The 56190-nt window shown below is 68.3% G+C and carries 49 protein-coding genes (1 of these 49 running past the window's edge); 25 read left to right on the top strand and 24 right to left on the bottom strand.

What is annotated here, in order from left to right:
• Positions 1–406: the 5' portion of a response regulator gene (locus AC3WLE_RS08090; RefSeq protein ID WP_492319298.1), read on the bottom strand. It extends 224 nt beyond the left edge of the window; the window shows 406 of its 630 coding nt (coding positions 1–406); the start codon lies at positions 404–406; its stop codon lies off the left edge, out of view.
• 293 nt (positions 407–699) lie between these two features.
• Here AC3WLE_RS08090 and fusA point away from each other — a divergent pair, with 293 nt between their 5' ends.
• On the top strand, positions 700–2805 hold the full coding sequence (gene fusA / locus AC3WLE_RS08085; protein ID WP_492319299.1) for an elongation factor G: 2106 nt from the start codon (positions 700–702) through the stop codon (positions 2803–2805).
• A 92-nt stretch (positions 2806–2897) separates the two neighbouring features.
• Here fusA and AC3WLE_RS08080 read toward each other — a convergent pair whose 3' ends face one another.
• Positions 2898–3920: a DUF1338 domain-containing protein gene (locus tag AC3WLE_RS08080; RefSeq protein ID WP_492357125.1), complete on the bottom strand. Its 1023-nt coding sequence runs from the start codon at positions 3918–3920 to the stop codon at positions 2898–2900.
• Positions 3921–4108: 188 nt separating this feature from the next.
• Here AC3WLE_RS08080 and AC3WLE_RS08075 point away from each other — a divergent pair, with 188 nt between their 5' ends.
• The 3 genes from AC3WLE_RS08075 to AC3WLE_RS08065 all read left to right on the top strand — a co-directional run bounded on the left by AC3WLE_RS08075 (position 4109) and on the right by AC3WLE_RS08065 (position 7178).
• On the top strand, positions 4109–5026 hold the full coding sequence (locus AC3WLE_RS08075; RefSeq protein WP_010814030.1) for a LysR substrate-binding domain-containing protein: 918 nt from the start codon (positions 4109–4111) through the stop codon (positions 5024–5026).
• A gap of 423 nt (positions 5027–5449) precedes the next feature.
• Complete coding sequence (locus tag AC3WLE_RS08070; RefSeq protein WP_492357124.1) at positions 5450–6553, top strand: porin; 1104 nt, start codon at positions 5450–5452, stop codon at positions 6551–6553.
• A gap of 199 nt (positions 6554–6752) precedes the next feature.
• Complete coding sequence (locus AC3WLE_RS08065) at positions 6753–7178, top strand: PRC-barrel domain-containing protein (protein ID WP_492319302.1); 426 nt, start codon at positions 6753–6755, stop codon at positions 7176–7178.
• Positions 7179–7191: 13 nt separating this feature from the next.
• Here the strand turns inward: AC3WLE_RS08065 and AC3WLE_RS08060 are convergent, their stop codons facing one another.
• From AC3WLE_RS08060 to AC3WLE_RS08050, 3 genes are read right to left on the bottom strand one after another with little or no spacing between them, the layout of a single operon-like run.
• Entirely contained in the window at positions 7192–7548 is a 357-nt protein-coding gene (locus tag AC3WLE_RS08060) for a DUF3325 domain-containing protein (RefSeq protein WP_492352704.1), read from the bottom strand.
• Positions 7545–9188 carry a PepSY-associated TM helix domain-containing protein gene (locus tag AC3WLE_RS08055; RefSeq protein ID WP_492357123.1) on the bottom strand — a complete coding sequence of 548 codons (1644 nt, stop codon included), beginning with the start codon at positions 9186–9188 and terminating at the stop codon, positions 7545–7547. Before AC3WLE_RS08055 ends, AC3WLE_RS08060 begins: the two co-directional genes overlap by 4 nt.
• Positions 9188–9481: a DUF3649 domain-containing protein gene (locus tag AC3WLE_RS08050; protein WP_492319305.1), complete on the bottom strand. Its 294-nt coding sequence runs from the start codon at positions 9479–9481 to the stop codon at positions 9188–9190. Before AC3WLE_RS08050 ends, AC3WLE_RS08055 begins: the two co-directional genes overlap by 1 nt.
• Before the next feature lie 677 nt (positions 9482–10158).
• Between AC3WLE_RS08050 and fur the strand changes: the two genes are divergently transcribed.
• Positions 10159–10647 (top strand): ferric iron uptake transcriptional regulator, encoded by a 489-nt coding sequence (gene fur, locus AC3WLE_RS08045; protein ID WP_492319306.1) that lies wholly within the window; start codon positions 10159–10161, stop codon positions 10645–10647.
• Between the two features lie 23 nt (positions 10648–10670).
• Positions 10671–10934: a hypothetical protein gene (locus AC3WLE_RS08040; RefSeq protein WP_010814037.1), complete on the top strand. Its 264-nt coding sequence runs from the start codon at positions 10671–10673 to the stop codon at positions 10932–10934.
• A gap of 22 nt (positions 10935–10956) precedes the next feature.
• Here AC3WLE_RS08040 and AC3WLE_RS08035 read toward each other — a convergent pair whose 3' ends face one another.
• From AC3WLE_RS08035 to AC3WLE_RS08025, 3 genes are all read right to left on the bottom strand, one after another.
• Complete coding sequence (locus AC3WLE_RS08035) at positions 10957–11286, bottom strand: helix-turn-helix domain-containing protein (protein WP_492319308.1); 330 nt, start codon at positions 11284–11286, stop codon at positions 10957–10959.
• Positions 11270–11524 (bottom strand): type II toxin-antitoxin system RelE family toxin, encoded by a 255-nt coding sequence (locus AC3WLE_RS08030; RefSeq protein WP_492352702.1) that lies wholly within the window; start codon positions 11522–11524, stop codon positions 11270–11272. Before AC3WLE_RS08030 ends, AC3WLE_RS08035 begins: the two co-directional genes overlap by 17 nt.
• A 76-nt stretch (positions 11525–11600) precedes the next feature.
• Complete coding sequence (locus AC3WLE_RS08025; protein WP_492357122.1) at positions 11601–12530, bottom strand: DMT family transporter; 930 nt, start codon at positions 12528–12530, stop codon at positions 11601–11603.
• A gap of 516 nt (positions 12531–13046) precedes the next feature.
• On the opposite strand from AC3WLE_RS08025, the gene AC3WLE_RS08020 reads away from it, so the two are divergent.
• Positions 13047–13370: a PadR family transcriptional regulator gene (locus AC3WLE_RS08020; protein WP_492319311.1), complete on the top strand. Its 324-nt coding sequence runs from the start codon at positions 13047–13049 to the stop codon at positions 13368–13370.
• Positions 13371–13452: 82 nt separating this feature from the next.
• On the opposite strand, the gene AC3WLE_RS08015 is transcribed toward AC3WLE_RS08020, so the two are convergent.
• From AC3WLE_RS08015 to AC3WLE_RS08000, 4 genes are all read right to left on the bottom strand, one after another.
• Positions 13453–14481 carry a putative 2-aminoethylphosphonate ABC transporter substrate-binding protein gene (locus tag AC3WLE_RS08015; protein ID WP_492319312.1) on the bottom strand — a complete coding sequence of 343 codons (1029 nt, stop codon included), beginning with the start codon at positions 14479–14481 and terminating at the stop codon, positions 13453–13455.
• 62 nt (positions 14482–14543) lie between these two features.
• Entirely contained in the window at positions 14544–16271 is a 1728-nt protein-coding gene (locus tag AC3WLE_RS08010; protein WP_492319313.1) for a putative 2-aminoethylphosphonate ABC transporter permease subunit, read from the bottom strand.
• A complete protein-coding gene (locus AC3WLE_RS08005) occupies positions 16268–17362 on the bottom strand; it encodes a putative 2-aminoethylphosphonate ABC transporter ATP-binding protein (protein WP_492319314.1) in 1095 nt (364 codons plus the stop codon). The genes AC3WLE_RS08010 and AC3WLE_RS08005 overlap by 4 nt, the downstream gene beginning before the upstream one ends.
• 163 nt (positions 17363–17525) lie before the next feature.
• Positions 17526–20801 (bottom strand): bifunctional diguanylate cyclase/phosphodiesterase, encoded by a 3276-nt coding sequence (locus tag AC3WLE_RS08000; RefSeq protein WP_492357121.1) that lies wholly within the window; start codon positions 20799–20801, stop codon positions 17526–17528.
• A gap of 229 nt (positions 20802–21030) precedes the next feature.
• Between AC3WLE_RS08000 and AC3WLE_RS07995 the strand changes: the two genes are divergently transcribed.
• Positions 21031–23022: a sensor domain-containing diguanylate cyclase gene (locus AC3WLE_RS07995; RefSeq protein WP_492357120.1), complete on the top strand. Its 1992-nt coding sequence runs from the start codon at positions 21031–21033 to the stop codon at positions 23020–23022.
• Between the two features lie 18 nt (positions 23023–23040).
• Here the strand turns inward: AC3WLE_RS07995 and AC3WLE_RS07990 are convergent, their stop codons facing one another.
• Entirely contained in the window at positions 23041–23415 is a 375-nt protein-coding gene (locus AC3WLE_RS07990; RefSeq protein ID WP_010814047.1) for a hypothetical protein, read from the bottom strand.
• A gap of 322 nt (positions 23416–23737) precedes the next feature.
• Here AC3WLE_RS07990 and AC3WLE_RS07985 point away from each other — a divergent pair, with 322 nt between their 5' ends.
• Positions 23738–24088, top strand: coding sequence for a four-helix bundle copper-binding protein (locus AC3WLE_RS07985; RefSeq protein WP_010814048.1), 351 nt, complete (start codon positions 23738–23740; stop codon positions 24086–24088).
• Here AC3WLE_RS07985 and AC3WLE_RS07980 read toward each other — a convergent pair.
• On the bottom strand, positions 24085–24975 hold the full coding sequence (locus AC3WLE_RS07980) for a LysR family transcriptional regulator (protein ID WP_010814049.1): 891 nt from the start codon (positions 24973–24975) through the stop codon (positions 24085–24087). The genes AC3WLE_RS07985 and AC3WLE_RS07980 overlap by 4 nt on opposite strands.
• Before the next feature lie 135 nt (positions 24976–25110).
• Here AC3WLE_RS07980 and fumC point away from each other — a divergent pair, with 135 nt between their 5' ends.
• Positions 25111–26517 (top strand): class II fumarate hydratase, encoded by a 1407-nt coding sequence (fumC, locus tag AC3WLE_RS07975; protein WP_492352698.1) that lies wholly within the window; start codon positions 25111–25113, stop codon positions 26515–26517.
• 108 nt (positions 26518–26625) lie between these two features.
• Here the strand turns inward: fumC and AC3WLE_RS07970 are convergent, their stop codons facing one another.
• Positions 26626–27396 (bottom strand): ferredoxin--NADP reductase, encoded by a 771-nt coding sequence (locus AC3WLE_RS07970; protein WP_010814051.1) that lies wholly within the window; start codon positions 27394–27396, stop codon positions 26626–26628.
• Between the two features lie 263 nt (positions 27397–27659).
• Between AC3WLE_RS07970 and AC3WLE_RS07965 the strand changes: the two genes are divergently transcribed.
• Positions 27660–28409 (top strand): SDR family oxidoreductase, encoded by a 750-nt coding sequence (locus AC3WLE_RS07965; RefSeq protein WP_492319317.1) that lies wholly within the window; start codon positions 27660–27662, stop codon positions 28407–28409.
• 23 nt (positions 28410–28432) lie between these two features.
• On the opposite strand, the gene AC3WLE_RS07960 is transcribed toward AC3WLE_RS07965, so the two are convergent.
• On the bottom strand, positions 28433–28771 hold the full coding sequence (locus tag AC3WLE_RS07960; protein WP_051398545.1) for a hypothetical protein: 339 nt from the start codon (positions 28769–28771) through the stop codon (positions 28433–28435).
• A gap of 450 nt (positions 28772–29221) precedes the next feature.
• Between AC3WLE_RS07960 and AC3WLE_RS07955 the strand changes: the two genes are divergently transcribed.
• The 3 genes from AC3WLE_RS07955 (at position 29222) to AC3WLE_RS07945 (ending at position 32112) form a co-directional block, all read left to right on the top strand.
• Positions 29222–30535: an MFS family transporter gene (locus AC3WLE_RS07955; protein ID WP_492356794.1), complete on the top strand. Its 1314-nt coding sequence runs from the start codon at positions 29222–29224 to the stop codon at positions 30533–30535.
• A 91-nt stretch (positions 30536–30626) separates the two neighbouring features.
• The gene (locus AC3WLE_RS07950; RefSeq protein WP_492319319.1) at positions 30627–31556 is read left to right on the top strand and encodes a LysR family transcriptional regulator; all 930 of its coding nucleotides are present in this window, start codon (positions 30627–30629) and stop codon (positions 31554–31556) included.
• An 82-nt stretch (positions 31557–31638) separates the two neighbouring features.
• Entirely contained in the window at positions 31639–32112 is a 474-nt protein-coding gene (locus AC3WLE_RS07945) for an aminoacyl-tRNA deacylase (protein WP_010814055.1), read from the top strand.
• 100 nt (positions 32113–32212) lie between these two features.
• On the opposite strand, the gene eutC is transcribed toward AC3WLE_RS07945, so the two are convergent.
• Both eutC and AC3WLE_RS07935 read right to left on the bottom strand, forming a co-directional pair.
• Complete coding sequence (gene eutC, locus AC3WLE_RS07940; RefSeq protein WP_492356795.1) at positions 32213–32998, bottom strand: ethanolamine ammonia-lyase subunit EutC; 786 nt, start codon at positions 32996–32998, stop codon at positions 32213–32215.
• Between the two features lie 10 nt (positions 32999–33008).
• Complete coding sequence (locus AC3WLE_RS07935) at positions 33009–34391, bottom strand: ethanolamine ammonia-lyase subunit EutB (protein ID WP_492319321.1); 1383 nt, start codon at positions 34389–34391, stop codon at positions 33009–33011.
• A 204-nt stretch (positions 34392–34595) separates the two neighbouring features.
• Here AC3WLE_RS07935 and AC3WLE_RS07930 point away from each other — a divergent pair, with 204 nt between their 5' ends.
• Positions 34596–35633, top strand: a complete 1038-nt coding sequence (locus AC3WLE_RS07930) for an AI-2E family transporter (protein WP_492319322.1) — start codon at positions 34596–34598, stop codon at positions 35631–35633.
• 45 nt (positions 35634–35678) lie between these two features.
• Here AC3WLE_RS07930 and AC3WLE_RS07925 read toward each other — a convergent pair whose 3' ends face one another.
• Positions 35679–36404, bottom strand: coding sequence for a FadR/GntR family transcriptional regulator (locus tag AC3WLE_RS07925; RefSeq protein WP_013951801.1), 726 nt, complete (start codon positions 36402–36404; stop codon positions 35679–35681).
• Between the two features lie 126 nt (positions 36405–36530).
• On the opposite strand from AC3WLE_RS07925, the gene AC3WLE_RS07920 reads away from it, so the two are divergent.
• The 4 genes from AC3WLE_RS07920 (at position 36531) to AC3WLE_RS07905 (ending at position 41335) form a co-directional block, all read left to right on the top strand.
• Positions 36531–37313 (top strand): (Fe-S)-binding protein, encoded by a 783-nt coding sequence (locus tag AC3WLE_RS07920; protein ID WP_492319323.1) that lies wholly within the window; start codon positions 36531–36533, stop codon positions 37311–37313.
• The gene (locus AC3WLE_RS07915) at positions 37310–38011 is read left to right on the top strand and encodes a LutC/YkgG family protein (RefSeq protein ID WP_492319324.1); all 702 of its coding nucleotides are present in this window, start codon (positions 37310–37312) and stop codon (positions 38009–38011) included. The genes AC3WLE_RS07920 and AC3WLE_RS07915 overlap by 4 nt, the downstream gene beginning before the upstream one ends.
• Positions 38008–39453: a LutB/LldF family L-lactate oxidation iron-sulfur protein gene (locus tag AC3WLE_RS07910; RefSeq protein ID WP_492353280.1), complete on the top strand. Its 1446-nt coding sequence runs from the start codon at positions 38008–38010 to the stop codon at positions 39451–39453. Before AC3WLE_RS07915 ends, AC3WLE_RS07910 begins: the two co-directional genes overlap by 4 nt.
• Before the next feature lie 172 nt (positions 39454–39625).
• Positions 39626–41335 carry a lactate permease LctP family transporter gene (locus AC3WLE_RS07905; RefSeq protein ID WP_492319325.1) on the top strand — a complete coding sequence of 570 codons (1710 nt, stop codon included), beginning with the start codon at positions 39626–39628 and terminating at the stop codon, positions 41333–41335.
• 73 nt (positions 41336–41408) lie between these two features.
• Here AC3WLE_RS07905 and AC3WLE_RS07900 read toward each other — a convergent pair whose 3' ends face one another.
• The 3 genes from AC3WLE_RS07900 to AC3WLE_RS07890 all read right to left on the bottom strand — a co-directional run bounded on the left by AC3WLE_RS07900 (position 41409) and on the right by AC3WLE_RS07890 (position 45404).
• Entirely contained in the window at positions 41409–42530 is a 1122-nt protein-coding gene (locus AC3WLE_RS07900) for a CaiB/BaiF CoA transferase family protein (RefSeq protein WP_492356796.1), read from the bottom strand.
• A 20-nt stretch (positions 42531–42550) separates the two neighbouring features.
• Entirely contained in the window at positions 42551–43525 is a 975-nt protein-coding gene (locus AC3WLE_RS07895) for a Bug family tripartite tricarboxylate transporter substrate binding protein (protein WP_013951795.1), read from the bottom strand.
• 82 nt (positions 43526–43607) lie between these two features.
• The gene (locus AC3WLE_RS07890) at positions 43608–45404 is read right to left on the bottom strand and encodes an acyl-CoA dehydrogenase family protein (RefSeq protein WP_492356797.1); all 1797 of its coding nucleotides are present in this window, start codon (positions 45402–45404) and stop codon (positions 43608–43610) included.
• A 120-nt stretch (positions 45405–45524) separates the two neighbouring features.
• On the opposite strand from AC3WLE_RS07890, the gene AC3WLE_RS07885 reads away from it, so the two are divergent.
• From AC3WLE_RS07885 to AC3WLE_RS07870, 4 genes are all read left to right on the top strand, one after another.
• Entirely contained in the window at positions 45525–46445 is a 921-nt protein-coding gene (locus tag AC3WLE_RS07885) for a LysR family transcriptional regulator (protein WP_492356798.1), read from the top strand.
• A 468-nt stretch (positions 46446–46913) separates the two neighbouring features.
• Complete coding sequence (locus AC3WLE_RS07880; RefSeq protein WP_492356808.1) at positions 46914–47228, top strand: FeoA family protein; 315 nt, start codon at positions 46914–46916, stop codon at positions 47226–47228.
• A gap of 15 nt (positions 47229–47243) precedes the next feature.
• Positions 47244–49100, top strand: a complete 1857-nt coding sequence (feoB, locus tag AC3WLE_RS07875; protein WP_492319329.1) for a ferrous iron transport protein B — start codon at positions 47244–47246, stop codon at positions 49098–49100.
• A 14-nt stretch (positions 49101–49114) separates the two neighbouring features.
• Positions 49115–49432: a DUF6587 family protein gene (locus AC3WLE_RS07870; RefSeq protein ID WP_492319330.1), complete on the top strand. Its 318-nt coding sequence runs from the start codon at positions 49115–49117 to the stop codon at positions 49430–49432.
• Between the two features lie 434 nt (positions 49433–49866).
• On the opposite strand, the gene AC3WLE_RS07865 is transcribed toward AC3WLE_RS07870, so the two are convergent.
• Positions 49867–51216: a hypothetical protein gene (locus AC3WLE_RS07865; protein ID WP_492319331.1), complete on the bottom strand. Its 1350-nt coding sequence runs from the start codon at positions 51214–51216 to the stop codon at positions 49867–49869.
• A 590-nt stretch (positions 51217–51806) separates the two neighbouring features.
• On the opposite strand from AC3WLE_RS07865, the gene leuA reads away from it, so the two are divergent.
• Positions 51807–53504, top strand: coding sequence for a 2-isopropylmalate synthase (gene leuA / locus AC3WLE_RS07860; protein ID WP_492356799.1), 1698 nt, complete (start codon positions 51807–51809; stop codon positions 53502–53504).
• Between the two features lie 343 nt (positions 53505–53847).
• Positions 53848–54492: an OmpW/AlkL family protein gene (locus AC3WLE_RS07855; protein ID WP_492352398.1), complete on the top strand. Its 645-nt coding sequence runs from the start codon at positions 53848–53850 to the stop codon at positions 54490–54492.
• 77 nt (positions 54493–54569) lie between these two features.
• On the opposite strand, the gene AC3WLE_RS07850 is transcribed toward AC3WLE_RS07855, so the two are convergent.
• Complete coding sequence (locus tag AC3WLE_RS07850; protein WP_011616336.1) at positions 54570–56057, bottom strand: AMP nucleosidase; 1488 nt, start codon at positions 56055–56057, stop codon at positions 54570–54572.
• Positions 56058–56190 lie beyond the last annotated feature (133 nt).

Here is a 56190-nt window from a genome sequence, read left to right as displayed (position 1 = left end):
GGCGCGGCGCGCCGCCGCGGCTGAGCATCGGGAACACGGTATAGCCCGCCAGCACCGCCTCGACCGCACGCAGGATTTCCTTGATGTCCTGGGTCTTGCTGACGAAGCCCTGCGCACCGGCCTGCCATGAGCGGCTGATGAACACCGCCGGGTCCAGCGCCGTCACCACCAGAATGCGCACCTGCGGATGGATCGCGCGCAGGCGCGGCGCCACATCCAGCCCGCTGGAGCGCGGGATGTCCAGGTCGAGCAGCACGAGGTCCGGCGTGCGCGCGCGCACCAGCTCGATGGCGCACTGTCCGTTGTCTGCTTCGATCACCTCGTCTACGCCAAGCAGCTGCAGCAGATGGTGCCTGAGCACCAGCCGCATCGCCGGATGGTCGTCAACGATCAGGATGGTTGTCATGCGTGGCTTCGTAGTCCGGGAACGCATCGGCGACGGCGCGCATTCTGCCCGGGGCATGGGATGGCAGGGCGATCAACACGCGGGGCGCGACGCTGCGCCAGTATAGGGAGCCGCGGACGCTGGCAGGATGGGAGAAATCGGTTTCGCATGAGGCCGAATCCTAGGCCCGCCTCAGACACGCGCTCATGCCGGAGCACCGGGCCGCGGCGGTGTGCCCCTGCGCACGGCAGGGACAACGGCAAACAGCCAGTGGTGCTACTCTATTCCAGCGTGTTTCATCCATGGAGAACACTGTGCCTCGCAAGACCCCCATCGAGCGCTACCGCAACATCGGCATCAGCGCGCATATCGACGCCGGCAAGACCACGACGACCGAACGGATCCTGTTCTACACGGGCGTCAACCACAAGCTGGGCGAAGTGCACGATGGCGCGGCCACCATGGACTGGATGGAGCAGGAGCAGGAGCGCGGCATCACCATCACGTCGGCCGCCACCACTGCCTTCTGGAAAGGCATGGCCGGCAACTACCCCGAACACCGCATCAACATCATCGATACGCCGGGACACGTCGACTTCACCATCGAAGTCGAGCGCTCCATGCGCGTGCTTGACGGCGCCTGCATGGTCTACGACGCCGTCGGCGGCGTGCAGCCACAGTCCGAGACGGTCTGGCGCCAGGCCAACAAGTACGCGGTGCCGCGCATTGCCTTCGTCAACAAGATGGACCGCGTCGGCGCCGACTTCTTCCGCGTGCAGACGCAGATCGCCGACCGCCTCAAGGGCCGCGCCGTGCCGATCCAGATCCCGCTGGGCGCCGAGGACCATTTCCAGGGCGTGGTCGACCTGGTCAAGATGAAGGCCATCGTCTGGGACGATGCCAGCCAGGGCGTGCGCTTTGCCTACCAGGACATCCCGGCGGAGCTGCTGGCGACCGCACAGGAATGGCGCGACAAGATGGTCGAAGCCGCCGCCGAGGCCGACGAGACGCTGCTCAACCAGTACCTGTCGGGCGAGCCGCTGACCGAGGAGCAGATCAAGCGCGGCCTGCGCAAGCGCACCATCGCCAACGAGATCGTGCCGATGCTGTGCGGCAGCGCCTTCAAGAACAAGGGCGTGCAGAGCATGCTGGACGCGGTCATCGACTACCTGCCTTCGCCCGCCGACGTGCCGGCCATCCTGGGCCACACCGAAGACGACCGCGAAGCCGAACGCCATCCCAACGACGACGAGCCCTTTGCCGCGCTGGCGTTCAAGATCATGACCGACCCCTTTGTCGGCCAGCTGATCTTCTTCCGCGTCTATTCCGGCGTGGTCAAATCCGGCGACACCGTCTACAACCCGGTCAAGGCCAAGCGCGAGCGCCTGGGCCGCATCCTGCAGATGCACGCCAACGTGCGCCAGGAGATCAAGGAGGTGCGCGCCGGCGACATCGCCGCGGCCGTCGGCCTGAAAGAAGCGACCACCGGCGACACCCTGTGCGACCCCGACAAGGTCATCATCCTGGAGCGCATGAGCTTCCCGGAACCGGTGATCTCGCAGGCAGTGGAACCCAGGACCAAGGCCGACCAGGAAAAGATGGGCATTGCGCTGAACCGCCTTGCGCAGGAAGACCCGTCCTTCCGCGTGACCACGGACGAGGAATCCGGCCAGACCATCATCTCCGGCATGGGCGAGCTGCACCTGGAAATCCTGGTCGACCGCATGCGGCGCGAGTTCGGCGTGGAGGCATCGGTCGGCAAGCCCCAGGTGGCCTACCGCGAGACCATCCGCCAGCCGGTCAAGGACGTGGAAGGCAAGTTCATCAAGCAATCGGGCGGACGCGGCCAGTACGGCCACGTGGTGCTCAACCTCGAGCCGATGCCGCACGGCGGCGGCTATGAGTTCGTCGATGCCATCAAGGGCGGCGTGGTGCCGCGCGAATTCATCCCCGCGGTGGACAAGGGCATCCGCGAGACCCTGCAGTCAGGCGTGCTGGCCGGCTACCCGATCGTCGACATCAAGGCCACGCTGGTGTTCGGCTCCTACCATGACGTCGACTCGAACGAGAACGCATTCCGCATGGCCGGCTCGATGGCGTTCAAGGAAGGCATGCGCCGGGCCAGGCCCGTCCTGCTGGAGCCGATGATGGCCGTCGAGGTGGAAACGCCTGAGGAATTCACCGGCAACGTGATGGGCGATCTGTCGTCACGACGCGGCATGGTGCACGGCATGGAAGACATCGCCGGTGGCGGCGGCAAGATCGTGCGCGCCGAGGTGCCGCTGGCAACCATGTTCGGCTACTCCACCACGCTGCGCTCGCTGACGCAGGGGCGCGCGACGTACACGATGGAGTTCAAGCACTATGCCGAGGCGCCGGCCAATGTGGCTGAGGCGGTGATATCGACGAAGCGGGGGTAACAATGATTTGCTCCTCTCCTCCGCGTGCGGGAGAGGGGCCGGGGCAGAGGGCCGGCGCATCCACGCGCCCGCGCCCTCCTCCTTCATCGCGATCAGCAGGCCGCCGCCGTCATCTTGAAGATCCCCTGCGCATTCCCGGCATCAAACCCCAGGTCATAACGCTGCGGCGCTGCCGCTTCATCGGCAAAGCGGTCGCGCGTGATGAACTCGTAGAACGATCCCGGCACGTCCCGCTCCATCGTCTCGCCGTGCGCGCCGACGAAGGCGCGGCGCACCGTATCCGCGCGGAACGCGGTCTGCTTGACGCGGCCGCTGCGCGAGACTTCCACCTTGTCCTTCATCGGCCGGCCCAGCTGCTTCTGCTGCTCGGCGAGCGCGAACACATCGTCGACGCGGTCGGTGGCGTGGTTGAAGGCGTTGCCTTCGGTGGCGACCCAGGCCATCTCCGCCGATTCACTGAGCAGGGTTTCATAGTCGGCGAGGCTCGGGGTGGCGTGCTGGCGCTCGAAGCATGGCACCAGCAGGCCGACCAGCTCGGCGCCGTCAACCAGGTCCAGCGCGCCGTCGCGCTCCAGCTGCCACAGCAGGGTCTGCGCGCGCGGCGTGAGCGGGTCGGCGGAGGTGCCGGTGACGCGGCTGACGGCGGCGCGGAAGGCTTCGCTGAAGCGTTCCGGATGGAATTCGCTGAGGAAGAACTGGGCGATGTCCTCGGGCGCGTCGGCATGCGCGTATGAGCGGCCGGTCATGCCGATGCGGTCCAGCGGATAGGTGCCGTTGAGCACGTAGCCGAGCGGGCGCAGGATGCGGGTGAAGGCGGCCTCGCCTTCGGGCAGCGCGCCGTTGTCGCGCCACTTGACCGTGCGCAGCGCGCCGTGGTCGAAGGTGACCTTGCCGCCGGCGGCGGCAACGTCGTCGGTGTAGGCGCGGCCGCTCGGCACGCGCTCGAGGATGCCGCCGAACAGCACCATGTTCAGGGCCTGGGCGATTTCCGCGCGGCTGGCGCGGCCCTGCGGGGCCTGCGGCAGATCCGCGGGCAAGGTGACCAGCGCGAGCAGTTGCGCGGCGCGGGCGGCGCCGACGTTGGCGGTGAGAAGCGTGGAGAGATTGGAGGTCATGGGCGCAAACAGGTGAACACTGGGATGGCAGCCGGGCTGGCGACGATACGCGGGGCAGGATAGGGGCACCCCCATGGCGCGCACAAGCGCGCATTGCGCACAACGTTGTGCGTGCGGCGCACGACCGCGGTAGCGGTGCGGCCTGGCGCCGCTGTTTATACTGTCAGCCTTCCTTCCCTCGCAGTCCCATGAGAAACGACATCCCCAACCTGGGCGCGCTGCAGGCCTTCGAGGCCTCGGCGCGGCTGGGCAGCTTTACCCGCGCCGCGGCAGAGCTGGCGCTGACGCACAGCGCGGTGGGGCGGCAGGTGGCGCAGCTGGAGCAGCGCCTGGGCGTGGCGCTGTTCACGCGCGTGCGCCGGCGCCTGGAGCTGACCGATACCGGGCGCGAATACGCCGCGCGCATTCGCCGGCACCTGGACCACCTGCAGCGCGACACGCTGGAAATCACCACCGGCCGGGCCATGGGCTACACGCTGGAGCTGGCGGTGGTGCCCACCTTTGCCACCCAATGGCTGATCCCGCGCCTGCCGGACTTTGCGCGGCGCCATCCCAATGTGACGGTCAACCTGGCGGCGCGCTCGCAGCCGTTCTCGTTCCAGGAATGCGCCTATGACGCGGCGATTTATTTCGGCGACCAGTTCTGGCCCGGCACGCGCGGCGGCGTGATCTTCCGCGAAGGCGGCATGGTGCCGGTGTGCAGTCCCGCCTTCCTGGCCGGGCATCCCGTGACCGACGCCGCCAGCCTGGCGCGCTGCCGCCACCTGCACCTGAGCACGCGCGCCAACGCCTGGCGCGACTGGTACGCGGCACAGGGCTGGGCCTATGACCTGGCCGCCTCGCGCGGGCCGCGCTACGAACTGTTCACGATGATGACGGCCGCCGCTACGGCCGGGCTTGGCATCGGCCTGGCGCCGCGCCTGCTGATCGAGCGCGAGCTGCAGACCGGCCAGCTGGTGATCCCGCTGGCGGGCATGCTGGACGAACAGCAGGGCTACTACTTTGCTTATCCGGAGGGCCGGCCCGAATCCGAAGCGCTGGCGGCCTTCCGCAACTGGATCCTGGGCCTGTCGCGCGATGCGCCGGCCACCGCTGCCGGCAACTGATCGCGCCGCCTCGCTGCGCCCCATGACGCACTTTCCGGGGGCGTTTGCGCAATGCAGGTAAACTAGCGCCTGTGCGCCGCACCCGGGACGACCCGGAACATGCCTCCCCGGTCATATCGGCCCTGGCCGCCATGACTGCCGAAGCGGGCGCCGGCGAACCCGCTCAATGGCCTTCGGGCCGCTCCCGTGGCGCCGGCAACCGGCGCTGCCCAAGGCTTGCCCGGCAACACTGCCGGCATTCGCCGCCAACCAGGCATCGCCGCCCACTTCGACCTTCGCCCGGGCCCTGCGCATCCGTTGCGCTGCGCCCGATGACGACCCGCGCGCCCCCGCGCGGGACTGGAACCCGCAGGCCATCGGCCTGACGGAACCGCGCCGGCGCGCTGCAAGCACCGGGGCGGCTCGGACTTCCGGAGGAAATCCATGAACCAGACAGCCAGCCACTGGCTGCTGGCGGCCGGGCTTTTGCCTTTCGTCGCCCTTGCCGCCCTCACCGGCACCAACGCCCACGCCGAGCCAGGCGTGACCCTGTACGGCATCGCCAGCTCCGCCGTGCGCTACACCTCCAACCTGGATGGCCACCACAACGGCCAGGCCGCACTGGTCTCCGGCGGCATGGTCGGCAGCCGCTTCGGCCTGAAGGGCGATGAAGACCTGGGCGGCGGCAACCACGCCATCTTCCAGCTCGAGGCCGGCATCGGCAGTGACGACGGCCGCTCCAGCTACAACGCGCTGTTCGGGCGCCAGGCCTATGCGGGACTTTCCGGCGACTGGGGCAGCCTGACCTTCGGGCGCCAGTACAACGCGCTGAACAATATTGGCTGGGCCTTCAATCCGCTGGACCAGGGCTGGGGCAATTTCTGGTCCGACCCGCTGTATATCGGCGGCGACATCTTCTTCCAGGACTACCGCATCAACAACAGCGTGGTCTACAAGAAGACCGCAGGCCCGCTCACGCTGCAGCTGGACTACGGCGCCGGCGAGCAGCCCGGCAGCCTGGCGCGCGGCACCACGCTGGGGGGCGGGCTGATGTTCCAGCAGGGCGCGCTGGCGCTGGGCACGGCCTATGACCAGCGCAAGAGCGCCGACGGCGGCAACACCGTGCGCAACTACTCGGTGGGCGGCTCCTACGCTTTCGGCAAGGCCACGGCCTACCTCGGACATATGGGCCGGCGCGAATCGGCGGGCGACGCTCGCTTCAATATTGCCTTTGCCGGCCTCGGTTACCAGCTCACGCCGGCGCTGCACGTCTCGGGCGCCTACTACCGCTACTGGCAGGGTGGCAACGTGACTACGCAGTTCCAGGACGTGCCGGCGCTGCTGGGCAGCGGCAACGCTGACAGCATCGCCGTGGTGGCCGACTATGCGTTGTCCAAGCGCACCAGCCTGTACCTGGAAGCCGATGCCGTGCACGCGCGCGGCGGCGCGGTCGGACGCGAGACCGAATACTGGGCCGGCGCGCCCGCCGCGGGCGTGGACAGCACCACGCGCGTGGGCGTCATGCTTGGCATGCGGCATCACTTCTGAGGATCGCGGCGGCTCCACCGGGTGCCGCTGCAGGAAGGCGCGCAGCGCCATGCTGACGCGCCTTTTTTTCCATGCCGCACGAAAGAATTACCACGGCGGCAGCCGGCAACTTCAGCCCCATGCGTACTGCGCCACAAACGGCGCAGGCATGGTCATTGCGCATGCCATGCATTCCAACTCTTGCGACAAGGAGCACAGCATGCCGAACCAACCTCCCACCAGTGCAGGCGCGGCCATCATCGGTTCAGGCGTGGGCGAAGGCCCGGGCCCTGAAGTGATGGCGGCATCGAGCCTTGACGGCACCAAGGCCTATTCATCCGATGGCGAACACGTCGGCAAGATTTCCGAAATCATGCTGGACGTGCCGCACGGCCGCATCGCCTACGCGGTGCTGACCACCGGCGGCTTCCTCGGCATCGGCGACACGCTGCACGCCATCCCATGGAATGCACTGGTCATGGACACCGACGAGAAATGCTTCCGGATTGCGGTGACGGCAGACCGGCTCAAATCCGCACCGGGCTTCAACAAGGACAGTTGGCCGAGCATGGCCGATCCCCAGTGGGGCAAGTCGCTGCACGAGTACTACGGCCGCGACCCGTACTGGGTGTCCCCGCCGCTGTAGGCCTGCGCAGGGGCTACGCCCAGGTGGCAAGCAGCCAGCGCGCGGCCGGCGCGGCCAGGCCGATACCCGCCACGCCCGGCAGCAGGCGCTGCACCGCGCGTGGCGCATAGGACAGGCCCAGCGCCACGGCAAGCGCGCTGGCGGTCAGCGTGCCAAGCCACGACACCGTTCCCAGCGGCCCGCCGTCGGCAGCAACATGGAGCGACCAGGCCAGCGCGAGCGCGCCGGCACCCGCCGCGCGCAGCCCGGCCACGGCGCGCCGCGACGGCATGCTGCCGCGGCCATGGATATCGGCATGGTGGCGGTCGAGCGACAGCGCCAGTGCGGCGAATCCTGACAGCGACAGTGCGAAGGCAGCCAGCATATTCATGCGGGCTCCTGCGTGACGGCAGCCACTTCGGCCACCTTCTGCGGCTGGCGCAACGTGCGCCGCGGTGCCGGCTGCCTGCGTCCGGCCATCCAGGCCGCGGCTGCCAGCGCGATGCCGAGCGCCAGCGTCACCAGGTCGAAGCCAGCCACCGCCGCCGGCCCGCGTCCCTGCAGCAAGCTCACGCCCAGGTGCGATCCGGTGGTCAGGGCATTGAGCACCGGGACGCCCCCGAACAGCGCCGCCCCCACCCACAACTGCGCGCGCCACATGCCGCGCGCGGGGCGCAGCAGCGCCAGCAGCGCGCTGGCGGCCCAGGCGATGAAGAACCAGCGAATCTCCGCCTCGGGCCGCTGCGCCAGTTCCACCGGCAACAGGCGGTTGGCCCAGAAGTAGCTGGCAAAGGCAATCGGCAGGCCGGCGATGGCGCCGATGTTCAGCGCCTCGACCAGGCGCAGGCCAGCGCTGGGGCGTGCCCCTGCAGCCAGCGCCTTGGCCTGCTGCTGGCGCGTGCGTACCGCCCACAGGATCGCCCCGGTGGCCACCATGGCGGTGCCGGCAAGACCGCACAGGAAGAACAGCGCGCGCAGGCCTGGTGAAGCAAAGCCGGCGATGTGCAGGCCGGTCATGACGCTGCGCGTCAGCTCTGCCGCTGACTTGTCTTCTGCGTACGCGCGCAGCATGGCGCCGCTGGTGCCGGAGAATTCAAGCGTGGACGCATCGTGTGCCAGCGTAGTCGGCTCGGCACGGGTCAGCGCCACGGTGGCATTGGCATCGCCCGGCAGGTTCACGGTGATGCGCCCCGGCGCGGCCCCCTGCCAGCGTCGCTCCGCCTGCGCCACCATGTCTGCCATGCTTGCCAGCGCGGCGGGCGTGCCCGCTGCGCTGGCTGGCCGCGGACGTAGCATCGCCTCGGCCTGGAAAGCGCGCTCGCCGCCGCGGTAGGCGGCCTCGATCCCCCAGGGCATATACATGAACAGCAGCGTGACCAGCCCGGTGTAGGTGATCATCAGGTGGAACGGCAGCGCCAGCACCGCCAGCGCATTGTGCGCATCGAGCCAGGATCGCTGGCCCTTGCCGCGCCGGAACGTGAAGAAGTCGGCAAAGATGCGCCGGTGCGTGATGACGCCGCTGACGATGGCCACCAGCATGAACATGGCGCAGAAGCCGGCGATCCAGCGCGCCCACTTGGCCGGCATGTAGTGCAGGTCGAAATGCAGCCGGTACAGGAACTCGCCGCCGCGGGTCTCGCGCGCGGCCTGCAGCGGCGCGCCGGTGGCCGGGTCGAGCAAGCGGCTGTCGAACCGGCGCGGCTTGCCGTCGGCGTCGCGCGGCGCCTGGCCCGGCTTGTAGACCCACCGCACGGTGGCGGCCTGGCGCCGATCGTCGGGCAGCGTGATGAACCAGCGCGCGGCATCCGGTGCCTGCCGGCTGAGGTAGCGCACCGCGTTCTGCGCCACCTGCGCGGCCGGCACCTCGGCGGCGGGCGCGGTGCGATGCAGCTCGGGCCGCATCCACAGCGAGATCTCTTCCTTGAAATAGCTGGCGGTGCCGCCGCAGAACATCAGCAGCAACACCCAGCACACCAGCAGGCCACTCCAGGTATGGAGCCATGCCATCGACTGCCTGAAACCCGCGCGCATCAGCCGCCCCGTCCCACGGCCAGCAGCGCCAACAGCAGCGCTGCCGGCAGCGCCAGCCCGGCCCAGGCTCGCCACGCGCTGCGCACCGCGAAGACCCAGACCACCGCCGCGGCATAGATCGCAAAGGACAGCAGCGTGGCCGTGGTCACGGCATCGGGCCGCGCCATCGGCAGCCACACGGACAGGGCCGCGGTGGCCAACGCCGCCAGCGCGTAGCCGCCAGCAATGGCCGCGACCGCGCGCGAGGCTACCCCGGCGCGATAGCGCCAGCCGGACGCGTGGGCCTGGCTCATGCCGGCACGCGCAGTACTGCGCCGCAGGCCAGGCCGGCCGTCATGGCTGGGGCCGACTGCAGCGGCATGCCAGAGACGGGGCGTCGATGGCGGGAGGAAAGTCGATACATGGCGCAGGACCGGGGCAAGAAATCGTTAAGAATGATAACAATTCTCATTACTGGCCTCAAGGTCGTACATTGCGCCACCGGGTCACCCTCAAAAAACGAGGCCACCCGTAAAATTTTCCTTGTAATGAGATCGATTCCCATTTACTATGCGATCACTGCCTGACGCACGATGCACCAGCCGACAGGCAGACCGGCCAGCTCCGGCGCGCCGCGGCACGCGGCAGCAACCGAAGCTGGCAGGAACGACAGGATTTTCCGGATGCCGCCGCTGCGGCATTCGACACCGACTTTTGTGGGGACCGCTCCGTCACGCGGAGCGTTTGGCAGTAGCCAGTCTTCGGAAGATCGGGAAAGCAACCAGACCCCGCTTTCCCGATCGCGTCTTCCGGTGACAAGCCAGGCCACCTTTTTATTCCGCGCGTCGTGCAGGCACGGCGCGCCGCCAGGGACGGGAGCGCCAGCGCTGGTCCGGCCCTGGCGCTTCAGCCTGAAATCCCGCCAAGCCATCGACGCCGCCAGTGCGCGGCGCCAGGCCGGGCGCCGCCCTGCGCGCGGGGCGCCAGCCGCATGCCAATGCCTTCCGCCATGTCATTCGAGAGCACAAACCCGATCCATCTCAAGCGCGCCGGCCTGAAGGCCACGTCGCCGCGCATGCGGATCCTTGAAGTGTTCCGCACCAGCGCCCAGCGCCACCTGAGCGCCGAAGACGTCTACCGCATCCTGCTGACCCAGGACGAGGATGCGGGACTGTCCACGGTGTATCGCGTGCTCAACCAGCTGGTGCAGGCCGACATCCTGCTGCGGCACAGCTTCGAGTCCGACCACGCCGTGTTCGAACTCAACGAAGGCGGCCACCATGACCACCTGATCTGCGTCGCCTGCGGCCGCGTGGAGGAATTCCGCGATGAAAGCATCGAGCAGCGCCAGCGCCAGGTAGCCGCCGACAACGCCTTTGTCTTGCGCGAGCACATGCTGGTGCTGTATGGCGTCTGCCCGCAATGCCGGGCCGGCGCCACCGAGGCCGAGCCCACGCCGGAGCTGCCCGCCCGGGCGTAAGCGCGCACCTGACGGAGCCATCCATGGAGCGCCTGAACAAGCCCCTGTCCGAACTGAAACGCCTGATCAACCTGTGCCTGCGGCAGGAGCCCGGCTGCCACGACTGCCAGCTGCGCGCGGTCTGCGTGCACCGGCCCGACCACACCGGCTGCAACTGGAGCGCCGAAGTCGACTTCCCCGAACGCAGCGAAGCCGACGCAGTGCGTCACCTGCGCCAGGCGCGCCGCGTGGTGATGATGGTGCGCGAGCAGTACAACGTGGCGGCGGGCACGGCGGCACAGGCCTGAGTCAGTGGCCTGGCGTCCTGGCTCAGATATCGAGCTGCGCTGCAGTGATGCCGAGTGCGGCGGCAATGCGCTCACGCGAGGTCTTGCGCAGGCGGGTGCTGTTCTCCTGCTGCGCATAGGCTGGCTGTGAAATGCCGAGGCGCACTGCGACGTCTGCCTGGGTCAGGCCAAGATGCTCGCGCCAGGCGCGCAGAGGCGGCACGTCATCGGCTAGCACGCGACGCACGACCGCATGCGGAACCAGATCACTGGCGCGCGCATATTGCGAGACGTAGTCCCCATAGGGAATCACGACAAACGCCGGCTTGCCATCCGGCCCGATGATCGTCTGGATGTTAGTAGGTGCGTTCATCCCGCTTTCTCACTTCCTGTATTTCCACGATTCGTATCGCTCCGTCCCAGTCGAACAGCACCCGGTAGTTGCCGACTCTGAGCCGATAGCCATAGGCATGGTTGGCTAGCGCTTTGACATATTGGCAGTTCGGCATATGCCCCAATCCCTCAATCGCATCAAGGATCGTGACGCGCATTGGCTTGTCGAGCTTTCGGACTTGCCTCGTGGCCTTCGTTGCCCAATATATCGAGTTCATCACTCGAATATAAGAAAATTATAGGCAACAAAGACACTATGGCAATGAATATAAGTTTATTCTTACCCGGAGGAGCTCAACGTTTGACCGCTACACCAGCTGCCGGACTGACGCCCTGCTCCACCCCCGCCACCGGCCGCAACACCAGCCACACCGCCACCCCGATCAGCGCGCCACCCGCCGCGTGCGCCCACGACAGTGCCTCGCCCAGGAACAGCGCGCCCCAGACGATGCCGAACGGCGGGATCAGGAAGGTGACGCTCAGCGAGCGCACCGGGCCCAGGTCGGCAATCAGTCGGTAATACAGGATGTAGGCCAGCGCCGTGCACAGCACGCCCAGCCCCAGCATGGCCGCCCACACGCCGGCGCCGGCAGCGGGCAGCGTGTTGTGGCGCCACAGCGCGGCGAGGCAGAAGGGCAGCAGGAACACGGTGGCGCCGACCATGCTGCCGGCGGCAACCAGCCGGCTGTCGAGGCCGCCGCGCTGCGTGATCCAGCGCCGCGCGAGAAAGCCGGACAGCCCGTAGCAGGCGGTGGCCAGCAGGCAGGCCAGCGCGCCCAGCAGCACGTCCGCCGAGAACGCCACCGGTCCGGTGCGGGTCAGCACCGCGACGCCCGCCACGCCCAGCAGCACGCCCGCGGCCTTGGCGCGCGTGAGCCGTTCGGAAAACGCCAGCGCGCCGATCAGCACGCCCATCAGCGGGGTCATGGCATTGAACACGGCCGAATAACCGGCCGGCAGCCACAGCGCGGCGATGGCGTACATGACAAACGGGATACCGGAATTGACCACACCAAGCGCCAGCACCGCCGGCCATTTGCCCTGCAAATCCCAGCGCAGCTTCAGCAGCGGCAGGCATGCCGCCAGCGTGAGCGCCCCGATCAGCACCCGGGCGAAGGCGGTCGGCATCGGTCCCAGCACTGGCACGCCGATGCGGATAAACAGGAAACTGGCCCCCCAGATGGCGGCCAGGGCAAGCAAGCGGGCGAGATCGGCGGGTTTCATCAGGGGAACCGGGAGGCGCGGGTTGAAGGTTGCCGCGATTTGACGCCTGTGCGGCGCATACCGCAAGCCGGATTCGGACCTGTGCCCCGCCGTCGCCACGATGGCGACCCGCTTTCCGGCAGGAATCCAAGTGGTGTTGACTGATTTACAACATTTTTGAGCGCCGTTCTCCGCACAATGTCGCGCAAACTCGTCACTTTTCTTACAGAGCCTTTCATCATCACCCCACGCTGGAGGGGGCGCTGTTACCGAGGCGTGACAAGCCGCCTTCGATTAAATTAAACTCTGGTCTGCGCCAGAGTTAATTGACCCCTCCGACGCATTCCCGACAAGCCGCCAGGGCTCCTGGCGGCTTCTTTTTTGTCCAAAGGGTAAAATGCGCCTTATCAGGCGCATGCGCACCAGTCCAACAGGATGACAGGCTGCCGCGCCGCCGGCATCACAACGCCTGCAAACACCGAGCTCCGGACGCCGCCTGCGTCAACCGGCGCGGCGCCTGCCGCGTTGCCAGTCCACATGAAACGACAGTTCCTGGGCCTGCTGGCCCGCGTCTACGTCCTGCAATTTGCGCTCGAAGTCCCGGCTACAGTGGCCATGCTTGCCGACATGTTGCTGGAATACGGCTTCCAGGTCGATATCGGTTCAGTGCGCCCGTTGCTGCGCGCCCTGCAAATGGAAGGCTATCTGGAAAGCGTGCTGCGCGACGGCATCGGCCGGGTCTACCTGCTGACCGAGCGCGGTCGAGAAGAACTGCAGGCCAGCCGCCAGCGCATCGACGATCTCTACCGCCGCCTGCACGCCGGCCAGCCGGCCACCGACGAAGTGCCGCGCCAGGCCTGATCCGGCCAGCGCGGCTGCCGCGGCGCGGGGAGCGTACCCGTTTCTGCGGGCCATCTCCTCGCCGCGAGGCGCGCCTTGTGCCTTACTTCTTCTCCGCCTTCCCTTCGTAGCGCTTGCTCCATTCAGCCAGGATGCGGTCGCGGTTGTCGCTCGCCCAGCGGAAGTCGTTCTTGATCAGGCGCTTTTCGTAGTCGGCGGGCAGCAGCGCATCGGGCTTGGCAATGCCGGGCACGGCCAGCACGGCAAAGTTCTTCTCATACAGCGCCATCGCTTCGCGCGAGGCCGAGAAGTCAGCCAGCTTGCGCGCGGCGTCCAGGTTCCTGGTGCCCTTGACGATGGCGGTGGCCTCGATGTCCCAGCCCAGGCCTTCGCCAGGCAGCACGATATCGATCGGCGCGCCTTCCTTCTTCGACTTCATGGCACGGTACTCGAACGCAATGCCGATCGGGAACTCGCCCTGCGCGGCCATCTTGCACGGCTTGGAGCCCGAGTGCGTGTACAGGCCGATGTTCTTGTGCAGGGCATCCATGTACTGCCAGCCCTTCTGCTCGCCCATCATCTGCAGCCAGGCGCTGACATCGAGGAAGCCCGTGCCCGACGAGGCCGGGTGCGGCATCACCACCTTGCCCGCGTAGATCGGCTTGGTCAGGTCGGCCCACGAGGTCGGCTTGGGCAGGCCCTGCTTCTGCGCCTCCACGGTGTTGAAGCAGATCGCCGCGCCCCACACGTCCATGCCGACCCATGCCGGCGGGTTGGCCGGGCTGCGGTACTTGGCATCGATCGCGGCCAGGTTCTTCGGCGCATACGGGTCGAGCATGCCTTCCTTGTCCAGGATCGCCAGGCTGGAGCCGGCCAGGCCCCACACCGCATCGGCGCGCGGCGCGGCCTTTTCCGCCAGCAGCTTGGCGGTGACGATGCCGGTGGAGTCGCGCACCCATTTGATTTCGATATCGGGATGCACCTTCTCGAACGCGGTCTTGTAGGCGGCGATCTGGTCGGCTTCGAGCGCGGTATAGACCGTCAGCACGGTGGCGGCGCTGGCATTGCCGGCCAGCATCGGCAGGGCGGCCGCGGCGGCAAGCGCCGCGACAAGGTTGGTGATGCGGGACATGGTTTCTCCTTTGGGTTCGGTCAGTGTTCCGGAATGCAGGGGTACGGCGAAGCGGGCAAGGGTCAGCCGGCGCGCCAGCGTTGCGCGCGGCGCAGCCAGCCGGCCGAGACCGCGTGCAGCAGCAAGGCCGCCAGCACCGAGGTCAGCAGGATCAGCGTCGACATCGCGGCAGCGGGCGCGGTGTCGCCGGCATCGTCCATGTTCAGCACCGAGATCGCCGCCAGCACGGTGTCGGGGCTGTACAGGAAGATCACCGCCGAGACCGTGGTCATCGACGACACGAAGAGGTAGCGGAAGATATCGAGCAGTGCCGGCAGGCACACCGGCACCGTCACGCGCCAGCACGTCACCAGCGGCGCCACCCCGAGCGACAGCGCCGCGGCCTCGAACTCGTTGTCGAGCTGGCGCAGCGCCGCGGCCGCGGTCAGGTGGCCGGTGGTGTAGCAGTGCGCCACGTTGCACAGCACCAGCAGCGCCATGGTGCCGTACAGCGCGTGCAGCGGATTGCCGGGCGCGTTGAAGAAGAACACATAGCCCAGGCCCAGCACCAGCCCCGGCACCGCCATCGGCAACAGGAAGCCCGCGCGCAGCACGCCGTGCAGCCAGGCCGGGCCGCGCGTGCGCAGCGTCAGCCAGGCGCCCAGGAAGATCGCCGCCGTGCCCGCCAGCGCGGTCAGCGCCGACAGCTTCAGGCTGTTGCGGTAGGCCAGCCAGCCGCCGCCGTCCATGTTGTCGAAGTCGTAATGCGCCAGCGTCAGGCCCAGGTTGTATGGCCACAGCTTGACCAGCGACGCGCCCACCGCAGTGGCGATCACTGCCAGCAGCGCGGCACTGACCAGCGCCACCAGCAGCAGGCACGCGCTGTCGCGGCCGCGCGCGGGCGCCGGCACATACACCTGCGCGCGGCTGCCCATCTGCGTGCGCTGGCGCTGCTGCATTGCCATGTCCACGGCAAAGGTCAGCAGCGCGGGCGCCAGCAGCAGCATGCCAATCAGCGCGCCGCGGTCGAACTGCTGCTGCCCGACCACGGCCTTGTACGCTTCCAGCGCCAGCACCGGATAACCGCCGCCCACCACCTTGGGTACGCCAAAGTCCGTGATCACCAGCGTCAGCACCAGGCAGGCGGCGGCGAACAGGCCCTGGCGCGCGCCCGGCAGCGTGACCGTGCAGAAGGTGCGCCACGGGCTGGCGCCCATCGCGCGCGCCGCCTCATAGAGGCGCGCATCGGCCAGCGACAATGTCGCCACCAGCACCATCAGCGCATGCGGGAAGGTGTAGAAGGCCTCGCCCAGCACGATGCCCCAGAAGCCATAGATGCCGCCCGGCCCGAAGGCGCCGCGAAAGATGCCCTGGTTGCCGAACAGGTAGACCAGCGCGATCGCCGGCAGCAGCGACGGCGCAAACAGCGGCAACAGCGCAATGCCGCGCCACAGCGGCCGCAGTGCGATGCAGGAACGCTGCAGCGCATAGGCAAAGCCAAATGCCAGCGGCACCACCAGCGCCACCACCGCCAGCGACACCGCCACGCTGCGGCCGAGCATCGGCAGGAAGTTGGGGCTGGTCACAAGCGCCGCCATGCGCGCGCCCAGCGCCCATTGCCCCGCCGCATCGAACCACGCCTGGCGGAACAGCGCCAGCAACGGCAGCAGCAGGCCGACGGCCAGCCCGGCCAGCCAGAGCCACTTCATCGCGGCGGGGGCACCGTGCGCCAGCCGGGAGGCCAGGCCGGTGCCGCGCGGCGATACTGCCTGGGTAGCCGCGGGCAGGACGACAGTGACCGCGCGCATCATGCAAACACCCGCAACGCCCGCGCGGGCAGCGCAATCCAGAACTTGTGGCCGCCCGCGTCGGGCAGCCGGTGCCGAGCTTCGCGCGCCACGTCGGCAAACAGGGCCAGCCCCGGCAGGCGGTCCGCTTCCAGCGCCAGCCGGTAGCGGTTGCCGAGGTAGGTCTGGTCGACCACGCGCGCCAGCAGCCGGTTGGGCTCGGCGGGATCCGGGTCCAGCCGCACCGCTTCCGGGCGGCAGCACAGCCGGCCGGCGGATGCCGCCGGCTGCGGCGTGTCGACCAGGAATTCGACGGCCTGGCTGCCCTCGCCAACGGTGAAGCGCCCGGCCTGCGCGCTGCGCCCCGGCAGCCAGTTGGCCTGCCCGACAAAACCGGCGACAAAGGCCGACGCCGGCTGCTCATAGATTTCGGCGGGAGTGCCGGCCTGCACGATGCGCCCGCCGTCCATCACGGCAATGCGGTCGGCCATGGTCATGGCCTCTTCCTGGTCGTGGGTGACCATCACGGTGGTGATATTCAGCCTGCGCTGCAGCTGGCGCAGCTCCAGCCGCAGGTGTTCGCGCACGCGCGCGTCGAGTGCCGACATCGGCTCATCCAGCAGCAGCAGCGAAGGCGCCGGCGCCAGCGCACGGGCCATCGCCACGCGCTGCTGCTGACCGCCGGAGAGCTGGCCCGGGAACTTGCGCTCGCTGCCGGCCAGGCCGACCAGGTCGAGCATCTCGGCCACGCGCGCGTCGCGGTGCGTGCGTCCCATGCCGCGCCCATGCAGGCCATAGGCCACGTTCTGCGCCACGGTCAGGTTGGGAAACAGCGCGTAGGACTGGAACAGGATGCCGTAGTCGCGCGCCTGCGGCGGCAGGCCGGTCAGTTCACGCGCGCCGGCATGGATGCGCCCTGCGTCCTCGCGCTCAAGTCCCGCGATGATGCGCAGCAGCGTGGTCTTGCCGCACCCGGACGGGCCCAGCAGGCACAGCAGCTCCCCCTGCCCGACCGACAGCGACACGCCGTCCAGCGCGACGAAGCTGCCAAAGCGCTTGCTGACCTGCTCCACCGCCAGGAATGCCCGGCCCTCCCCGGACTTGCCTGCCTGCATCACCGAATCTCCGCAATCTCAGTTGAATCGGTCGCCAGCATAGGCAGCGCAGATGCCAGCCGTGTGGCAGATCGGCAAAGTATTTCGATGGAGGTATCGGGGGATTTGGGATGGGGCAGCGGCGCATGCACGCCGGCAAGTTATAAATGATGCCCCTGGACGATCAGGACTCGCGCAGCGCCGTGGCGCCCGCAGACGTGGGGGTCGGCACGCGAATCCCCTTTTCCAGGATCTCCCGCAGCACCTCGTGCGGCACCGCCTGGCTGAACAGGAACCCCTGCAGCCCGTCGCACCCCTGCGCCCGCAGGAACTCGAACTGCGCCGCCGTCTCCACCCCTTCGGCAATCACCTTGAGGTGCAGCTGGTGGCCCAGCGCGATGATCGCCGCGGCCACCGCCTGGTCGTGGCCGGGCGTGGCCACGTCGTCGACAAAGGACTTGTCGATCTTGAGCCGGCTGATCGGCAGCCGGGTCAGGTAATTGAGCCCGGAGTAGCCAGTGCCGAAGTCGTCGATCGACAGCCCCACGCCCAGCTCGCGCAGCCGGCGGAAGGTCTCGATGGTGGTCTCGCCGCCGTCGACCAGGATGCCTTCGGTGACCTCGATCACCAGTCCCTGCGGCGGCAGGCCGGCCTGCTGCAGGCAGTGCGCCACGGTATCGGGGAAGTTGGCCTGGCGCAGCTGCAGTGGCGAGATATTGACCGCGACCTCGATCTCGCTGCCCAGCGCCTGGCGCAGGGCCTGGATTTCGCGGCAGGCGGTGGCCAGGGTCCATTCGCCCAGCGGCGCCACCAGGCCGCTCTGCTCGGCGATGGGGATGAACTCGGCCGGCTGCATGGCGCCGCGTTCCGGGGTGTTCCAGGTAATCAGCGCCTCGACGCCGGTTATAGCCAGGGTCGCGGCATCGACGATCGGCTGGTAGCGCAGCCGGAACTCATCGCCGGCGAGCGCGCGCCGCAGCAGCCCTTCGATGGTGAAGCGCGCCAGCGAGGCCTCGGCCATGGCGCTGGCAAAGCGGCGCAACTGTGCGCGCCCGTCGTGCTTGGCCGCGTAGACAGCCGAATCGGCAGCCTTGAGCAGCTCGGTCAGGCTATCGCCATCGTCCGGAAAGATTGCCATGCCGATCGATGGCGTCACGCGCAGGCGCTGGCCGCCGGCCTGCAGTTCTTCATTGACGCGCGCCTGGATCTTGGCGGCAATCAGCTCGGCTTCGCTGTCGTGGCGCAGGCCGCCCAGCACCACGCCGAATTCATCGCCGCCCATGCGCGCCACCAGGTCGCCCTGTCGTACCGCGCCCTTGAGGCGGTCGGCCATGGTGCGCAGCACGTCGTCGCCGACCGGGTGGCCGAGCGAGTCGTTGATGTGCTTGAAATGGTCCAGGTCGAGCAGCAGCAGGGCCACGCGCTCGCCGTGGGTGCGCGCGTGCAGCAGCAGCGCCTGCGCGCGCTCGCTCAGCTCGGCGCGGTTGGGCAGGCCGGTCAGCGGGTCGTGCAGCGCCAGGTGGCGGATGTATTCGTCGACGCGGCGGCGCTCGGTCAGGTCGTAGCCGATGGCCTGGTAGCCAGGCGACGGCGCGGAGCGGGGCATATCGGCACCATCGGCACCATCGGCACCATCGGCACCATCGGCGGGCCCGGCTGGCGCAGCGTCAGCGGCCGGAGCCTCGATGGGCGCCGGCAGGGCGAACACCGCCAGTTGCACCGGCATGCGCGAGCCGCCCTTGCGCACCCAGGTCCATTCGCGCTCGTCGGTCAGGCCAAGCCGTGCCTTGGCCACCAGGGCGGGCAGTCCCGGCGGCACCGGCTCGCCCAGCTCGCCGCTGAGCACGCGGCCATGGTCGGCCAGTTCGTCGGCAACATGCAGGCCGGTCATGTGCATGCGGCCGACCAGTTCCGCGGCGTTGTACCAGAGCATGCGCTGGCCAGCCGCGTTGATGCCGGTGATCAGCCCGTCCTCATCGAAGGTGATCACGCAGAAGGCGGCATGGTCGAGCAGCCCGGCATAGCGTGCGGCCTGCACCGCGGCAGACTGCTGGGCGCGCCGTTCCGGCTCCAGGTCCGTGACCGCCCACAGCCAGTGCGCGGTGCAGGCGTTGGCCGCAGGCAGGCGCGCGGCGCTGGCGCGCAGCGCGAAGCGGCTGCCGTCTGCGCGCACGCCCGCCAGTTCACGGTGGGCCTCGGCCCCTGCGGCAGCGCCGCTGGGGACTACGCCGGTGGCGCCGGGAACCAGGGTGTCCAGGCTGCGCCCGGCCAGTGCCGCGGGATCGGCGCCGAACAGTTGCCCTGCCCGCTCGCTCGCTCGCACCACCACGCCCTGTGCATCGGCCAGCAGGAAGCCGTCGTTCGACTGCGCCATGCACGCCTGCAGCATGGCGTTGTCATCTTCCCAGGCATGGACGGCCTGCGCTTCACGCTGGCGCGCGGCGCGGCCCTGGCGTGCCAGTGCATGGGCGAGCCACGCCAGCAGCAGCGTGGCCAGCGTGCCCGCGGCCAGCACCAGGTACGCCTGCCGTGGGCCATGCGCGGCTTCGAAGGCGGGGCGCGTGGCGCCGCGCAGCGTCCAGGTGACCCCGCCATACTGGAGCTGGCGCTCGCCCTGCAGCAGCGCGGCACTGCCGTCCTCGCGGCGCTCGCCTTCGGTCGGCCCGCCGGACAGCATCGGCCCGGGAGCGGCCGGGGAGCCCTCATACAGCGACAGCTCCAGTTCCGCCGCCGCCGGGGCGCCGACTGCGCGCATCAGGTCGCCCAGGCGCAGCGACACGTAGACATAGCCGAGCACCGCCTGGCGCCGCTGCGCCACCGTACTGACCGGCGCCTCGCCGGCGTAGACCGGCAGGAATACCAGCGCGCCGTGCTGGCGCTGCGCCGCCTCGGTTTCGCGGACCAGTGCCAGGCCGGGCGTGAGCCGCGGTTCGCCGCTGTCGCGGGCGGCTTCCAGCGTCGCCCGGCGCGTCGGCTCGGACAGCATGTCAAAGCCGGCGGCGCGCGTGTTGCGCCCGTCCAGCGGTTCGATATAGAAGATCGGTGCGTACAGGTCGCGCTTGCCGCCGGGATGAATGTCATAGTCGGCGAGGCCGTCGGCACGGGCGGCCTGCACCAGCCGCGGCACGCGCTGCAACGGCGTGAGCGGCGCGTAGCCGATTGACTGGGTGCCCGCGGGCAGGTCGTCGAGCTGGGCGGTATAGAGATAGTCGCGCCACTGCGTGCGCGAGGTGTCGGGGTTGGCGCTCAGCACGGCGGCCACGCCGCGCAGCAGGCGTTCGTTCTCGAGCATGCGCTCGCGCAGCGCGCTGCCGGCCTGTCCCAGCAGCGCGTCGAAATGCTGCTGCGCCTCGCGGCGCTCGAGCCGCTCCGCCTGCAGCCATGCCCCTGCCGTCAACAGCGCGCCGCCGGCCGCGACCAGCAATGACAACAGGGCAGGGGAAAGCGAAGTCAGTCTCATGGTCGATCGGTTCCGGCATGCAGCAGGGGCATGCCGTCTGCGTGGACGTGCCTTCGCATTAACCGGGGACTATACCGTGGCACAGGCAGCCCGCACACCCCCGCCGGGGATGAACCCGTTCGGGGGAAAGACCGCATGCCCCACTACGGCAGGGTATGTTAGGGTTGCACCGGAGATGCCCCACAAGTACGCGACAGTCCGCGCCACTGGCGCCCCAACTGCGCCCTACATGCCCGTCTACACACCCACGCTGAAAGCGCGCATTGCGATCATCACCACCGTGCTGGCCGCGGTGTTCGGCACCGGCATCGTACTGACCGCCCTGTACGATGCCCACCGCGACCTGCACGATGCGCTGCAGGTCCAGCAGGACTCCGTCGTCAAGCTGACCGCCAGCCAGCTCGACACCGCCATGAACGACCGCATCGTGCTGCTGTCGCACCAGGCTGCGCAACTCAGCGGCCTGCTGGCGCAGGCGCACGGCGCGCAGGCCGCCGCGGTGCGCGAGCGGGCGCTGGATGCGCTGTCCGCAGCGATCCCGGTGCCGGCCGCGTTCAACGCGCTGCTGGTTGCCGACATGCAGGGCAACATCGTCAGCAACCGCGGCAGCGGGGCGGAGGTTGGCGACCGCAGCTATTTCCGCGAGGCCGCCCGCTCGCTCGCGCCCGTGGTGTCGCCGCCCATCCGCTCGCGCACCAACGGCCAGATGGGGGTGATGGTGGCGGTGCCGGTGCTGACGCCGAACCGGACCTTCGTCGGCCTGGTGGGCGGCTGGCTGGACCTGTCCAGCGCCAACTTCCTGGTCGAGATCCTGCACAACCGCCTTGGCACCACCGGCTACTACTGCCTGGTATCGGCCGGCCCCAAGCCGGTCTATATCCGCCATCCCGATCCCGCGCAGGCGCGCCAGCCGGCGCTGGCCGTGGCCGATACCTGCGGCGAGGATGACAGCCCCGCGCCGCTGGAATTCCTCACGCCGGCTCGGCCGGTGATCGCGCGCTACCTGATGTCGAGCACCGGCTGGGAACTGGTGGCGCTGCTGCCCGCGCGCGAGGCCTACGCACCGCTGCACCAGATGCAGCAGCGCTTCCTGGGCATGGCCGGGGTGGCCATGGCGGCGGTGGCCCTGCTGATCTGGCTGGCGGTGCGGCGCCAGCTGGCGCCGCTGGCGCGCCTGCACAAGGTGGTGCAGGCCAGCGCCAACGACCTGTCCGCGTTCGAGCGGCTGCCGACACGGCAGCAGCGCGACGAGATCGGCGACCTGACGCGCGCCTTCATCAAGCTGATGCGCGACGTGCGCGAGCGCCGCCAGGCGCTGGACCGCAGCGAACGGCGCCTGCGCGCGGTGACCGACACGCTGCCGTCGCTGCTGGCTTTTATCGACACCGATGAGCGTTATGTGTTCAACAACCAGGCCTACGAACGTGTCTTCGGCCTGAAGCCGGAGGAACTGCGCGGCAGGCACGTGCGCGAAATCCTGGGCGAGGCCCGCTACGCGCGCGTGCAGCCCTTCATGCAGCGCGCGCTGGCGGGCACTGCGGTGACCTTCGAAACCGAAGACAGCGACCCCGAATACCACTGCATGGAGAGCAGCCTGCGCCCGGAATGGAGCGCCGACGGCGGCGAGGTGGTGGGCGTGCATATCCACGTGCAGGACATCACGCAGCGCAAGCTGGAGACGCAACGCCTGGCGCGCATGTCGCGCACCGACCACCTGACGCAGCTGATGAACCGCAGCGCCTTCGAGGGCCAGCTGCACGCGGCGATGGTGCGCAGCCGCGAGCATGGCACGCTGATGGCCCTGCTGTACCTGGACATGGACCGCTTCAAGGCCGTCAACGATATCCACGGCCACGCCGCCGGCGACCAGCTGCTGCAGACCTTTGCCCAGCGCGTGCGCCGCTGCGTGCGCGAGCGCGACACCGTCGCCAGGCTGGGTGGCGACGAGTTCGCGGTGGTGCTCGAAGACATGACCCAGCCCGCCGCGGCACGCCGCGTGGCGCAGGCCATCCTGCAGGCGATGGACGAGCCCTTCGACTTCGAGGACGTATCCGCCGACGTGGACGTCAGCATCGGCGTGGCGCTCTACAACGGCGGCCCGGCGCAGGACCGCGAACTGATGCGGCTGGCGGACGTGCTGCTATACCGCGCCAAGGGCGCGGGCCGCGGGCGCTATGAGATCGGCCCGCCGGAACTGGCGGGCGAGCTCAGCCCGCAGTAGGCGGCCCCGGCCGGGGGCTCAGTGGATGGTGCCGCCGGGCTTGTCCGACGCCGCGCCGCCGGCCCCCTCGGGCTCGAACGGCACGTGGCGGCCATCGCTGGACTGGTAGCCCAGCTGCGCATCGGCGCCCAGCATCTTCTCCCACGCGATCATGGCCTGGGCCACCGCATCGGGCGCGCCCTTGAACACCACCACGTCGTTGCCGCAGCCGGGGCATTCGCCGCCGAATACGGCATCGATGCCGGGCAGGCCCGGCACGTCGAGCGCGTCGAATTGCGCGAACGCGGTCTTGCAGTGCCCGCAGACCAGCTGGGCGGGGCGCAAGGCCTCGATCTTTGCGCGTGCCTGTGCCGCACGCTCCTCGGGGGTTCCCCGCCGTTTTGCCTCGCCCATGATGTGCCTTCCTTCCCCGTGCTGCCGGTGTGTGTTTGCATCGGCCCCGCCAGTGCGGCCGGACCGTGCCTGTTAGATGCGCAATGCGGGCCGGTGGTGCCCGGCCATGGTCGCAGGTGACGGCGGCGCTGCGTGCGCGCCGTCGCCGATCTGCTGCGCTCAGTTGGCATTGTAACCAGCGGGGCGCAGCAAATACCGGGCCGACAGGAACCGGCAGCGCCTGCTATTGTGGATAACGATGCCCCGTGCACGTGCGGATGCGCCGCTTCCGGCACCGTGGGCATGCTGGTCCCATCCACCTACCCCCGAAGGAGGACGTTCCATGATCCGACCCACCGTGCAGGAAAACGCCGCCCGCTACGCCGACTGCATTGCCGCCTGCAATGCCGCATCCGCTGCCGCACTCAAGTGCGCCGCGGCCTGCCTGGAAGAACAGGACGTGCGCAAGATGGCGCGCTGCATCGCGCTGGACATGGATTGCGCCGGCATCGCCCAGCTGGCCGCGTCCTACATGCTGCGCAACAGCGAGTTCGCGACGCTGGTGTGCGAAGACTGCGCCGAAGTCTGCAAGTGGTGCAAGGAGGAATGCGAGCACCATGACAACGAGCACTGCCAGGAATGCGCCCGCGCCTGCGCAGCCTGCATGGAGCAGTGCCTGAAGATGACGGCTTAGCGGTCCGCGCCCGATTCCTGCCGCCCCTGCGGCGGCTCGGCCAGCGCGACGAAGGCATCGATCAGCCTGGCGCCGCGCCGCTCGCGCAGGCAGTAGAGATACTCGTGCAGGCAGGGCGAGGCATCGGTGAAGCCCAGCACGCGCAGGTCCGGATGGCTCGGCACCTCGTGCCGGGCGATCACCGATACGCCCAGATTGCGGATAACGGCCTCGCGGATCGACTCCCGGCTGCCGATCTCCATCTGCGCGGCGGGGCTCACGCGCGCCTGCGCCAGCATGTCTTCGGTGGCGATGCGCGTGGTCGACCCGAGCTCGCGCATCAGCAGGCGGCAACCCGCCAGCGCACTGACGGCCACTTCGGTGTGCCCGGCCAGCGCATGGGTGCGGTGCACTACCAGCATCAGCGGGTCCACGCCCAGCAGCACGCGCGACAGGCGCGCGTCGTCCACCCGCTGCGACGAGGTGGCGATATCGACGCGGTATTCCTGCAGCGCTTCCAGCACCTCCTGCGAATTGCCCGTCACCACGCTGACATCGATGGCGGGAAAGCGCTCGCTGAAGCCGCGGATCAGCTCCAGCACATAGTAGGGCGCGGTCGCGCCCACGCGCAGGCTGCCGGTGCGCAGGTCGCCCGAATGGCGCAGGAAGAAGTCGATCTCGGTTTCCTGCTGCACCAGCGCCTCGACGCGCGGCAGCAATGCCAGCCCCGCGTCTGACAGCGCCAGGCGGCGCCCGCCGCGGTGGAACAGCTCGACCCCGTAGGCTTCTTCCAGCGCACGGATCTGCGCGGTGATGGTGGGCTGCGACAGGCCCAGGCGCTTGGCGGCCTGCGTGACGCTGCCGATGCGGGCCACCATGAAGAAGGACTTGAGCTGGGCGATGAGCATGCGGCCGAGGGATGTCGCTAAGGGCAAGGCAAGGGCGGCGGGCGCGTGGGCGCCGGCCGCGGTGAAGCGGTATTCTAATGGACTGCACCAAGCCACCCGGTCCAACCGTCCGCTGCCTTGCATAGGAGTCTGCCCATGTCTGACCCGTCCACCGCCGCCACCCGCATCGAGAAAGACAGCCTGGGCGACGTGCCCGTGCCCGCCGATCACCTGTGGGGGGCGCAGACCGAGCGCTCGCGCCAGAATTTCCGCATCGGCAACGAGAAAATGCCGCCGGCGCTGATCGAGGCCTTTGCCGTCCTGAAGCTGTGCGCGGCGCGCGCCAATGTTGAGCTTGGCGTGCTCAAGCCCGAACTGGCGCACGCGATCGAACAAGCCGCGACCGAAGTCATCGAAGGCCGCTGGCCCGACGAGTTCCCGCTGTCGGTCTGGCAGACCGGGTCCGGCACGCAGACCAACATGAACCTGAACGAGGTCATCGCGAACCGCGCGATTCAATTGCTGGGCGGCAAGGTCGGCAGCAAGACGCCGGTGCATCCCAACGACCACGTCAACGCCAGCCAGTCCTCCAACGACAGCTTCCCCACCGCGATGCATATCGCCGCCACGCGCGCGATCCAGCAGCAACTGCTGCCGGCACTGGAGCAGCTGCAGCAGACCTTCGCGCGCAAGGTGGAAGCCTTTGCCGATATCGTCAAGGTCGGCCGCACCCACCTGCAGGATGCGGTGCCGCTGACGCTGGGGCAGGAGTTCTCGGGCTACATGACGCAGGTGGCCGATGCGCAGTCGCGCCTGCAGCAGGCCATGCTGCGCGCGATGCCGGTGGCACAGGGCGGCACCGCGGTGGGCACCGGCCTGAACGCCCCGCACGGCTTCGCCGCGGCCTTCGCGCGCGCGCTGGCCGACTACACCGGCCTGCCGTTCGAGCCCGCGCCCAACCGCTATGCGCTGCAGGCCTCGCACGATGCGCTGGCCGACCTGTCCGGCGCGCTCAGCACCACGGCCTCGTCGTTCCTGAAGATCGCGCGCGACTTCATGCTGCTGGGCTCAGGGCCACGCGCCGGCTTTGCCGAGCTGGTGCTGCCGGCCAACGAGCCGGGCTCATCGATCATGCCGGGCAAGGTCAACCCGACCCAGGCCGAGGCGCTGGCAATGGTGTGCTGCCGCGTGATCGGCAACCACACCACGGTGACGCTGGCCAACGGGCTGGGCACGCTGGAGCTGAACGCCTACAAGCCGGTGATCATCTACAGCCTGCTGCAGTCGGTGAGCCTGCTGGCGGGCGCCGCGTCGAGCTTTGCCGAGCATATGGTCGAAGGCGTCGAGGCCGACCGCGAACGCATCGCCGAACTGCTGGAGCGTTCGCTGATGCCGGTGACCGCGCTCAACCCGCATATCGGCTACGACAAGGCCGCGGAGATCGCCAAGCTGGCGGTCAAGCGCAACCTGTCGCTGCGCGAGGCGGCGATCGCGTCCGGGCATGTCACCGAGGCGCAGTTTGCCGAGTGGATCGACCTGAAGGGGATGACGCGGGAGGTATAGCGGGAGGTATAGCGGGAGGTATAGCGGGAGGTATAGCGGGAGTACAGCGGGGGGTACAGCAGGGATGCGCCCCGGCACGGAACCGATCCGCGCCGGGGCAGGCCGGCCTTAGCCGACGAAGGCCTTTTCCAGCACGAAATGGCCAGGATGGCTCATATTGCCTTCGGCAAAGCCGCGCTCTTCCAGGATGGCGCGGACGTCCTTGAGCATGTCAGGGCTGCCGCACAGCATGATGCGGTCGTTCTCCAGCGAGAACGGCTCCACGCCCAGGCGCTCGAACAGCTCGCCCGAGGCGATCAGGTCGGTGATGCGGCCGCGGTTATCGAACTCTTCGCGCGTCACGGTCGGGAAGTACACCAGCTTCTCGCGCACCAGATCGCCCAGGTGCTCGTGCTGCGGCAGGTGTTCCTGGATCAGCTCGCGGTAGGCCAGTTCTTCGACAAAGCGGCAGGTGTGGGTCAGCACGACCTTGTCGTAGCGCTCATAGACCTCCGGATCGCGGATGATCGACAGGAACGGCGCCAGGCCGGTGCCGGTGGCCAGCAGCCACAGCGTCTTGCCGGGCAGCAGGTTGTCCACCAGCAGCGTGCCGGTCGGCTTCTTGCCGACGAAGATCTGGTCGCCCTCGCGCAGATGCTGCAGGCGCGAGGTCAGCGGGCCGTCGGGCACCTTGATGCTGAAGAATTCCAGCGTTTCCTCATAGTTGGCGCTGGCAATGCTGTAGGCGCGCAGCAGCGGGCGACCGTTCACCTCCAGCCCGACCATGGCGAACTGGCCATTTTCAAAGCGAAAACCAGGGTCGCGCGTGCAGGTAAAGCTGAAAAGGGTGTCGGTCCAGTGATGGACGGAGAGGATGGATTGCTGGTTCAGGTTGCTCATGGCGAAACGCGGGATACAGCGGCAGGATGCAGCGCCAAAGACGGCTGGAAAGGAAGAATCTTAACGCATGCTTGGGGGCGGCGCAGGCGGAGCCTGCAACGCCAGCGCGGGATTTCCCGGATGTGCAATGCGGTGCGGCGCATGCGGCACGCCAGATATTGTTGAGAAATTTTAGCTAATAAAGTTTATTTCCGCACATTTATCCAAAGACAGCCAACATCCATCATGAGGTCATCTTCCCTTTGCTCCCCAAGGAAACTGCCATGACCTCCACCCCAGCTATTTCCCGCCGCGCCGCGCTCGTCACCGGCGCCTCCCGCGGCATCGGCCGCGCCATCGCGCTGCGGCTGGCCGCCGACGGCTTCGACGTCGCCATTGGCTACGCCGGCAGCGCCGCCCGGGCCCAAGAGACAGTGGCGGCGGTGCGCGAGGCCGGCGTCAATGCCATCGCCATCCAGGGCGATGTGGCGCACGCGCCAGACGTGGCACGGCTGTTCGATGCCGCGCAGCGGGCGTTCGGCCGGCTCGACGTGGTCGTCAATAGCGCCGGCATCATGCAGATGGCGCCGGTTGCGCCGGCCAGCCTGGACGCCTTCGACCAGACCATCGCCACCAACCTGCGCGGCGCTTTCCTGGTGCTGGGCGAGGCCGCCGCCCGGCTGGGCCAGGGCGGACGCATCATCGCGCTGTCGACCAGCGTGATCGCGCGTTCTTTCCCCGGTTACGGTCCCTATATCGCAGCCAAGGCAGGCGTGGAAGGGCTGGTGCGGGTCCTGGCCAACGAGCTGCGCGGGCGCGGCATCACCGCCAACGCGGTGGCGCCGGGGCCGGTCGCGACCGAGCTGTTCCTCGATGGCAAATCGGAAGAGCAGGTGGCGCAGCTGTCCAAAGTGGCGCCGCTGGAGCGGCTGGGCACGCCCGAGGACATTGCCGCGGCAGTGTCGTTCCTGGCCGGGCCGGATGGGGCGTGGGTCAATGCGCAGGTGGTGCGGGTGAACGGGGGCTTTGCCTGAGCCGTTGCCCGCCGGGCCAGAAGTCAGCCCCCGGGCGCCGGCAAGGACAGTTCGCAGCGCTGGCGCGCCAGCGTGTCGCGCGAGTAGCCGTGGCGCACGCGCAGCTGGTGCTCCACGGCGTCGGCCTGGTCCAGGCAGGCGAACACCAGGTCGTCCTTTACGCGCTGCGAAACACCCTTCAGGCGCGGCGCTTCATACGCGACCTGGCGCGCACGGCAGCGCAGGAACAGCAGCGTTTCCTGCGAGGCGGTGATCAGCTGGTCGTGCTCGATCCGCTTGCATTCGACCAGGTCCTGGGCAGGGGCGCTGGCGCCGGCAAAGAGCAAAGGCAGGCACAGCCATCGACGCAACGAGCGGTGCATGGCAAACGGGGGGCGCAGTAGGCCAGTTGAAGGTCCGGCTCGCATCATTGCCCATCCCCGCGCACACTGCAAGCCGCAGCGCAAGCAATACCCTGTTGCGGTTGGGCGCCAGACGGGCCGCAGCCAGATTCAGTGTCCAGCCACATGGACAATCGCCCGCAAACCCTGATGGCTGCGTCGACCCGGCCGATCCATGCTGCACTGCAGCATATCAAGGGGTGGGCAGGTCTGGCGGATCGGGCTACGCTTCGATGGCAAATGCGCCGCAGTGCGCGCCAGTTCACGCCCCAGACCGACGGGCTTCCGCCCGGCCTTCCCCCGTGTTCCCCTTGCCGCCCCCACCGTTCCGGTGCCCTGCGGCCGCCATGTCTTCCGGCATCTGCCGCCAGCACTGCGCAGCGCGACCTGACCCGCGGCTGCCCTGCGCCGCCCCTGACTGCACACAACAACATGACCGATCTCACCGCTACTCCAGCCCAAACGGCCGCCCCGAGCCGCGAAGAAGTGCGCAAGCGCGTCTACGCCATCGTCGCCGCCTCGTCGGGCAACCTGGTCGAATGGTTCGACTTCTACGTCTACGCCTTCTGCGCGATCTACTTCGCGCCGTCGTTCTTCCCCAAGTCCGATCCCACCGCGCAGCTGCTGAACACCGCCGGCGTGTTTGCCGCCGGCTTCCTGATGCGGCCCATTGGCGGCTGGCTGTTCGGCACCATCGCCGACCGCCATGGCCGCAAGAACTCGATGCTGATCTCGGTGATCATGATGTGTGCCGGCTCGCTGCTGATTGCCTGCTTGCCCACCTATGACAGCATCGGCAACTGGGCGCCGGCGCTGTTGCTGCTCGCGCGCCTGGTGCAGGGCCTGTCGGTCGGCGGCGAATACGGCACCACCGCCACCTATATGAGCGAGGTGGCGCTGCGCGGCCGGCGCGGCTTCTTCTCGTCGTTCCAGTATGTGACGCTGATCGGCGGCCAGTTGCTGGCAGTGCTGGTGGTGGTGATCCTGCAGCTGCTGCTGGACGAGTCCGAACTGAAGGCCTGGGGCTGGCGCATCCCGTTCGTGGTCGGCGCGGTCACCGCGGTGGTGGCGCTGTTCCTGCGCCGCACGCTGCACGAGACCTCGTCGGCAGCCACCCGCGGCAACAAGGAAGCCGGCAGCGTGGCCGCGCTGTTCCGCCACCACAAGGCCGCCTTCTTCACCGTGCTGGGCTATACCGCGGGCGGCTCGCTGATCTTCTACACCTTCACCACGTATATGCAGAAGTACCTGGTCAACACTGCCGGCATGTCGATCAAGACCGCCAGCTATGTGATGACGGGATGCCTGTTCCTGTACATGTGCATCCAGCCGGTGTTCGGCGCGCTCTCCGACCGCATCGGCCGGCGCACCAACATGCTGCTGTTCGGCGCGCTGGGTGCGCTCTGCACGGTGCCGATCCTGACCGCGCTGGGCACGGTCAGCAGCCCTGAGCTTGCCTTTGTGCTGATTGCCGTGGCGCTGGCCATCGTCAGCTTCTACACCTCGATCAGCGGCATCGTGAAGGCCGAGATGTTCCCGCCCGAGGTGCGCGCGCTGGGCGTGGGCCTGGCCTATGCCATCGCCAACGCGATCTTCGGCGGCTCGGCCGAGTATGTGGCGCTGGGCATGAAGACGCTAGGCCACGAGACCGCGTTCTACTGGTACGTGACGGCGATGATGGTGATTGCCTTCTTCGTCAGCCTGCGCCTGCCGCGCCAGGCCAGATACCTGCATCACGAGCATTGATGCGCACCCCGCGGTGCAATGCCGCGGGACGCCGCCAAGAGCATGGCAATATACGGGGGCTGTAATCGCCCCCTCTTTCATTGATCACCCCATGGACCTGAACGCCCTGCGCCTGTTCGTCGACATCGTCGATGCGGGCAACCTGAGCGCGGCCGCGCGCAAGCTCAAGATGACGCGCGCCAATGTCAGCTACCGGCTCAAGGCGCTCGAAGAAGAGCTGGGTGTGCAGCTGCTGCGCCGGACCACGCGCCATGTCGAGCCGACTCCGGTCGGTGCCGGCCTGTACGAGCACGGCCGCAACATCCTCGGCGAGGTGGCCGCCGCCAATGCACTGATCAGTAATATGGGCAAAAGCCTGAAGGGCCATGTGCGGCTCTCGGTGCCTACCGGGCTGGGCCATTCACTGCTGTCGCCGCTGCTGGTGCTGTTCAAGCAGCGCTATCCCGACATCACGCTCGACGTGGTCTTCGACAACCGTGTGCACAACCTGGTGTCCGAGGACGTCGAAGTGGCCCTGCGCATCATCTCCACCCCGCCGGATTCAGTGGTCGCCACCGAGATCGGCGAAGTCGACTGGATCGTGTGCGCGTCGCCAGCCTACCTCGCCGGCCACCTGGCGCCGCAAGCGCTGGCCGAGCTGCAGGGGCATGCGTTCGTGTGCGCGTCGCCCGAGGGGCAGAAGCTCAAGGCAACGGGCATCCGGCACAGTGGCGGCGGCGACGGCGGTGAGATCCGTGAGCAGGTGGTGCTGGAGCCAACGCTCACCTCCGAGAACTTTGCCTTCCTGAAAGAGGCGGTGCTGGCGGGCCTCGGCATCGGCATCTTCCCGATCTATGCGATCGGCGCGGAACTGGACAGCGGCGCCCTGGTGCCGCTGCTGTGCGACTACCGCATCAGCGTGTTCGGCAGCAAGCTCTACATGCTGACCATGCCCAACCGCTACCAGACGCTGGCCACGCGCTACCTGCTGAACTTCCTGAAAACCGAGCTGCAGGCAGTGTGGCCGCGGCTGCACCGCTAGCGGTGCCTTCGGCAGTGGTCGCCACGGACTATAGTAGGAGCACAAGGATAACCGTCGGCGCATCCGCACCTGAGGAGCTACCATGGCCCTGGCTAGCACGCTTGCAAGCTGCCTGAGCAGCAAGAACACCCAGTACGACATCATCCGCCACCCCTACACCCTCAGCAGCATGGCCACTGCCGAGGCAGCGCATGTTCCCGGGGACCGGCTGGCCAAGACGCTGTTGCTGGAGGATGACCGCGGCTATGTCGCTGCCGTGATTCCTTCAAGCCACCATCTGCACATGGCCGCCATCTGCGAACAGACCGGGCGCAACCTGGTGCTGGCGCATGAGGACGAGATCCGCGAGATCTTCAAGGATTGCGACCTCGGCGCGATCCCGCCGGTGGCGATGGCCTACGGCATGCAGACCTATGTGGACGACAGCCTGATGGCGCAGCCCGACGTGTATTTCGAAGGCGGTGACCACCAGGAACTGGTGCACATGAGCGGCGAGCAGTTCTCGAAGTTGATGTCGGACGCTGGGCACGGGCAGTTTTCGCGCCGCATGATGTAAGCGGCGCATTTTATTGGCCACTGAACGGCCGCCACGCGGGTTGCGAACCCGCGTGGCGGCCGTTTTGCATGCTGGCGGGCGGTTGAGTGAGGCAGACGTTTCAGCCTTCAGGCAACGCCGGCACGCTGTCGTCCTTCAGGTCCACGCCCGAGCGGCCCAATGCCGCCGCGCCGCGCAGCAGGAAGGCCAGCCGGTCGGCGGCCTGCGCATACGGCAGGCCTTCGGGGCGCACGTTGGAGATGCAGTTGCGCTCGGCATCGGTGCGGCCCGTGCGCGGCGCATGGGTCAGGTAGATGCCAAGGCTGTCGGGCGAACTCAGGCCCGGCCGTTCGCCGATCAGCATCACCACCTGGCGCGCGCCCAGCAGCTCGCCGATCTCGTCGCCCAGCGCCACGCGCGACTGCTCGGCCACCACCACCGGGCCGATGCGCCATGTCGGCGGCAGGCGCGGGCGGGTGGCATCGAGCAATGGCAGCGCGTGCGTCTGCGTGGCCAGCGCTGACAGGCCGTCGGCAACCACGAACACCAAATCGGGCGCCTCGCCAGGCCGTGCTGCGGCCAGCCGCGCGCGGCTGGCATCGTCCAGGCGCCGGCCCAGGTCGGGGCGCCGCAGGTAGTGCGCGCGGTCCGGCGCCGCGCTGTGCACGGCGAGGTTCTGTACCCCCGCCGCATCCAGCGCCGCGGTGACCGCGCCCACGTCCAGCGGCAGGTGCACCGCATCGCGCGCCTGCGCATGGGCCAGCCCGAAGGCCAGCACCGCATCGGTGGTCTGGCTGTGGCCGGTACGGCCCAGCGCTACACGCGCGCGCGTGAACTGGCGCAGGCGTTGCCACGGGTCGGCATCGGCGTTGGCGGGATCGGCGGGTGGCGGGCGTCTGTCCGTCATCGGCTGCACCTTACAGGCTGTGGGCCATCTGCAGCAGCGGCTGGCGCGCGGCGGGCTCGAGCAGCCTGCCGCTGGCATCGGCAATGCCCATGCGCTGCAGCCAGGCCTCGAACTCCGGCGCGGGGCGCAGCCCCAGCACCTCGCGCAGGTACAGCGCATCGTGGAACGAGGTGCTCTGGTAGTTCAGCATGATGTCGTCGGCGCCGGGCACGCCCATGATGAAATTGATGCCGGCCACGCCGAACAGCGTCAGCAGCGTGTCCATGTCGTCCTGGTCGGCCTCGGCATGGTTGGTGTAGCAGACGTCGCAGCCCATCGGCACCCCCATCAGCTTGCCGCAGAAGTGGTCTTCCAGACCGGCGCGAATGATCTGCTTGCCGTCGTACAGGTATTCGGGACCGATAAAGCCCACCACCGTATTGACCAGCAGCGGCGCGAACGCGCGCGCCACCGCGTAGGCGCGCGCCTCCATGGTCTGCTGGTCGACGCCGTGGTGCGCATTGGCCGACAGTGCGCTGCCCTGCCCGGTCTCGAAGTACATCAGGTTGTCGCCAACGGTGCCGCGCGCCAGCGCCTGCGCGGCGTCGTGCGCCTCGGCCAGCAGCGCCAGGCTGATGCCGAAGGCCGCGTTGGCGCGCTCGCTGCCGGCCACCGACTGGAACACCAGATCCACCGGCGCGCCCTGCCCGATCGCGCGCAGGGTATTGGTGACGTGGGTCAGCACGCAGGATTGCGTGGGGATGTCGAAGCGGCTGCGCAGCTCGTCGATCATGCGCAGCAGCGAGACGATGGCGCCCAGGTTGTCCGAAGCCGGGTTGACGCCGATGGTGGCATCGCCGCAGCCATAGAGCAGCCCGTCGATGATCGACGCGGCAATGCCCTTGGGATCGTCGGTCGGGTGGTTGGGCTGCAGCCGCACCGAGAGCCGGCCCGGCAGCCCCACCGTGCTGCGAAAGCGCGTCACCACCTGGCATTTGCGCGCCACCGCCACCAGATCCTGGTTGCGCATCAGCTTGCTGACCGCGGCGGCCATCTCCGGGGTGATGCCCGGCGCCACCCGCGCCAGCGTGGCGCTGTCGGTTTCATGCAGCAGCAGCCAGTTGCGCAGGTCGCCCACGGTAGTGGCGCCGATGGCGGCAAAGGCCGCGCCATCATGCCGGTCCAGGATCAGGCGCGTGACCTCGTCGTCCTCGTACGGCACCAGCGCCTCGGTCAGGAACTGCTTGAGCGGCACCTCAGCCAGCGCCAGCCGCGCGGCCATCCGCTCCTGCTCGCTGGCCGCGGCAACGCCCGCCAGCGCGTCGCCGGAGCGCGCCGGGCTGGCCCGGGCCAGCAGCGTGCGCAGGTCGGCAAAGACGTGGCGGTGGGTGCCGATGGTGTGGGTGTAGGCCATGCGTTCCGTTCCTGGACTCTGGGGAAAACGATGACAGCGGTGCGCCGGGCGCCTTGCCGGGCGCGATTCCCCCTAATATAGACAGCCTTTGCGTGTGCCGTGATGCCAACATCGCCTCAGCGCACACGGCCTGACTCAGGAACAACATCTGGATCGGCGAGAATTCAGAATAAATTTTGAGCAATTTGCATGCCGGAGACCTCGATGAAAGACCCCGACCCGACCACCACCCCGCGCTTGCTGCCGGCCGCGTGGTACAGCGTCGGCACCGTCGCCTACCTGCTGACCGCCCTGGCGCTGTGGACCGTGCTCCACGCCAACCTGGTGGCGGCATTGCTGTCCGGGCTGCTGCTGTACTCGCTGGTGGACGTGCTGGCGCCGCGCCTGCAGCGCCTGCACCAGCGCCACGACGCCCTGGCCGTGGCCATCCTGTCGGCGCTGATCCTGCTGGGGCTGACGCTGGCGGGCTGGCTGCTGGTGCGCTTTGTCAGTGGCGAGGGCAATACCCTGGACGGGCTGCTCAACCATGTGGCCGACATCATCGACCGCTCGCGCGGGCAGATGCCGCCGTGGCTTAGCGATGCGCTGCCCAAGGGCGTGGACGAGCTGGCCAACACGCTGATCGAGACGCTGCGCGAGCATGCCGCGATGGCGCAGAAGCTGGGCGCCGAGGTGCTGCGCACGCTGGTGCATATCCTGATCGGGCTGGTGATCGGCGCGATGGTGGCGCTGTATCGCGCGGTGGTTCGGCCCAATCGCCGTCCGCTGGCCGCGGCGCTGGTGGCGCGCGCACGCGCGCTGCAGCAGGCGTTCTCGCAGTTCATCTTCGCGCAGATCCAGATCTCCACCATCAACACCGTGCTGACGGCGATCTACCTGCTGCTGGTGCTGCCGCTCTTTGGCGTGCACCTGCCGCTGACCAAGACGCTGGTGGTGATCACCTTCGTTGCCGGGCTGCTGCCGGTGCTGGGCAACCTGATTTCCAATACCGCCATCGTGGTGGCCTCCCTGTCGGTGTCGCTGCCGATCGCGGTGGCGTCGCTGGTGTTCCTGGTGGTGATCCACAAGCTGGAGTACTTCCTGAACGCGCGCATCATCGGTGCGCGCATCCAGGCCGCGGCGTGGGAACTGCTGATGGTGATGCTGCTGATGGAAACGCTGTTCGGCATCCCGGGCGTGATCGCCGGACCGATCTTCTATGCCTACCTGAAGCGGGAACTGGCCGGCGCCGGACTGATCTGAGTGCCGCAGCCGGCTCGCCGCGGCGCTGGTAGGACCAATACCTGCTCAGGCGCCGTCCTGCTCCACCCGGCTGCGCACGAAGTCGATATGGGTCTGCATGGCGGTGCGCGCCTCTTCCGGGCGCCGCGCGCAAATCGCATCGCACAGCGTGCGGTGCTGCAGCAGCAGCAGGTCTGACGCGCCGTCGTCCTGTTCGCGCAGGCCGGTGCCATTGATGGTGATGTGCTCGCGCAGCATGCCGATCACGCTGGTATGCAGGTGCAGGAACATGGTGTTGTGCGAGGCCTGGGCAATGGCGTCGTGCAGCTGCGCATCGGCATCGGCCTCTGCCTGCTTGTCGTCGGCGGCGCGCGCGCGTTCCAGCTCGGCCATCAGGGCGCGGATCCGCTTCACGTCAGCGGCATCCGCGCGCAGCGCCGCAAAATACGCGGTCGCGCCCTCCAGCACGCGGCGGAACTCCAGGATGTCGTCGCGCAGTGCGGGGTGGTCGGCCACCAGCTGGCCCCAGGGCGAGGCAATGCCGGCGCGCAGCTGGTCGGTGGCGTAGACCCCGGCACCGCGCCGGCTCTGCAGCAGGCCGCGCGCGGCGAGGCGCTGGATCGCCTCGCGCACGGTGTTGCGCGCGACCTCGTATTGCCCGGCCAGCACCCGCTCGGCCGGCAGCCGCGTGCCGGGCGGCCAGGTGCCGTCGAGCAGCGCGGTCTCGATCCGGCGCATGACCGACTCCACGCGCCCACGGGTGCGCCCGTGCCTTGCTGCCGCTGCCGTCATGCCGTGTGTCCTCGCTCCTGAGCTTGCGCGCGTCGTTGCGCAGATTGGTCCAACCAATTTGTACCGCCGCGCGGAAGCGGGAATTATGCGCCGAAACGTGCGACCCCAGCACGTCCGGAGCGAGACATGAAGGATCGTCAGTACCCCACCGGCCCTGCCCCCACGCAGGCCTACCTGTTTGCCACCTGCCTGGTCGACATGTTCGTGCCGCAGGCCGGCCTCGACGCCGTGCGGCTGCTTGAACGCGAAGGGCTCACCGTGCACTTCCCGCGCGGCCAGAGTTGCTGCGGCCAGCCCGCCTACAGCAGCGGCAACCCCGACGCGGCCCGTGCGGTGGCGCGCGCCCAACTCGACCTGTTCAGCCAGCCCTGGCCGGTGATCGTGCCATCGGGCTCGTGCGCGGGCATGATGCGCCACCACTGGCCGCAGCTCTTTGCCGACGATCCGGTGGCCGGCCCCAAGGCACTGGAACTGGCCGGACGCATCTATGAACTGGGCGAATTCCTGCTGCATGTGCTGAAGGTGGACTTTGGCGATGCCGCAGCGGCGGGCCAGCCGCAGGAGCGCATCGTGCTGCATACCTCGTGCGGCGCCCGTCGAGAAATGGGTACGCGCCAGCACGGCGTGGCCCTGGTCGACGCGCTGCCGGGCGTGACCCGCGTGGAGCATGAACGCGAATCAGAATGCTGCGGCTTCGGCGGCACCTTCTCGCTCAAGCATCCCGATATCTCCGGCGCCATGGTGCGCGACAAGGTGGCCTCGGCCTGCGCCACCGGCTGCGACCGGCTGGTCTCGGCCGACTGCGGCTGCCTGCTCAATATCGGCCATACCGCGGCACATGACCGCGCCCCGCTGCAGGTGGAGCACCTGGCCACCTTCCTGTGGCGCCGTAGCGGAGGTGCCGCATGAGCACGCCCGGCGCCCGCGAACGCATGCTCGGCCGGCTGCGCGCCGCCGCGCCTGCGCCTTCCCAAGGCACAGCGGAACTCGACCGCCGCATCGACGGCCATTTCGAGGCACGCCGCCACGGCACGCCAGCCGTTGGCGAACTGGTCGACGCGATGCAGGCGGCACTGCAAGGCCTGCATGCCGAGGTCTGGTGCGCCAGCGAAGCGGCCTGGCCGGCATTGCTGGCCACTGAGCTGGCCAATGCCGGCGTGAAGCGCCTGCTGCTTGATCCCGCCAGCACGGCCGGTGCCGCGCTGGCGGCCGCCTTGCCGGCCCATATCGAAGCCATCGGCTACGACCGCCCGATCGAAGCCTGGAAGGCGGAGCTGTTCGACACCATCGATGCCGGCTTCACCGTGTCGCGCTCCGGCATTGCCGCCACCGGCACGCTGGTGGTCGCGCCAGATGCGGGCTCGCCACGCACGGTGTCGCTGGTGCCGCCGCTGCATGTCGCGCTGGTGCGCGCCTCGACGCTGCACGCCGACCTGCATATGGCCGCGCGCACCGAGCGCTGGTCCGACGGCATGCCGACCAACCTGGTGCTGATCTCCGGCCCGTCCAAGACCTCCGACATCCAGCAGACGCTGGCCTACGGCGCGCATGGTCCGCGCCGGCTGTGGGTCGTGATCGAGACCGACACTGCGGAGGCCGGGCAATGAGCCAGCACACACTGAATTTTGTTCCGCCGCAGGACTTCAAGGCACGCGCCCGCGAAGCGCTGGACGATCCCAAGCTGCGCCAGAGCTTTCGCGGCGCGATGGACTTCCTGCAAGGCAAGCGCCTGGCGCAGTTCCCCGACGCGGATGAGCTGGAGCGCCTGCGCGACCTGGGCGAGGCGGTGCGCCAGCACGCGCTGGCCAACCTGCCGGACCTGCTGGTGCAGCTGGAGGCAAAGCTCACCGCCGCCGGGGTGCAGGTGCACTGGGCCGAGAACGCCGACGAAGCCAACGCGATCATCCACCGCATCGCGGCATCGAAGCAGGCGCAGCGCGTGATCAAGGGCAAGTCGATGGCCAGCGAGGAGATCGAGCTGAACCATTACCTGGCCGAGCGCGGGGTGGACTGTATCGAGTCGGACATGGGCGAGTACATCGTCCAGCTGGCCGGCGAAAAGCCCTCGCATATCGTGATGCCGGCGATCCACAAGACCAAGGGCGATATCGCGCAGCTGTTCCAGGCGCATATCCCCGACACGCCCTATACCGAGGATGTCGATGCGCTGATCCAGGCCGGCCGCCGTGCGCTGCGCCAAGCCTTTGTCGACGCGGATATCGGCTTGTCCGGCGTGAACTTCGCCGCCGCGGACACCGGCACGCTGTGGCTGGTGGAGAACGAAGGCAACGGCCGGCTTTCCACCACCGTGCCCGACGTGCATATCGCCATCATGGGCATGGAGAAGGTCGTGGCCCGGCTGGAACACATCGTGCCGCTGTCCACGCTGCTGACGCGCTCGGCCACCGGGCAGGCCATCACCACCTACTTCAACCTGATCTCCGGGCCGCGCCGCGCGGGCGAGCGCGACGGCCCGCGCGAGGTCCACCTGGTGCTGCTCGACAACGGCCGCACCCAGGCCTATGCCGACACGCAGCTGCGCGCGACGCTGCAATGCATCCGCTGCGGCGCATGCATGAACCATTGCCCGGTCTACACGCGCATCGGCGGCCATGCCTATGGCACGACCTATCCCGGCCCCATCGGCAAGATCATCTCGCCGCACCTGCTGGGGCTGGATGCCACCGCCGACCTGGCCACCGCGTCGAGCCTGTGCGGCGCCTGCGGCGAAGTGTGCCCGGTGCGCATCCCGATCCCGCAATTGCTGGTGCGCCTGCGCACCGAGGCCAACCGCGATCCGGAAGAGCAGGTCGCCAACCCGCTGCGCGGCCAGGGCGCCAAGTACAGCCGCGGCGAGCACCTGGTGTGGCGCTTCTGGAGCGGCGCGTATTCGCACCCGGCAACGTACCGGCTGTTCCGCTGGGCCGCCACGCGGCTGCGCGCGCTGACGCCGTCGAAGCAGATGGGCTGGACGCAGCACCGCACGCCGCTGAAGCCGGCGGCGAAGAGCCTGGCGGATTTGCTGAAAGAGAAGGGGCAGCCGGAGTAGGAGCGCCGGCCAGCACCACAAACCTTCCCGTACCGCCGGCGTGCTCCCTCTCCCGCAAGCGGGAGAGGGAGCGAACAAGCGGGAGTTTCAAGGCCCGCGATATTGGGATGCCCGCAGTCCTCACCAACAAGACAGAGATTTCCCGAAACACCACCAAAGCAGGAGACTAACCGTGCAACCCTGGACCCAAATCTATACACCGCTGGGCAGCCTGTGGCTGTCGTCGCTGGCGGCAGCCATTCCCATCCTGTTCTTCTTCATTGCGCTGGCCGTCTGGCGCATGAAGGGCCATGTCGCCGCGGCCGTGACGCTGCTATTGGCGCTGGCCGTGGCGATCTTCGCCTACGGCATGCCCGCGCAGCAGGCGCTGGCCTCGGCCGGCTTCGGCTTTGCCTATGGGCTGTGGCCGATCGCGTGGATCATCGTGACCGCGGTGTTCCTCTACAAGATCGTGGTCAAGACCGGCCAGTTCGACGTGATCCGCGCCTCGGTGCTGTCGATCACCGACGACCAGCGCCTGCAGATGCTGCTGATCGGCTTTGCCTTCGGCGCCTTCCTGGAAGGCGCGGCGGGCTTCGGCGCGCCGGTGGCGATCACCGCTGCGCTGCTGGTGGGCCTGGGCTTCAACCCGCTGTATGCGGCGGGCCTGTGCCTGATCGCCAATACCGCGCCGGTGGCATTCGGCGCGATGGGCATCCCCATCATCGTGGCCGGACAGGTGACGGGCATCGATCCTTTCCATATCGGCGCCATGGCCGGACGCCAGCTGCCGCTGCTGTCGCTGCTGGTGCCGTTCTGGCTGGTGTTCATGATGGACGGCGCCAAGGGCGTGCGCGAAACCTGGCCGGCGGCGCTGGTGTGCGGCGGCAGCTTTGCCGTGACGCAGTACTTCACCTCCAACCATATCGGGCCCGAGCTGCCGGACATCACCTCGGCGCTGGTCAGCCTGGTGTCGCTGGCCGCGTTCCTGAAGGTATGGCAACCGCGCAACGCGTCGCAGCGTGCCGGCAATGTCAGCGGCGGCACCGTCGCGCTGGCGGGCTTCGGCGGCGGTTTCGGCGGCGGTTTCGGCGGTGCGATGTCCAGCCGCAAGGCTTCGCCCTACACCCTGGCGCAGACGCTGCGCGCGTGGGCGCCGTTCGGCATCCTGACCGCGATCGTCACGGTGTGGAGCCTGCAGCCGTTCAAGGCGCTGTTTGCCGCCAATGGCGCGCTGGCGGGCACGGTGCTGAAGTTCAAGATCCCGGGCCTGGACCAGATGGTGATCAAGGCCGCGCCGATCGTGGCCACGCCCAAGGCCTATGACGCGGTGCTGAAGCTCGACCTGCTCTCCGCCGTCGGCACCGCCATCCTGCTGACCGCGCTGATCTCGGCGGTGCTGCTGCGCATGAAGCCGCGCACGCTGCTGGCCACCTTTGCCGAGACCCTGGTGGAACTGGCCCGCCCAGTGCTGTCGATCGGCCTGGTGCTGGCGTTCGCCTTTGTCGCCAACTACTCCGGCATGTCGTCGACACTGGCGCTGCTGCTGGCCGGCACCGGCGCGGCCTTCCCGTTCTTCTCGCCGTTCCTGGGCTGGCTGGGGGTGTTCCTGACCGGTTCGGACACTTCGTCCAATGCACTGTTCTGCGCGCTGCAGAACACCACGGCGCACCAGATCGGCGTGTCGGACACGCTGCTGGTCGCCGCCAACACCACCGGCGGCGTCACGGCCAAGATGATCTCGCCGCAATCGATCGCCGTGGCCTGCGCGGCGACCGGGCTGGTGGGCAAGGAGTCGGAGCTGTTCCGCTTCACGGTCAAGCACAGCCTGCTGTTTGCCGTGATCATCGGCATCATGACGGTGGTGCAGGCTTACCTGTTGCCGGGGATGATCCCGGGGTGATGGGGTAGCAGGAATCAATGAAGAACGGCGGCCATATGGCCGCCTTTTCGTTTGCCGCGCGGCAACGTCGCGTCTAATCCAGGAACTCGTCCCCTTCGGTGAGCGGCGCATACCTGTACGTGGCCGGCGTCCGGCTCAGCTTGACCGGCGCACCCAGCCCTTGGTAGCCACCCTCCATCTCCACCACCATCTCGCGGTGCTGCGTATGCGGATGCTGCAAGGCATCAGCCACGGACAGCACCGGCGCGCAGGGCACGCCCGCGGCCACCAGCTCGTCGGCGAGCACCTTGCCATCGAACTCGCACAGCCTGGCTTCCAGTTCCGCCTTCAGCGCCACGCGATTCACCGAGCGCGCGCCCGCGGTGGCATAGCGCTCGTCATCGGCCAGCGCAGGCAGCCGCAGGTGCTCGCACAAGATGCGGAACTGCCGGTCGTTGCCCACCGCCAGGAAGATCGGGTCGGTGGCGGTCGCCACCGTGTCGTACGGGTAGATGTTGGGATGCGCATTGCCGGTGCGCTGCGGCGTCTTGCCGCTCATGAACCAGTTGGCCGCATGCGGATGCAGCAGCGACAGGCCGGAGTCATAGAGCGCGGCCTCGACGAACTGGCCGCGCCCGCTGCGCGCGCGCTCCCGCAGTGCCAGCAGCACGCCGATCACGGCGTTCAGGCCGGTCACCATGTCCACCACCGGCAAACCCACTCGCAGCGGATCGCCATCGGCCTCGCCGTTGATGCTCATGATGCCGGACATGGCCTGGATGGCGGCGTCGTAGCCGGGCAGGCCGCCCAGCGGGCCATCGGCGCCGAAGCCGGACACGCGGCAATGGACCAGCCGCGGGAAGCGCGCGGACAGTGTATCGTAGCCCAGCCCCCACTTCTCCATGGTGCCGGTCTTGAAGTTCTCGACCAGCACGTCGGCCTCGGCCAGCAGCGCAAGCAGGACCTCACGATCGGCCTCGGCGGTCAGGTCCAGCCGCATCACGCGCTTGTTGCGGTTCAGGCCGGAGTAGTAAGAGGCCACGCCGTCCTTGAACGGCGGCCCCCAGGTGCGGGTGTCGTCGCCCTGCGGCGGTTCGATCTTGAGCACGTCGGCGCCGTGGTCGCCCAGGATCTGGCCGCAGTATGGGCCGCCCAGGATGCGCGACAGGTCGACCACGCGGATGCCGGCGAGCGCGCCGGGACTGGTTTGGGTCATGGCTGGTTTTCCTGTGCGGTTCAGTCGAGCTGGGCGCCGGACTTCTGCACCACGGCGCGCCACTTGCCGACCTCGGCCTTGACGAAGCCGCCAAGCTGCTCGGGCGTGGTCGACGGCGCGAACTCGAGGCCCTGCGCCTGCAGGGTCTTGCGCACCTCGGGCTGCTTGAGCGCATCGGCAAAGGCGCGGTTGAGCTTGCCGATCACTTCGGGCGGCGTGCCGGCGGGTGCGACCACGCCGAAGAACACCGATACATCGAAACCTGGCACGCCCTGCTCGGCCACGGTCGGCACGTCCGGCAGCGCCTGCGAGCGCGCCTTGGTGGTGACGCCCAGCGCGCGCACCTTGCCACTCTTGATGAAGGGCATCGCGGTCAGCACGTCGGTGAAGGTCATGCTGACCTGCCCGCCCAGCAGGTCGTTCAGCGCGGGGCCGGTGCCCTTGTACGGGATGTGCTGGAAATCGGTGCCGGTGACGTTGTTGAACAGCACCCCGGCCAGGTGCGATGAGGCGCCGTTGCCGGACGAGGCATAGGTCAGCTTGCCCGGGTGCGCCTTGCCATAGGCGATCAGCTCCGTGACGTTCTTCGCCGGCACGGACGGGTTGACCACCAGCACATTGGGCAGCTGGCCGATCTGGATCACCGGCGCGAAGCTCTTGACCGGGTCGTAGTTGATCTTGCGGTACAGGCTGACGTTGATCGCCAGCGGCGCCGAAGTGCCGAACATCAGCGTGTAGCCGTCGGGCTCGGCACGCGCCACCACCTCGGCGCCGATGTTGCCGCCGGCGCCGGCACGGTTTTCCACCACCACCGGCTGGCCCAGGCTGGTCTTGAGCGCGGCGGCAAGCGTGCGCGCCATGGCATCGGTGGGGCCGCCCGGCGGGTAGGTGACGACCATCATGATCGGCTTGGACGGAAAGTCCTTCTGCGCGAAGGCGGGGGCAATACAGAGCGAGCAGGCGGCGATGGCCGCTACGCGGTGCCAGAGTTTCATGGCGTTGTCTCCTGGGTATAGGACGTCTCCCGCTGGTGGCGGGATGGTGTTGCGGGGGGATTGGTGCCGGATGTGGATCCGGTCAGAACACGTTGACCTGGTCGACCGCGCCGGCGGCGCGCACGGTGCCGTCAGCCGGCGCGACGGTCTCGGCCAGCCACTCGGGCTCGGCCTGTGCGGCCAGCGGGTCCTGCGGCAGCACGCGGTGGCGCAACACCAGCTGCGCCAGCCGCATGCGGCGCACCGAGCCGATGCGCCCGGCCTCCCAGGCCATCGCCACCGCGCTGGTGACGTGGTACAGCGCCGAGGCCGCCTGGCGCGCCAGCAGTTCGCCGTCGGCGCCGGCATCAGCGGCTTGCGCGGCCAGCTTCGCCGCAGCGGCGATGGCGCCTTCGAACACGGCACGCGCCGCCGCATGCATCGGCGTATCGGCCAGCAGGCCGGCCAGGTGCGCCTGCAGCACCGGCAGCGCGCCTTCGCGGCGGACCGCGCGCAGCACGTCGAGCGCGACGATATTGCTGGTGCCTTCCCAGATCGAGCCGAGATGGGCATCGCGCACCAGGCGCGGATCGCTCCATTCCTCGATATAGCCACAGCCGCCGCGGATCTCCATGGCGTCGCCGGTGACCTTGCGCGCGTCGCGGCAGGCGCGGAACTTGATCAGCGGCGTCAGGATGCGCATCAGCGGGTAGGCGTCGGCCTCGCCGGCATCGGCGCGGCGCAATGCTTCGGCGGTCTGGAACACCATGGTGCGCGCCTGCTCGGTGGGCAGGGTCAGCTTGAGCAGCTGGCGGCGCATCAGCGGCATGTCCTGCAGGCGCTTGCCGAACGCCTGGCGCTCGCGTGCGATGAACAGGCCCTCGGTCAGCGCGCGGCGCATCAGGCCGGCGGCGCGCACGCCGTTGGACAGGCGCGAGTTGTTGATCATGTCGGCCATCTGCACGAAGCCGCGGCCGGGTTCGCCGACCAGCCAGGCATGCGCACCTTCCAGCCGGATTTCGCCGCTGGCCATCGAGCGCGTGCCCAGCTTGTCCTTCAGGCGGATGATGCGGTAGTGGTTGTCGCTGCCGTCGGCCAGCTTGCGCGGCAGCAGGAACAGCGACACGCCCTTGTGGCCCGGCACGGCGATGCCGGCCTCATCCTCCACGCGCGCCAGCACCATCGCCAGCGCGGCGTCGGGGTTGGAGCAGAACCACTTGTCGCCCAGCAGGCGCCAGCCGCCCTCGGCCGAAGCGTCGCGCACCGCGCGGGTGGCGGTGGCGGCGACGTCGGAGCCGGCGCCCTGCTCGGTCATGAACATCGCGCCCTGGTACAGATCATCGAACACCTGGGTGGTCAGGTTGGGCAGGTAGCGCCCGACCAGCGCCGGGTCGCCGAACTTGCGCAGCGTGCGCGTCAGCGAATCGGTCATCGAAAGCGGGCAGCACAGGCCGAACTCGGCCTGCACAAACAGATATGTGAGTGCGTACTTAGCCGCAGGCGGCATGGGCTTGTCCCAGCCCAGCACGCCACCGCGGTGCGACGCCGCCGCCAGGCCGAATTCGGCAAAGGCCACGCGCTCCATCTCCACATAGGCCGGATGCTTGTCGATGCGCTGCGCGTCCACGCCCGCGCGGGTGCGGTAGCTGAGTTCGGGGGGATGGCGGTCGGCCACGCCGGCCAGTTCGTCGAGCACGCCGCCGGCCAGCGCACCCATGCGTTCCAGGTGCGGCAGCAGGTGCTTGAACAGGTCGGGCGGCAGGTAGAGCGGCAGCAGCGCGCGCAGGTCCGGGTCGGCGGCAAACAGGCTGCCGCCCTGGCGGTCCGGTACCGGGTGGGCAGCGGCCGGTGCGGCGCAAGGGGCTTGAAGTGTGGTGTCGCGCACGGCGCTGGATGGCATGGCGGGTCTCCTGGGATTGGACGGTGCCGGCTTGCGGCCCCTTTGGCCTCCATTATTGAAACCCCAAGGATTCGCGTCTAATTCTAAAATTGGCTTGATCTATATAAATTCTGTATCGCCATGGAATTCCGCCACTTGCGTTACTTCCTCGTGCTGGCCGAGGAACTGCACTTCGGCCGGGCCGCGCGCCGGCTTGCCATTTCCCAGCCGCCGCTGTCGCTCAATATCCAGCAGCTGGAGGCCTCGGTCGGGGCGCGGCTGTTCGACCGCGACAGCCGCGGCGTGCGGCTGACCGCGGCCGGGCGAGCCTTCCGCGAATCGGCCACGGCGCTGCTGGCGCAGGCCGAGGCGGCGCGGGTGCTGGCACGCGAGATCGAGGCGGGCGCGGTCGGGCGGCTGCGGGTGGGCTTTGTCGGCTCGATGCTGTATCGCGGGCTGCCGCAGACGCTGCGCGCGTTCCAGGCGGCCTATCCCGGCATCCAGGTGGCGCTGACCGAGCTCAACTCACAGGAGCAGATCGACGCGCTGCTGCATGACGAGCTCGACGCCTCCTTTATCCACAGCGGCCGCGTGCCGGACACGCTGCAGGCAACGCTGGTGCACAGCGAGCCCTTTGTCTGCTGCCTGCCGGCCGACCATGCGCTGGCCGCGCTGCCGGAGTTGCCGCTGGCGGCATTGCGCGGCGAGCCATTCGTGCTGTTCTCGCGCAAGGCGTCGCCGGACTACTACAGCCGCATCTTCGACATGTGCGCCGCGCAGGGCTTCTACCCGCAGATCCGGCATGAAGTCCGGCACTGGCTGTCGGTGGTGTCGCTGGTGTCGCAGGGGATGGGCGTGGCGGTGGTGCCGGCGGCGCTGGCGCGCTCCGGCATGGCCGGGGCCGCGTTCCGGCCACTGGCCGACGCGTCGGTGCGCTCGGAGGTCTACTGCGCGTGGAAGACGGCGCCGGACCATCCGGCGCGCGACCATTTCGTCGGCATGGTGCGGGAGATGACAGCCGCCGCCCAAGGCAGCCCCAAAGAAAAAGCCACCGGTCCATAGACCGATGGCTTGTGAAGTACGCGTGGAACGGGGTGTTCAGCGTGCCTGAAGCTTAACCCTGGCCGCTTACGGCATCCAATAACGCAAATGCAGTAATTGACCGGCACTGCATGAAGCTGGTTGCATTCGGCTTCGCAAAGCCGAACTGCGCTGCATCGGGCTGAATTCATGCGCAGCCTTCTACACTTCTACCAGCCCCCTGCGGCACCGCTCGCGCGTGACGCTAGGCCCGGGAAACGTTGCCGAGGCAGCATGACCCGCCCCGCGCACCCTCAGCCCCCACACCCCGAACGGTTATCATTTGCCTCCTGCGGCGCAATGACGGCGGCAGCAGGCCGGCGTGCCCGCCCTTTGAGGGGGCAACGCCATGCCTCAATTACGATACAATGAAAACGATTTTCATTTACACACCCCGGCGTGGTCGCGCTGACCGCTTGGCGGCAGACCGCGCCACGGACTGGAAGCATGATGCGGTTGTCTGAACTTCCACGGCGCACGCCCGCCGTTGTGCAATCGGTGGACGACGCCACCCCGGGAGACCCGGTCGCGCGCCGCCTGCGCGAACTGGGCTTCGTCCCCGGTGAAGCCGTGCAGATCATCGCCTACGGCCCCTTCGGCATGGACCCGCTGGTGGCACAGGTAGGCTTCACCCGCTTTGCGCTGCGCCGCTCGGAAGCGGCACGCATCGGCGTAGAGGTCGCCAGCGCCTCGGTCACCAGCATCGGCCCCGCCACGCAGGGCGGCGACCAGACCGCCAAACCGTCCGCAAAACGGACTGCCTGAGCCTTCCCCCGGATTATGTCTGCAGCTCCTTCCACTTCTGCCCTGCGCATTGCGCTGGTCGGCAATCCCAATTGCGGCAAGACCGCACTGTTCAACCGCCTGACCGGCAGCCGCCAGAAGGTGGCCAACTATGCGGGCGTGACCGTCGAGCGCAAGGAAGGCTACTTCGTGTCGCCGGCCGGGCGCCAGGTGCGCATCCTGGACCTGCCGGGCGCCTACAGCCTGCACGCGGCCAGCCTCGATGAAGCCATCACGCGTGATGTCTGCCTGGGCAGGCGCGCCGGCGAGCAGCGCCCGGACCTGCTGGTGTCGGTGGTCGATGCGACCAACCTGCGCCTGCACCTGCGCTTCGTGCTGGAACTGCGCCGCCTGGGCCTGCCCATGGTGGTCGTGCTCAATATGAGCGACGCCGCAGCGCGGCGCGGCATCCAGATCGATCGCGACAAGCTGTCGGCCGCGCTGGGCGTGCCGGTGGTCAGCACCGTGGCGGTGAAGCACGACGGCGCCGCGACACTGGTCAGCCTGCTTGACGACACCCTGCCGCCGGCCCCGCCGGTCACGCCGGAACCCGCCAACGACATTGACGTGCATGCCGAGGTCAACCGCCTGCTGGCGGCCGCGGTCAGCATGCCGGCGCGCACCGCCGCGCTCGATGACCGCCTCGACCGCATCGTGCTGCATCCGGTGATCGGCCTGCTGCTGCTGGCGGTGCTGCTGTTCCTGATGTTCCAGGCGGTGTTCTCGTGGGCCGAGCCGTTGATGGACGGCATCGAGGGCGGCGTGCACTGGGCCGGCGAGATGCTGGGCGCCTACCTGCCCGACGGCATGCTCAAGAGCCTGCTGGTCGACGGCCTGGTCGCGGGCCTGGGCAGCGTGGTGGTGTTCCTGCCGCAGATCCTGATCCTGTTTCTGTTCATCCTGACGCTGGAGGAATCCGGCTACCTGCCGCGCGCGGCCTTCCTGCTGGACCGCCTGATGATGGGCGCGGGGCTGTCGGGGCGCTCGTTCATCCCGCTGCTGTCCAGCTTTGCCTGCGCCATCCCCGGCATCATGGCCACGCGCACCATCCAGGACCCGCGCGACCGGCTCACCACCATCCTGGTGGCGCCGCTGATGACCTGCTCGGCACGGCTGCCGGTGTATGCGCTGCTGATCGGCGCCTTCATCCCCGAGCGCACCGTGATGGGCCTGTTCAACCTGCAGGGGCTGGTGCTGTTCGCGCTGTACGTGGCGGGCATCGTCAGCGCGCTGGTGGTGGCCTACGCGCTCAAGTTCTTCCGCCGCGACCGCACCGACCATCCGCTGCTGATGGAGCTGCCGTCGTACCGCATCCCCAATCCGCGCGATGTGGCCATCGGCCTGTGGGAGCGTGCCCGCATCTTCCTGTCGCGGGTGGGCAAGGTGATCCTGGCGCTGACGGTGCTGCTGTGGTTCCTGTCGTCCTTCCCGTCCGCGCCCGTGGGCGCGACCGCGCCGGCCATCGACTACAGCTTTGCCGGCATGATCGGCCATGCGCTGCAGAAGGTGTTCGCACCGGTGGGCTTCAACTGGCAGATCTGCATTGCGCTGGTGCCGGGCCTGGCTGCGCGCGAGGTGGCCGTGGGCGCGCTGGCAACCGTCTATGCGCTGTCGGGCAGCGAAGAGACCGTGGCCACGCAGCTGGCGCCGATGATCGCCGCGCAATGGTCGCTGGCCACCGCGCTGTCGCTGCTGGCCTGGTACGTGTTCGCACCGCAGTGCATCTCCACGCTGGCAGTGATCCGGCGCGAGACCGACTCGTGGAAGGTGATGGCGCTGTCGGCGGCCTACCTGACCGGGCTGGCCTACCTGGCGGCCTTCGTGACCTACCGCGTCGCGCTGATGTTCAGCTGAGGCACCGCGCCGCCATGACCCTCTACCACGCCATCGAAACGCTGCTGGTCCCGCTGATCGTGCTGGCATGCGCGGTGTCGGTGATCGCGCGCTACGCGCCGCGCACGCGCGAGCGCGTCAAGGCGGCGCTGGCCGCGCGCCTGGGCGGCGGCGCCGCCACCGGCTGGCGTGCCCGGCTGGTGCGCTGGCTGGCCCCGCAAGCCGCCGCGGGCTGCGCCAGCGGCTGCGACGACGGCGGCTGCAATACCTGCGGATCCAACACCGCCGGCACCACCTCCGGCACGCAGGACAAGCCTGCCGAACAGGTGATCCGCTTCGTGCGCAAGCGCTAAACGGCGCGCTTTCCTCCTCTACAAATCCACGCAGAAACGGGTACGCCCGCTGCTTCCGCCCGGCGCGGAGGCAGCGCTTTGCGCTCGCCTGCGAGCTGTCCTGCGGCGATAAAACATGCCTGAAAGGGCTGGCATTTTTGCACGCAGAAACGGGTACGCTTTGCGTACTGGGCTTGCCTGGTGCGCATATAGGGGACGTCCCGCAAAGGCAGGCTCAGCCTTGTCCCGACGCCTTTGCTGGCCTGCCCCGGCAGCACCTGAAACGCTTGGCGCCGGTCACGCAGAAACGGGTACGCTTTGCCGGCATCCCTCCCGACGGCCGCTTGTTCTCCCGCTTGCGGGAGAGGGGGAGCAAACCGGCAGCCTGCAATTTGCCGCCAAAGCGAAACGCCCTCCGGATGGAGGGCGTTTCGCCAGGCGCGGGAACCTGCTGCTTACTTGACCGTACCGTAGAAGACCAGCTTCAGCGGCGTATTGTCGGCGACGGCATTACAGGTCACGGTAAGAGTGAAGTCGCCCTGCGCTGTGCCCGTGACGTTCTTCTGATGATCCGCGACGCCAGGCGACAACTCCACCGGGCCGGTGCTGGTCCACGCCCAGTTGATGCACGCGGTGTACTGCGCATCGTCGCCAAGGTGCTTCATGCGCGCGGTCACCGGGATACTCATCGGCGGCATCAGCAGCAGCGTCATCGGATCCTGGTTGTCGCCAACCAGCGCCCAGACCGGGTTCTCGGTCACCGTCAGCGTGGCGCTGCGGCGTTCGCCCAGCCTGGTGCTGACAGCTGTCACCGTCAGGCTGCTCTGGACCGGACCCTTGTCGTTGGCGAGGCTGGTGCTGACCGTGGCGTCATGCGTACCCGCCGCTTCCGATGCGGACAGCGTGGCCGAGGTCGCCGTGTAGGTCCAGGCGCCGTCGAACTCCGCGGTCACGTCCTGGCCGTCGTGGCGCAGCACACGCGAGCTGAAGGTTTCCGGACGGTTGCTGAAGACCTGCAGCGCATTCACCTCGCGGCCGCCCTTGGTCGTCACCACGCGATAGGCGGCGGCGCCGTTCTTCTGCACTGTCACCACGATCAACCCGGCAATGGCATGCCCGTCCGGTGCGGTCACCGATACCGAGACACTGGCCGTGGCCACGGCGGTGGGTGAGCTGTTGCTCGCCTTCAGCGTGGCGCTGTTCTGGCTGGCCGTGACCTGGACCGCGGAGCCGCTGCTGGACCATGCCCAGCTGTTGACGCTGGCAGATACATCGGCGCCGTTGCTATCGACCAGCGATACCTTGACCGGCAGCTCCTGCCCGTCGCTCATCGACAGGCTGCTGTTCGGGATCGACAGGCTGTAGCTCAGCGCCGAGGCCGGCACCACGGTGATGGTGGCGGATTGCGCGGGCAGCTGCACCGTGGTGTTGTCGGCGCCCTTGACGCTCGCCACCACCTGGACAGTGGTCGTCCCGGTTGCAATACCCTTGACCACGGCGCTGGCCGGCGTGGTGGCACTCGGCTCCACGGTGGCAATGCCGCTGTCGGCACTGGTCCAGTTGAAGGTGGTGTTGCCGGAGACGTCGACGCCGTTGCTGTCCACTGCCAGCGCGCTGATGGTGATCGTGCGGCCGACGCCGACCTCGCCCGAGGTCACGCTCATCTTCACCGTATAGGTCAGCGGCGTGGAACCGCCTGCGTTTGGCGTGGTGGGCGTGCTCGAACCGCCGCCGCCACCGCAAGCTGCCAGCAGCATGGCCATGGCAGCGCCCGCCAGCCAGGATGCCCACGTTCTCAGTCTCATGATGTTCCCCCCAGTCATGTGTTTTTTCCCGCGCTACCAGCCTAGGCACAAAGGTGCCAGCGCAATACCGGCCAGAGGACTGAGGCGTAGCGCACAGAGCATGCGCGTGGTTCATCCTTTCAGCGCAGCGGTACCGCCATTCAGGCGAGGCAAACATGACCGGCAGGGTCCCGGCCGCATCCTGGCCCCAGCCGTTTGGCGCAAACCCGCGCATGGCAGTCCCCCGATCGGGCCACGTTCGCACCCGGCGCTCCCCACGCTTGACCGGGGCCGGCCTTGTCGACTAACCTTTGCCAGTCATCCGGCTCCTGCCGGATGCGCACCAACCACGAGCGGCCCCGGCCCTCCTCCTCCAGGCACGATGAACCGTTACACCAGCACACTCAGCCAGGCTGCCGATGCGTCCCGCATCGCTGCCCGCGCGCGCGTGCTGGCTGCCCTGGCATCGGGCCGCGCCCTGCGCGCTTCCTCGCTACTGCTAAGCCTATCGACCGGTTGCCGGGCCTAGTGCCCCGTGGCAGTTCGGCAGCCTTTCGCCACCGTTTTTTCCGTTTTTCCTTTACTTCCCTTAGCGAGGAAGGAGACCCCGTATGCTCGGCAATCCCGCCACCAAGTACCAGCCCGCCACCACCGTCGACATCCCTGACCGCACCTGGCCCGCCCGCACCATCACGCGCGCACCGCGCTGGATGAGCACCGACCTGCGCGACGGCAACCAGGCCCTGATCGAGCCGATGAACCCGGCGCGCAAGCTGCGCTTCTTCGAGCAGCTGGTGAAAATCGGCCTGAAGGAAATTGAAGTGGCGTTCCCCGCCGCCTCGCAGACCGATTTCGACTTCGTGCGCATGCTGATCGAGCAGCAGCGCATCCCCGAAGACGTCAACATCGTGGTGCTGACGCAATCGCGCGAAGACCTGATCCGCCGCACCGTCGAGTCCGTGCGCGGCGCAGCGCGGGCCACGGTGCACCTGTACAACCCGATCGCGCCGGCCTGGCGGCGCATCGTCTTCAATGCCTCGCGTGAAGAGATCAAGGAGGTCGCGGTCTCGGGCACGCGCCTGATCAGGTCGCTGACCGATGCCATGCCTGGCACGGCATGGACCTATGAGTATTCGCCCGAGACTTTCAGCCTGGCCGAGCTCGACTTCTCGCTGGAAGTCAGCAACGCCGTCTCTGCCGCCTGGCAGGCCGGCCCGGACCGGCCGATGATCCTGAACCTGCCGACCACGGTCGAATGCAGCACGCCCAACGTGTTCGCCGACCAGGTCGAATGGATGCACCGCCGCCTGGCACGGCGCGAACACATCGCGCTGTCAGTGCACCCGCACAACGACCGCGGCACCGCGGTGGCCGCCGCGGAGCTGGCGCTGATGGCGGGCGCGGACCGCGTCGAAGGCTGCCTGTTCGGCAACGGCGAGCGCACCGGCAATGTCGACCTGGTGACGCTGGCGCTCAACCTCTATACGCAGGGCGTGGCACCCGGGTTGGACTTCTCCGATATCGACGCGGTGCGCCAGTGCGTAGAGCACTGCAACCAGCTGCCGGTGCATCCGCGCCACCCGTATGTGGGCGACCTGGTGTTCACCGCGTTCTCGGGCTCGCACCAGGATGCGATCCGCAAGGGCTTTGCACAGCAGCAGCCGGACGGCATCTGGGAAGTGCCCTACCTGCCGATCGACCCGGCCGACCTGGGCCGCAGCTATGACGCGGTGATCCGCGTCAACAGCCAGTCCGGCAAGGGCGGCATGGCCTACCTGCTGGAGCAGGTGCATGGCATCTACATGCCGCGCCGCCTGCAGATCGAATTCAGCCGCGCGGTGCAGGCCATGACCGACGACACCGGGCTCGAGGCGAGTGCCGATGATCTTTATGGGCTGTTCCGGCGCGAGTACCTGACGCAGGAAACGCCGCTGCGCTATGTATCGCACCAGCTGGTGTCTGACAGCGGCGGTGCCACGGAGATCGAAGTGCGGATGGTTCGCGACGGCAAGCCATGCAGCGTGCGCGGCACCGGCAACGGGCCCATCGATGCCTTCGTCAATGCGCTGGACTTGCCGGTACGCGTGATGGACTACCACGAGCATGCGATGACCGCCGGCGCGGATGCGCGCGCGGCCTGCTACGTGGAAGTGCGCGTGGGCGATTCGCCGACAGGGTTCGGCGCCGGCATCGACGCCAACCTGGTCACGGCCTCGCTGCGCGCGGTGATCTCGGGCGTGAACCGGCACCTGCAGGCCGGCTCTGGCGCAGCACGGGCCCCGCAGTCCGCCGAGGCCGCCGAGGCCTGACACCGCAAGCCGCCGCAAGAAAACCGGTGTGCCCCGCCCCCACGGGGCACACCCGGAAAGACGCCCTTGCGGACGCCCACGACATGCTCGGTGCCGATCCGCACACGCTGCATGCGTGCTCGGATCTTTCGCACAGCGTAAGGGGCAGCATCGCACCGCGCCACGAATAATTCCGCATGTGTTTAGAAGCGCCGGCGCAACTGGCACCGCGGCGCCTTCCTCGCTGTAGCGCCTGCGCCACGCGCGCCGGCCCCGTTCCCTGCTACTTGTTTTGGGTCAAAGCCCAGCCCGACCTGCTCGGCCAAACTGGGTCCGGATTTGATACCAGACCAAGCAGAACCTCATGAAAACACTCTCTCTTCGCACCCGGGTCACCTGTTCCGCCATCGCCGCCTGCGCCATGCTGGGCGCCTTCGCCACCCCTGCCGCCGCCGCGGACGATGCGCAGGGCAACTGGATGGTGCGCCTGCGCGGCACCTATCTCGACATGGCCAACAGCTCCGACCCTGTCGGCGGCGTCGGCCCCTCGGACCGCATCACGGTCAACAACAAGTGGATTCCCGAGTTCGACGTCACCTACTTCTTCACGCCGAACATCGCAGCCGAACTGGTCCTGACCGTGCCGCAGAAGCAGAACGTCTACCTGGACGGCAACAAGGTCGGCACCTTCAAGCATCTGCCGCCGACGCTGCTGGTGCAGTACCACTTCATCCCCAACGGCACCTTCCGCCCGTATGTCGGCGCGGGCCTGAACTTCACCCGCATCTGGGGCGAGAACATTGCCAACAACGCGCTGCAGCTCGATAGCTGGAGCGTGGGCCCGGCCCTGCAGATCGGCATGGACTACAAGCTGACCAAGAACTGGTTCCTCAACGCCGACATCAAGAAGATCTGGCTGTCGAGCGATGTGAAGGCCGGCGATGTCAAGGTGTCCAAGGTGAACCTGGATCCGTGGCTGTTCAGCATGGGGGTGGGGTATCGCTTCTGATCCTGCAGTGCCATGCAAAAGGCCGGCGCCAATCAGGCGCCGGCCTTCTGCTTTTCCGGATGAGCGCGGGTGCCGACCTACCGGAACGCCGGCTCATCAAAGCTGCGCAGCTTGCGCGAATGCAGCTGCTCGACTCCGTTCTCACGCAGGATGCGGATCGCCTCCAGCCCGATGGTCATATGCTGGCTGACACGCTGGCGATAGAAGGCGTTGGCCATGCCGCGCAGCTTGAGCTCGCCATGCAGCGGCTTGTCCGACACGCATAGCAAGGTGCCATAGGGCACGCGCAGCCGGAAGCCGTTGGCCGCCACCGCCGCGCTTTCCATATCGATGGCAATCGCGCGCGACTGGTTGAAGCGCGCATACAGCGACTTGGACTTCAGCTCCCAGTTGCGGTCATCGGTCGAGACCACCGTGCCGGTGCGCATGCGGGTCTTCATCTCGTTGCCGGACAGCCCGGTCACGCGCGCAACGGCCTCCTGCAGGGCCACCTGGATCTCGGCGATTGGCGGCACCGGCACCCACGGCGGCAAGTCGTGGTCGAGCACGTGGTCGTCGCGCACATAGGCGTGCGCCAGCACGTAGTCGCCGAGCTGCTGCGAGCGGCGCAGGCCGCCGCAGTGGCCCACCATCAGCCAGCAATGCGGGCGCAGCACGGCCAGGTGGTCGGTCATGGTCTTGGCGTTGGACGGTCCCACGCCGATATTGACCAGCGTCACCCCCAGCTTGTCTTCGCGCACCAGGTGATAGGCCGGCATCTGCGGCAGCGCGCGCGGGCGCGAGGCGTCGTCGGGTTCCGCGCCGCCCAGTTCCTGCATCACGTCGCCGGGTTCGACAAAGCGGGTGTAGCCGCCGCCGTCGCTGCTGGCCATCAGGCCCCGGCCCAGCTCGACAAACTCGTCGACATAGCGCTGGTAGTTGGTGAACAGCACGAAGCGCTGGAAATGCTGCGGTGCCGTGCCGGTGTAGTGGTACAGCCGCTGCAGGGCCAGGTCCACGCGCTCGGCCGGGAACAGCGACAGCGGCCAGGCCTCGCCCGGGATCGGCTCATAGGTGCCGTTGGCGATGCCGTCGTCGATGCGGCTCAGCTCGGGCAGCACGAACGATGCCTCCAGCTCGCGCGCCTGGGTGTAGCTGATGTCGGTGGTCGAAGCCTCGATCACGAACGGCAGCGGGATCGGGCGCCGGCTCAGCCCCACCACCACCGGCACGCGGTGATAGCGCATCAGCCGCTCGATCTGGTCGCGGTAGTAGTCCGCCAGCAGGTCGGGGCGAGTCACGGTGGTGCCATAAACGCCCGGGTAGGCCACCGTGCCCCAGGACGGCCGGCTGTCGGTGACCATGGTCTCGATGTTGACCGAGATGCCCAGGTACGGATAGCACGCATGCGCGGCCGAGGGCAGCGGCTTGCCGCTGGCGAAGGCATCGAAGCGCGCGCGCACGGCGCCGACAGAAGCTTCGTAGATGTCGCGGATGCGCGCGATCGCCGCATCCGCGTCGGTGAACTCGGCAAGCTGGTCGGCCGGATGTGCGGAGGAAAAGACGGGGGCGTTCATGGAGGCCATGATACCGCGCCGGCGCGCCGGCGTGAGCAGCACCCGACCCCGCCGGAAGCCAAATTGACGCGCCCGCGCCCGCTCGCTACACTCCGCCAATTGCGCGGCACGGGTTCCCGTGCCGTTCTCGACTCGCGGCGCC

The sequence above is a fragment of the Cupriavidus sp. FW306-1B-F12B genome, assembly GCF_058781795.1.
The sequence above is the reverse complement of the archived record's forward strand: the minus strand, read 5'-3'. Positions and strand labels throughout refer to the sequence as shown.

Coding starts and splice junctions, on each gene's coding strand:
- AC3WLE_RS08080 (WP_492357125.1), bottom strand. CDS start 3,920: ATGACCTCCAATCTCTCCACGCTTCTCACCGCCAACGTCGGCGCCGCC.
- AC3WLE_RS08075 (WP_010814030.1), top strand. CDS start 4,109: ATGAGAAACGACATCCCCAACCTGGGCGCGCTGCAGGCCTTCGAGGCC.
- AC3WLE_RS08070 (WP_492357124.1), top strand. CDS start 5,450: ATGAACCAGACAGCCAGCCACTGGCTGCTGGCGGCCGGGCTTTTGCCT.
- AC3WLE_RS08065 (WP_492319302.1), top strand. CDS start 6,753: ATGCCGAACCAACCTCCCACCAGTGCAGGCGCGGCCATCATCGGTTCA.
- AC3WLE_RS08060 (WP_492352704.1), bottom strand. CDS start 7,548: ATGAATATGCTGGCTGCCTTCGCACTGTCGCTGTCAGGATTCGCCGCA.
- AC3WLE_RS08055 (WP_492357123.1), bottom strand. CDS start 9,188: ATGCGCGCGGGTTTCAGGCAGTCGATGGCATGGCTCCATACCTGGAGT.
- AC3WLE_RS08050 (WP_492319305.1), bottom strand. CDS start 9,481: ATGAGCCAGGCCCACGCGTCCGGCTGGCGCTATCGCGCCGGGGTAGCC.
- fur (WP_492319306.1), top strand. CDS start 10,159: ATGCCAATGCCTTCCGCCATGTCATTCGAGAGCACAAACCCGATCCAT.
- AC3WLE_RS08040 (WP_010814037.1), top strand. CDS start 10,671: ATGGAGCGCCTGAACAAGCCCCTGTCCGAACTGAAACGCCTGATCAAC.
- AC3WLE_RS08035 (WP_492319308.1), bottom strand. CDS start 11,286: ATGAACGCACCTACTAACATCCAGACGATCATCGGGCCGGATGGCAAG.
- AC3WLE_RS08030 (WP_492352702.1), bottom strand. CDS start 11,524: ATGAACTCGATATATTGGGCAACGAAGGCCACGAGGCAAGTCCGAAAG.
- AC3WLE_RS08025 (WP_492357122.1), bottom strand. CDS start 12,530: ATGAAACCCGCCGATCTCGCCCGCTTGCTTGCCCTGGCCGCCATCTGG.
- AC3WLE_RS08020 (WP_492319311.1), top strand. CDS start 13,047: ATGAAACGACAGTTCCTGGGCCTGCTGGCCCGCGTCTACGTCCTGCAA.
- AC3WLE_RS08015 (WP_492319312.1), bottom strand. CDS start 14,481: ATGTCCCGCATCACCAACCTTGTCGCGGCGCTTGCCGCCGCGGCCGCC.
- AC3WLE_RS08010 (WP_492319313.1), bottom strand. CDS start 16,271: ATGATGCGCGCGGTCACTGTCGTCCTGCCCGCGGCTACCCAGGCAGTA.
- AC3WLE_RS08005 (WP_492319314.1), bottom strand. CDS start 17,362: ATGCAGGCAGGCAAGTCCGGGGAGGGCCGGGCATTCCTGGCGGTGGAG.
- AC3WLE_RS08000 (WP_492357121.1), bottom strand. CDS start 20,801: ATGAGACTGACTTCGCTTTCCCCTGCCCTGTTGTCATTGCTGGTCGCG.
- AC3WLE_RS07995 (WP_492357120.1), top strand. CDS start 21,031: ATGCCCGTCTACACACCCACGCTGAAAGCGCGCATTGCGATCATCACC.
- AC3WLE_RS07990 (WP_010814047.1), bottom strand. CDS start 23,415: ATGGGCGAGGCAAAACGGCGGGGAACCCCCGAGGAGCGTGCGGCACAG.
- AC3WLE_RS07985 (WP_010814048.1), top strand. CDS start 23,738: ATGATCCGACCCACCGTGCAGGAAAACGCCGCCCGCTACGCCGACTGC.
- AC3WLE_RS07980 (WP_010814049.1), bottom strand. CDS start 24,975: ATGCTCATCGCCCAGCTCAAGTCCTTCTTCATGGTGGCCCGCATCGGC.
- fumC (WP_492352698.1), top strand. CDS start 25,111: ATGTCTGACCCGTCCACCGCCGCCACCCGCATCGAGAAAGACAGCCTG.
- AC3WLE_RS07970 (WP_010814051.1), bottom strand. CDS start 27,396: ATGAGCAACCTGAACCAGCAATCCATCCTCTCCGTCCATCACTGGACC.
- AC3WLE_RS07965 (WP_492319317.1), top strand. CDS start 27,660: ATGACCTCCACCCCAGCTATTTCCCGCCGCGCCGCGCTCGTCACCGGC.
- AC3WLE_RS07960 (WP_051398545.1), bottom strand. CDS start 28,771: ATGCACCGCTCGTTGCGTCGATGGCTGTGCCTGCCTTTGCTCTTTGCC.
- AC3WLE_RS07955 (WP_492356794.1), top strand. CDS start 29,222: ATGACCGATCTCACCGCTACTCCAGCCCAAACGGCCGCCCCGAGCCGC.
- AC3WLE_RS07950 (WP_492319319.1), top strand. CDS start 30,627: ATGGACCTGAACGCCCTGCGCCTGTTCGTCGACATCGTCGATGCGGGC.
- AC3WLE_RS07945 (WP_010814055.1), top strand. CDS start 31,639: ATGGCCCTGGCTAGCACGCTTGCAAGCTGCCTGAGCAGCAAGAACACC.
- eutC (WP_492356795.1), bottom strand. CDS start 32,998: ATGACGGACAGACGCCCGCCACCCGCCGATCCCGCCAACGCCGATGCC.
- AC3WLE_RS07935 (WP_492319321.1), bottom strand. CDS start 34,391: ATGGCCTACACCCACACCATCGGCACCCACCGCCACGTCTTTGCCGAC.
- AC3WLE_RS07930 (WP_492319322.1), top strand. CDS start 34,596: ATGAAAGACCCCGACCCGACCACCACCCCGCGCTTGCTGCCGGCCGCG.
- AC3WLE_RS07925 (WP_013951801.1), bottom strand. CDS start 36,404: ATGACGGCAGCGGCAGCAAGGCACGGGCGCACCCGTGGGCGCGTGGAG.
- AC3WLE_RS07920 (WP_492319323.1), top strand. CDS start 36,531: ATGAAGGATCGTCAGTACCCCACCGGCCCTGCCCCCACGCAGGCCTAC.
- AC3WLE_RS07915 (WP_492319324.1), top strand. CDS start 37,310: ATGAGCACGCCCGGCGCCCGCGAACGCATGCTCGGCCGGCTGCGCGCC.
- AC3WLE_RS07910 (WP_492353280.1), top strand. CDS start 38,008: ATGAGCCAGCACACACTGAATTTTGTTCCGCCGCAGGACTTCAAGGCA.
- AC3WLE_RS07900 (WP_492356796.1), bottom strand. CDS start 42,530: ATGACCCAAACCAGTCCCGGCGCGCTCGCCGGCATCCGCGTGGTCGAC.
- AC3WLE_RS07895 (WP_013951795.1), bottom strand. CDS start 43,525: ATGAAACTCTGGCACCGCGTAGCGGCCATCGCCGCCTGCTCGCTCTGT.
- AC3WLE_RS07890 (WP_492356797.1), bottom strand. CDS start 45,404: ATGCCATCCAGCGCCGTGCGCGACACCACACTTCAAGCCCCTTGCGCC.
- AC3WLE_RS07885 (WP_492356798.1), top strand. CDS start 45,525: ATGGAATTCCGCCACTTGCGTTACTTCCTCGTGCTGGCCGAGGAACTG.
- AC3WLE_RS07880 (WP_492356808.1), top strand. CDS start 46,914: ATGCGGTTGTCTGAACTTCCACGGCGCACGCCCGCCGTTGTGCAATCG.
- feoB (WP_492319329.1), top strand. CDS start 47,244: ATGTCTGCAGCTCCTTCCACTTCTGCCCTGCGCATTGCGCTGGTCGGC.
- AC3WLE_RS07870 (WP_492319330.1), top strand. CDS start 49,115: ATGACCCTCTACCACGCCATCGAAACGCTGCTGGTCCCGCTGATCGTG.
- AC3WLE_RS07865 (WP_492319331.1), bottom strand. CDS start 51,216: ATGAGACTGAGAACGTGGGCATCCTGGCTGGCGGGCGCTGCCATGGCC.
- leuA (WP_492356799.1), top strand. CDS start 51,807: ATGCTCGGCAATCCCGCCACCAAGTACCAGCCCGCCACCACCGTCGAC.
- AC3WLE_RS07855 (WP_492352398.1), top strand. CDS start 53,848: ATGAAAACACTCTCTCTTCGCACCCGGGTCACCTGTTCCGCCATCGCC.
- AC3WLE_RS07850 (WP_011616336.1), bottom strand. CDS start 56,057: ATGGCCTCCATGAACGCCCCCGTCTTTTCCTCCGCACATCCGGCCGAC.